Source organism: Kriegella aquimaris, assembly GCF_900103215.1.
Classification (GTDB): domain Bacteria; phylum Bacteroidota; class Bacteroidia; order Flavobacteriales; family Flavobacteriaceae; genus Kriegella; species Kriegella aquimaris.
Genome location: NZ_FNGV01000004.1, coordinates 346029 through 398655 on the forward strand (window position 1 = coordinate 346029; position 52627 = coordinate 398655).

A 52627-nucleotide genomic window follows, 5' to 3' on the forward strand; every position below is an offset into this window, starting at 1 on the left:
TGGCGCCAATTCCGGCCCTTTTAGCTTGTTCTTATGTAAACAGCGGACTCCAAAGGTTGGGTAAAAGATCAAAATTAAGTATCATCATCGAGTCTGCCGAGCCGCGTGAAGTTCATCACTTTTGCCTGCTGTTCGGATTTGGCGCAAGTGCCATTAACCCTTATCTGGTAAATGAAATAATCGGTGAGCAGATAGAAGAACATGACATTACCGAATACACTTTCGACGAAGCCGTCAAGAATTACAACAAGGCTATTGGCAAAGGTATTTTAAAGGTGATGAACAAAATTGGTATTTCTACCTTGAATTCATATCGCGGGTCTCAATTGTTCGAGTGTATCGGTATAAACACAAAGGCCGTAGAAAAATACTTCCCCAATACCCCTACTAGAATTGAGGGTATCGGATTGTATGAAATCGAAAAGGAAATAGCAAAGCGTCATGCAAAAGCTTTTTCCAAAAAAGAAATAGCTGCCAACCTAGACCTTGAAATTGGAGGGGAATATCGCTGGAGAAGAGATGGCGAAAAGCACATGTTCAATCCATTATCTATTGCAAAACTCCAAAAAGCGGTTCGTAGCAATGAGCCGGACACCTACAAGGAGTTTGCGGAAATGGTGAACGAACAATCTAAAAACCTCATGACCATTAGAGGGCTGTTCGAGTTTTCAAACTATGACCCCATACCTCTGGAAGAAGTAGAGCCGTGGACAGATATTGTGAAGCGATTTAAAACCGGTGCCATGTCTTATGGATCCATTAGTAAAGAAGCTCACGAGAACCTTGCTATCGCCATGAATCGTATTGGAGGTAAAAGCAATTCAGGTGAAGGCGGCGAAGATGCAGAACGTTTTTACAAAAATGCAAGTGGTGATTGGCGAAACAGTGCCATTAAACAAGTTGCCTCCGGTAGGTTCGGTGTAACTTCGAACTACCTTACCAGCGCTAAAGAAATTCAAATTAAGATGGCCCAAGGTGCAAAACCTGGGGAAGGCGGACAATTACCTGGACCTAAAGTAAATCAGGCAATTGCAAAAACGAGAAACTCAACACCTTATGTGGGTCTGATTTCTCCTCCACCCCATCATGATATTTATTCTATCGAAGATTTATCGCAATTGATATTTGACTTAAAGTCGGCCAATCGTGAAGCGCGTATCAACGTCAAGTTGGTTTCTGAAGTTGGTGTGGGTACCGTTGCGGCAGGTGTTTCTAAAGCCAAGGCCGATGTAGTTCTTATCTCTGGTTTTGATGGAGGAACAGGCGCCTCGCCTCTTACATCTTTGAAACATGCCGGACTTCCATGGGAGCTTGGCATTGCCGAGGCACAGCAAACTTTGGTTCTCAACGATCTAAGAAATAGAATTGTTTTGGAATGTGATGGTCAGTTAAAAACTGGTCGCGATGTTGCAATTGCTTGTCTTTTAGGCGCAGAAGAATTCGGTTTTGCGACTGCACCCTTAGTAGCCTCGGGCTGTATCATGATGCGTGTATGCCACTTGAATACCTGTCCGGTAGGTATCGCAACCCAGAATCCTGAATTGCGTAAAAAATTCGAGGGTAAACCGGAACATGTAGTCAACTACATGTATTTCGTTGCCCAAGAACTTCGAAGTATTATGGCGCAATTAGGCTTTAGAACAGTCAATGAAATGGTAGGTCAAGTTCAAAAGCTTGATCGTAAAAAAGCCATTGATCATTACAAAGCAGAAGGTATCGACCTTACTCCGATTTTATATCAAGTAGATGTACCGGCCGGGACCAAGTTTTATAACACCCAAAAACAACAGCACGATATACACGGATCTATTGAATTCGATATCATAGAAAAAGCGCATCCCGCATTGTTTAGAAAGGAAAAAATCGCTTTAGATTTCCCGATAAAAAATACGGACCGCGCTGTAGGCGCCATCATGAGCAACGAGATTTCAAAAATCTATGGTGCGGAAGGACTACCGGAAAACACCTTAAAGCTTAATTTTACCGGTTCTGCCGGTCAAAGTTTTGGGGCTTTTGCTACTAAAGGACTTACCATGATCGTCAACGGAAACACCAACGATTACTTAGGTAAAGGACTTTCGGGTGCAAAATTAATTATCAAAGTACCTTACAAATCGACCTTAAAACCGGAAGAAAACGTAATCACTGGTAACGTAACCTTGTACGGTGCAACTTCTGGCGAAGCTTATATCAATGGAAAGGCCGGCGAACGTTTCTGTGTACGGAATTCAGGAGCTAAGGCTGTAGTTGAAGGAATCGGAGATCACGGCTGCGAATATATGACCGGCGGTATTGCCGTTATATTGGGAGAAGTAGGACGTAATTTCGGCGCTGGAATGAGCGGTGGAATAGCCTATGTATTTGATGAGAAAAAAACGTTCGCAAAGAGATGCAATACCGAAAGTCTGAATTTGTTGCCAGTTGATGAAGATAACGACATTGCAGAATTGCGACAACTGATCGAGAATCATTACAATGCCACCCTTAGCCCGTTGGCACAGCGCATACTCGAAAATTGGGAAGAATGTTTACCTAAGTTCGTCAAGATCTTCCCTGAAGAATACAAACAAGCACTGATTCGTTTGGAAAGAGAAAAAATGGAAACTATATAAATCGAGAAATGGGAAAGATTACAGGATTTTTGGAATTCGATAGAAAAGTAGAAGAATACGCTCCTGCGGAAGAAAGGGTGAAAAATTACAAGGAATTCACCATTCCGATGAAGGAAACAGCGTTAAAGGAACAAGGTGCCCGTTGTATGGATTGTGGTATTCCGTTCTGTCATAGCGGCTGCCCCCTAGGAAATTTAATTCCTGATTTTAATGACGCTGTTTACAAAGGCAAATGGGATAAGGCCGCAAAAATATTACATGCGACCAACAACTTTCCAGAGTTCACAGGGCGATTGTGTCCTGCACCTTGCGAAGAGGCCTGTGTTTTAGGGATTAATGAAGACCCGGTTACCATAGAAAATATTGAAAAAAATATTGTTGAAACAGCCTTTAAGAATGGATGGATCACACCAAACCCTCCTGCTGAAAGAACCGAAAAAAAGATAGCTGTGGTCGGTTCAGGACCAGCTGGTCTTGCGGCTGCACAACAGTTAAATCGGGCAGGACACTGGGTTACCGTTTTTGAGCGGGATGAAAAACCAGGTGGCTTGCTACGTTACGGCATTCCTGATTTTAAGATGGAAAAACATGTCATTGATCGCAGATTGGCCGTATTAAAGGAGGAAGGCATCGAATTCAAATGTGGTGTTCATGTTGGTAAAGATATTACTGGCGAACAGCTCACTTCAGATTTTGACGCCGTTGTTTTAACTGGCGGTGCTACCGTACGAAGAAACCTTCCTATTAAAGGCGCTGACCTCAAAGGTGTTGTTCAGGCTATGGATTTTCTATCACAGAACAACAGACGTGTTGACGGTATAAAAGATTTAGGGGAAGAAATCAAGGCCACTGATAAAAACGTAATTGTAATTGGTGGTGGAGATACCGGATCAGATTGTATCGGAACATCTTTCAGACATGGGGCCAAATCTGTTTCCAACTTCGAAATTTTAGGAAAACCTACAACCGAGCGTCCAGAAGGTCAACCTTGGCCATTTTGGCCCATGCGGTTGCGAACCAGCTCTTCACACAAGGAAGGTGCTGAACGATTTTTCAGCATTTCTACGAAAGAATTTGTTGGTGATGAAAATGGAAATTTGAAAGGTTTGATAACTTCGGAAGTAGAATGGATCAAAGAACCTGGCAAACGCATGATGTTAAAAGAAATCGAGGGTACCGAAAAAGAATGGGAATGTGAGTTGGCACTTTTAGCCTTAGGGTTCACAGGATCTGAAATGACCCTTGCAGACCAGTTGGGCCTCGAGAAAGACCCAAGAACGAATATCAAGGCATCGATTGAAGATTATATGACGAACGTTCCAGGCGTATTTGCGGCAGGTGACCAAAGAAGAGGCCAATCATTGATTGTTTGGGCGATTTCAGAAGGTCGTCAAGCAGCCCATCACGTTGACAAGTACTTAATGGGGGCATCAGAGTTGCCACTAAAAGGTGAAGGCGATTTGCCAAGGGTCTAACACAGATAAGTGTATCATAAATGGAAACAACATAATCCAACCCATGAAAATTGGGTTGGATTTTTTTTGACCCCGCATATGGATTCGGCCATCCTATTTTTAATCTGAGCCTATGATTATCAGAAAAGTTCTGAAATACATGATTATAAGTGCCTTGGCATTTACCTTAATGAATATTTCGGTAAAACAATTAGCACAGTACAATGTTTATGAGATTGTATTCTTCCGTGGCCTGGGTTCACTTTTATTGACGATGGGTATCTTATACCGGTTGAAAATTCCCGTACTCGGTAACAAAAGAAAACTCTTGGTACTTCGAGCTTTAATTGGTACCAGCTCAATGACCTTGTTCTTTATGTCGTTGAAATACCTTTCCGCGGGAACCGCCGTTTCATTACGCTATCTAGCACCAATATTTTCAGCTATTTTTGCCATCCTTTTACTAAAAGAGAAAATAAGGGCTCCCCAATGGCTTTTCTTCCTAATCTCTTTTACAGGCGTTTTAGTATTAAAAGGGCTGGACACCAATGTCAGTACTATCGGCCTCTTGCTTATTTTGGCAGCAGCTATATTGAGCGGTCTGGTTTACATTACAATTAGCAAAATAGGCAATAGTGACCACCCGGTGGTCATCATAAATTACTTTATGTTTACCGCGACAGTATTCGGCGGGCTATTAATGATACCGTATTGGAAGAACCCCATCGGAACCGATTGGATCATCTTCATAGGTCTCGGCATTTTTGGTTTTATCGGACAACTTTATATGACCAAAGCTTTTCAAATTGCCGCCAATAATCTTGTAGCCCCATTCAAATATCTCGAAGTACTTTTTACCGGACTTATCGGTTTTATGTGGCTGGGCGAAGTATATACCCAATGGAGCCTACTGGGCATTATTTTAATTATTCTTGGCCTGGTATCAAACGTGATTTACAAATCACAAAGAAACAAATAGCCGCAATCAAAATTATAGGAGTTATTACCCCATCTGCCCATCAACTGAAACATTTTCCAGATTATATTTTCCAACGCTCGCTTTCGGCCGTTATTTCAACATCCCATTCTTGATCCGGGTTTGATTGGTACTTCGGATCGTTATCTTTTATAGGAAATGATTCTAAGACTTGCTTTAAACGTTCAAAATTGGTTGTACGCTCTTTAGTGTTCAAGCTATCGATAATGTTATGTTCCTCATAGGGGTCAACCTTTAAATCAAAAAACTTTTCCGGTGCTCGATTCGAACTGATATATAGCTTGTATTTTTTGTTTCTCAGTACCCTATCCCTAAAATTATATTGGTTCTCAACACCATTTGCAGTAAGACGCGCATTATTACCCCCTCCCATTCCCAAAATCCACTCGCGTGCAGATTCGGTACTGTCAAGCAAAACATTTTTAAAAGACTTACCATCAATTATTTGCGATGCATTGTGCTGAGTCCATTTGTTTGTTGATGCGGCACCGGCAACATCAATAAACGTTGGAAGCATATCGGTAAAGTCGATTAACGCATCAGATGTTTGATTCGCTTTTACCTTTCCGGGCCAACTTATAATAAAAGGTTCACAAATTCCGGCCTCTACCGTACTGGCTTTCCCTCCCTTTATCTTCCGGCCTTTATATCCGCCGGTAATAGCCCCTGTGGTGCCGTTATCGGTAGTAAAAACCACCATGGTATTATCTAACAATTGGTTTCCTTTTAATGCCTCCATTAACTCACCAACGATTTTATCGGTGTACCGCACCATGGCCTTATGTTTGCCCAAATTATTGTTAGCCGACTCATCGGGTGTATCCACAAAAGGTGTATGTGTCAAAACCATGGGATAATAGATGAACATTGGTTCTTTCTTATTGTCTTTCATGAACTGAATGATAAAATCACGAAACACATCTGGTCCGAAGGCATCTGTGTAGGTGCTACTACCCTCTTTTGTAAAAATATAGGGGTCCCAATACCGTTCAGCACTAGGTTCCACCCCCGCCTCGTAGCCGGTCCACATACAGAATTCGTCAAAACCTGCTCTGGTCAGGGCATCAGGTTCTACCCGAAAATCATCAATTTGCCATTTGCCAGCAACGCAGGTTTTATAGCCTGCCCTTCTCATTTCTTGAACTAAGGAAGGATTAACGGTTTCATCAAAATGGGCACCACCGCCCCAACGGGGAACATCCCAATGATTAACCCAACCATGCCTAAAGGGATACTGCCCAGTCAACAAGGTTACCCGCGACGGCGTACATTGCGGCATCGAATACACATTGTTGAACTGCATTCCCGAGGCGGCAAGTTTATCGATATTGGGTGTGACTATATCTTCAGCACCATAGTCGCTCACCCATTCCTTCCCCAAATCGTCTACTAGAATAAACAAGATATTGGGTGGACGGTCACCAACAACACTTGTTTTTATAGGTCCGTTACAACCCAGAAAGAACACGGCGATGAAGGTCAAAAAAACTCTGTACATAAAATTGATTTAAGACTTGTTTTTTACTTTCTCATAAATCTCTTGTAAAGACAATTCATCGTCCATCGTTTTTTGAAGCTCCAACAAATCGGCAAATAAGGTTTCGACCTTTTCGGAGTACTCTGGATCATCTGCCAAATCGTTCATTTCATTAGGGTCATTTTCCAAATCGAACAAAAGCACTTTCTCAATTTTAGGATAGACCAAAAGTTTGAATCCATTTTTACGTATCATTCGTTGAACATTGATATAGGCTCCATATACCCCATCGTAATGACTTTCTTTCCGGTCCCCATTGATAATATCCATAAAGCTATTGAACTGCACATAATCGGGCTTATCAACATTTGCCAATTCTAAAGTGGTGGCCATAATATCTTGTAAATAGACATCTTGATTTAAAAGTTTACCCTTTGGAATGCCAGGACCGACAACCATCATGGGTATACGAACGCTATGGTCAAACATACTTTGTTTTCCTATCAGTCCGTGATGACCTACTGAAAGTCCGTGGTCTGCACCAAAAAAGATATAAGTATTGTCTATTTTACCGCTTGCTTCCAAGGCATCGAGCACTTTTCCTATTTGCTCATCCATATGACTTAAAAGGGCATAGTATTCTCGACGATGTACCTTAACCGCATATTCGGTTCTCGGAAAAGGAGCCAAGGCCTCATCCCTAAGTCCAGGAGGATTTCCCATATCATCTTTCCAAGGATATTCCGGCAAGAAATTTTCAGGAACTTCTATATCTTCCAAAGGATACATATCTAAAAATCGTTGAGGAGCCTGTCTCGGATCGTGAGTCGCGTTAAAGGCCAAATACATGAAGAAGGGATCCTCTTTTTTCTTCGCCGTTTCTATAAAGGAAAGGGCATCGTCACGCACTACTTCGCTCCAGTGCTTTCCGCCTTCCCAAAAACCACCTTGCAAGGTATCGGTAGGTGACCACTCTGTATCGTCCGGACCTGTGGGTCGACCATAACCCAGAGGCATGTAGTCGTTCCAATCTTTCATGTCACCCGATTCTTCTTTCCACTTTTTAATGCCAGCGCCCAATTTGTTCGCATGGTCTCTCGGCATTCCCGGACGTATGTGTTGAGCTTCATTAAAAATAGTGTCGGCTGGGGCTTGTACATGCCATTTACCGGTCATATACGTATTGTAGCCTTGCCTTTCCAACAATCTGCTCCAAGTTTGGTTTAAGGCCGTGGTATCGCCTTTAGCCCATTTGGCACTTTTTTTCTGGGCATTCCAAATATAAGAGCCTGAAATTATCATGGCACGCGAGGCCACGCATATCGCGCCGTTCCAGCCCCCCATATTGTAGGCATGGGTAAATGAAGTACCACCAGTTACCAATCGGTCTAAATTAGGGGTATGAACCTCGTCAAAACCAAGTGCCCTGATACTTTCAAAAGTCTGATCATCGGCAAACAAAAAAACAAAGTTGGGTTTTTCTTCTACTTTATTATCTTTCTCTGGCCCGGAAGTCTTACAAGACGCAACCAACAGTATTAAAAGGATGGAAAATAAATGTGTTATTCTCATAAATGTTCTTTTTTAATTATATGATGTCTGAAAAGTATTTAATAATCGTCACTATGAAATAACTGCCGACGAATACCGACCGCCTATTTTTTTAATAATCATTTTCTTGTGCACTGTTCATTTGAGAGGCTTTCCATTTGCGCCATACGGAAACCATTTCACTTAGCCTTTCCGGTTCACTACCAGCAAGGTCATTTTGTTCTTCTGGGTCATTTGAGATTTTGTAAAGCTCAAAATGTTGCCCCTCGTCATTACTATAAACCTTATACTCATTATCCATCAGTGCGGCTTGCTTCTGAAACTCAAAAGCTAAAGGCTCGGATCTTTTTTTCACCTTTCCCTGTACAATAGGAAGCATGTCGATACCGTCATACGGACGTCCATTTTTCTTTAAATCAACTCCTATTATATTTGCTATCGTCGGAAAATAATCAGAGGTAAAACAGGGGATTTCTACTTTCGTGTTCGGTTGTATTCTGCCTTGCCACTCTATAATCCCCGGAACCCGGATTCCACCTTCGTGTAGGCTTCTTTTTCTACCTGTCAATCCTTTGGTAATTCCCTGCGTTCTACCAGTGGTCGATTTTCCTTCAGGACCATTATCACTTGTATAGAACAAAACTGTATTCTCGGCTATGCCCAAAGCTTTTAATTTATTGCGCAAACGGCCGACCTGTTCATCCATAGCCGAAATAACCCCATAATAATGTTGCTGATCTTCGGAAAGTTCAGCATAGGGCTTTCGATATTCATCACTCGTCAATACCGGTAAATGTGGGGTATGAAACCAGATAATACTCAAAAATGGTTTTTTGCTTTTTACCGCCTCCTCGATAAAAGGAATCGCCCGATCCATAATCACTCTTGAGTCATCACCCTCTAAATTATCAGTTTCTATTTGGCCAGGCCCGGTCCAATAGGAAGTATTGAAAGGTTTACCTTCCACCAGCGCTCCGTTTACGTCACCCGAAGATTTCGGCGGAGTAATCATGGGGTTCCATGTCGGAACTTTCGATTCGGTTACAAAACTAACGTCAAAACCATGGTCCCATGGTGGGGCATAATCGGCATCGAATTTAGGTCGCCCTCCTCGATTCGCTTCCACAGTATCACGCGTTAGGGTGCCTAAGTGCCATTTACCAAAATGACCCGTAGTGTATCCCACATCTTTGACCATCTCGCCCAACGTAATTTCTTGTGGTTTTATATGGCCGCAATTGGCCGTGCATATACCATAGCGAAGAGGGTGTCTTCCGGTCATCACACTACCTCTAGTGGGAGAACATACCGCCGATGCCGAATAGAAGCGTTCAAAAACCGCCCCGTTGACGGCCATCTTATCTAAATTTGGAGTTTTGAGATGCGAGTGCCCATTATACCCCGTATCGCCCCAGCCTTGATCGTCGGCCATAAGGAGAATGATGTTGGGTGTTTCTTGAGCGGTGGAGTGATCTTCCGATTTTTTTGATTTTTCAGCGCAGCTCAGTAACATGCTTATTGCGAAAAATCCACTTACGATTAATTTCATATTTTCTCTTTGTACGTGTACAAATAGCCTTCTAAAGCATCGGGTAAAATTTAAAAGTAAATTTCAACAATTAAATATAGTCTTCGGGAATACGCAATTTAACATTAATATCTCCTTTCAAAAATATACTTGGTCAGAGAGACGCAAAAATCTCCCCAACCAAATATAAACTAACTAACAAAATAATATTACATAACGCACTATATATACAAACACCAAGTCTTAACTATCTACCATCCTGTATTTTGGGTCAAATTCGGGTTCAATCGAACTTGATTGTCAGGTATCGGAAATAATAACTTAAAATCTTCAACATTTTTTCCCTGTGCACGCATAGTGGTCAAAAATTGCCCTCTCCTTTTTAAATCCCACGCTCTTTGGCCTTCGAACGCCAATTCAAATCTTCTTTCTTCGAGTACCGCAGTTCTAAAATCGTCCTGTGATAGCCCTGTCAAATCAGGAAGATCAGTCGCTACTCCATTTCGTGCCCTTTCGCGCACTTTGTTAATCCACACATATTTTTGACTATCGCCATAATCAACCTCATTTGAAGCCTCTGCTGCAATTAATAGAATATCGGCATAGCGGATAACATTAAAATTAACCCCAGACTGCAATTCATTTGCCCGATCATCGAATTTGCTTACATAGAAAGGGTAAACACCTGGGCCATATGCATCTTCCATAGTTATCGTGCCAGTAACCCCATCTATATGTTCATAACTATCGGCTATGGTTACTGACCTTCTATAGGATATTGGGTTTTCGGCATTGAACTCAGCACTAGGTGCAATTGAACCTCCCACAACCGTATTGGCCCAAAATGAATTTCCGTATTGACCAGGAAGTGCACGGGGACCGAATCTACCCGGTATCGGGTTATTCCTTTCACCACTTAGATATTGAATTTGATAAATGTGCTCGACACCATTATTATATTCTGTTTTGAAAGCATGGGCATAATCTTCAAAAAGATCATATGCGCCTGAATCAATTACTCTTTTGGCGTGGACCAAGGCATTCGGAAAATCATTTCTGTAAAGGTATATTCTCGCCAGCAAGGCATCTGCAATATGGGCGTTTAACCTGCCAGCCGAACTCGTAGTGGGCAGTTCTAAAGCTGCTTCGGTTAAATCGCGCAGAATTACGGTGTATACTTCATCGACCGAAGATCTAGGTGTATCGACCGCATCAAAACCTATCGTTGGAATCTCATAAATGGGCACTCCGCCCAATACACGAACCAAATGCCAATAAAAAAGTGCGCGGAGGGCTTTGGCTTCAGATACAATATCGGCCTTTTTTCCTTCATCCAAATCAATTTCAGCAGTATACAATGCTACTTCATTGGCCAAGTTAATGCCATCATAAGCAGATCGCCAAAACCCTTCGGTAAGTTCATTGCTATATGTAAACTCATCCCACTCGAATAAATCGGAAACATTTGGTGATACAGTTGCATTGTCGGCATTTACTTCTCCATAATTTATGGCGGTATTGCCATATAAACTATATACAGAATTATAGACGCCGTACAAGCCGGCTAACGCATCATCTTCAGAAGAATAGAAATTTGCAATACTTATGTTTCCCGCCGGATTTTCTTCCAACGCACTTTCACAAGATGTCAACCACAGCGCGAAAGACATCATTACACTAGTTATATATTTTATATTTTTCATGATATTTTTCTCGTTATATTAAAAGCCCAATTTCATTCCAATCCTAAAACTTCGAGACGAAGGGTAAGCACCATTGTCAACCCCGAAACTAACGTTGTTCGAGGCGTATAAATCTACTTCTGGATCAAAACCGGAATAATTTGTTACCGTAATCAAGTTGTCGGCAGCAATAAATAACTGTGCACTTCTGCACCAGTCTAGACCAAGTTCATCAATGGGTAAGTTATACGAAAGGTTTATGGTTTTTACTCGTAAATAAGACCCATCTTCTACGTTTCTATCACTAAAATTTTTCCACTCACCCGCATTGGTGAGAGGAGCCTCGATCGTGTTGCCCGTTCCCGGACCTTGCCATCGCTCGTCAAATGCTTTTTGCAATACATTGTGTTTTTGAGGCTGGGCAAACAACCCTATGGTATTCATGTTTGCCAGGTCATTCCCTTGACTTCCGTTTATGTAAATGGAAAGATTTAAATTCTTGAAAGCAAATGAATTGGTAAATCCATATATAAAATCGGGATTGGGATCACCCACCACCTCCTTATCATCTAAATTACGATTGAAGCCGTCTCCGTTCAGATCCCTATATTTTGGTAGTCCAACCCTATTTACACCACCGACGGAGTTACCACCGGCAACGATTTCTTCTTCAGATTCCCAAATACCATCAAAGCGATAGCCAAAGAATTGGCCTAGCGGTTTGCCGACTTGTGCGATGGATTGCCCATAAGCGGTTTCTCCCCTACCAATTCCATTGATTAATTCATCAGTGCCTTCCGGAAGTTCCAATAGTTTATTCCGATTAAAAGAAATATTAAAATTCGAATTCCAAGTGAGTTTTCCAAAAGTATGATTCATTCCGAGGTCAAACTCAAATCCCCTATTTTCAACCTTACCTATGTTCTGTACGCTGGTCGTATAGCCCGATTGGGTAGGTATGGCGACACTCAATAAAAGATCTTCGGTGGTTTTTACATAATAGCCCGCCTCCAAATTTAATCTCCCTTCGAAAAGGCCCATTTCGAGACCCACATCGGTCTGTTTTGTACGCTCCCATTTTAAATCGGGATTATTGATTCGATTGGGAGCAAGCCCTACTACAGGTACGCCCCCGATTATAGGTTGATTTGTTGCCGCATAAAGGGCCAGTGAGTTATAGGCCCCAATAGATTCGTTACCAGTCAAACCATAACTACCCCTCAATTTAAGTGCACTGAAAACATTGAGATTTTTAATAAAATCTTCTTCCACCAATCGCCATGCTATCGCTCCCGAAGGAAAGACGCCCCATTTTTTACCAGTCCCGAATTTAGAGGACCCATCTCTACGAATAGAGGCCGTAGCAATATACTTATCGGCGAATACATAGTTAACCCTTCCCAAATATGACAGTAATGCGGTTTTGGTAGCACCACTTTTAGATGGCCGCGGATCGGAACCAAGTTCTAGATTATTAAATTCCACTAAATCAGTGAAAAAGTCATCGGTACGGGAAAAAACACTTTCCAACTTATTGTTTTGGTAAGTATAGCCTATAACGGCATCTAAGCGATGCCGATCTCCGAAAGACCTGTTATAATTAAATGTGTATTCCGCCAATAAATTGGTTCGCTGTACATTACCGACCGAAGCTATGCCTTTATTGGGCAATGCCTGCGTTTCAGCCGTTGTGGGCGTATAGGCATTCCGTTTCGAATTAATCAGGTCAGCGCCAAAATTAGCTTTAAAAGACAAACCGTTGAACAGCTGATATTGTAAAAAAGCATTACTAAGAACCCGGGTAGCATATGTAATATCGGTTCGTGTTTTAGCAATGGAAACTGGATTTTCAAGTACCTTTACGGTTTCATCATGGTTATGCACATAATTACCCTCGCTATCGGTAACGGGGATTACCGGAGTGGTCGCCAAGGCATTCCATAGCGGCGTATCATTCTGATATCCCCCTCCATCGGAATCAACAGCATCATTAATAGTTCTAGTAATGTTGGCATTCATACCAAATTTCAACCTTTTGCCCAAATCTTGGTCAAGGTTGAATTTTAGGCCTGCCCTTTTAAAGTTTGATTCAATGATGATTCCATCTTGATCCATGTAGTTACCGGAAACCAAATACCGTGTGCCTTCGCGGCCCCCTGAAACGGTAAGATTATAATTATTGGTAATCGCACTTCTAAAAATCTGGTCTTGCCAATCTGTTCCCTCGCCCAAATCCTCTGGAAAAGGTTTATTCACTCCATCGTATATAAGCGGCTGATTGTTGTTGATAGCCCATTCATTAGTCAAAATGGCCAACTCTTCGGCATTTGCCAAATCCAGCTTTTTCCTTACCGAACTGATACTTGTGGAATACTCGAAATCTATTTTAGCTTTGCCAATTCCCCCTCTTTTAGTAGTAACTATAACAACGCCATTCGCTCCTCTTGCCCCATAAATCGCAGTCGCGGAAGCATCTTTCAACACTTGAATAGAGGCTATTTCTGCAGGACTAATACTCGTTAGCGGATCACTTGCCGAAGCTCTGTTACCCCCAGCTTCTGGCGTAGTATTACCATTATCAATCGGAAAACCATCAACTACATAAAGCGGCTGACTGGAAGCGTTGATTGAATTCGTACCCCTTACCCTAATTCTAATGCCACCACCCGGTGCATTGGAAGCAGCCCTAATATCAACCCCAGAGGCCTTTCCTTGTAATGCCTGTACAAAAGTATTGGTCGGTGTTTTTTCTAGATCTGTGCCTTTTACAGAGGCAACAGACCCGGTAAGATCTTTCTTTCGGACCGTTCCATAACCAACAACTACCACTTCCTCCAAACCTGCAGCATCTTCGATCAAGCCTATGGTAATGTTCGATTGCCCATTTACAGATACTTCTTTAGTAGCGAAGCCTATATAAGAAATCACCAAAACAGCACTATCGTCAGCAATATCCAATACAAATTTTCCATCAAAATCGGTTTGGGTACCATTGGTCGTACCCTTCTCTAAAATATTGGCCCCCGGTAAAGGTGCTCCATCGGCATCTGTTACTACGCCAGTAATTTGGCTTTGCACCGAACTTTCTTCGTCAAGAGCAGACCCCGATACCTTCAGGGGTGCTGCGCGATTCATAGCCTTTCTGGTAAGAATGACTTGTCGATTACGTGTTTTATAAGCAATATTTGTGTGGTCAAAAAGCAATGCCAGTACATCCGCTATTTTCTTTCCCTCAATACGAAGGGTTACTTTTCGATTAAGATCTATCTGGGCACTTTCATATAGAAAACGAAACTCAGAAATGCTCTCTATCTCATCAAAAATTTGTTCAATACTAGCATTTTCTAAATTCAAAGTCAATTTCGTACCCTGTGCGTAGGAGTTTGCTTGAATTTCGAATAACGAAACTATAAGTAAGAAGGTAGTCAGTTTCATTTTCAAGTCGAATTTAGGGATATGCCTATGTAGCAACATCCCCGTAAATATTTTTTTCATAGTTTTGGTTTGATTAAATGATTTTGAAAAGGTCGTTTAATTAATTGTTCTTAAATCGGGAAATGGTCTCAAGCATTTTCCGATTTTTTTTGAACTTTTTTATTACATTACAAAAGTCAAAGCATAGGCATTAGGATTATTTGAATTCATTTAATTTGTTAATCTATCGTTATTTTTCCCTCTTTTATAGTATACCCAAAAGAGTATATTTCCCCTATAGATTTCATGACATCTTCGATACTCTCTATGTTCACATGAAAATGGGCATTGAAAATTTTATCCCCTAGGAGTGTATTGTTATTCTGAATGGTAATATTATAACTACGCTCTAACTTTTTTGCCATCTTAGAAAATGAGGTATTCTTAAAAACCAGCTCCCCCTTAATCCATCCGGTGTACAGGGTTACATCGACATCCTCTGTAGTAGTATGATGTGACTCTTTATTCCAAGCACCTTTTTTACCTGGAACCAGCACTACATTGTCAGCTGGAACCAATGTATTGGACATATTCACTGAACCTTCGACCAATACGGTCTTAATCTCGGCATCTTCTTTATAGGATGATAAATTAAATTCGGTACCTAGTACTTCAACGGCCACTTCTTCCGCATGTACAACAAAAGGATGTGCGACGTCTTTGGCCACTTTAAAATATGCTTCGCCTTCTATAAAAACTTCCCGCTTCCCTTTGTTTAAGAATTTGACAGGATACCTCATCTTCGTTCCCGAATTAAGATGAACCAACGTACCATCGGACAATTCAACATCGAAAATTTTTCCAAAAGGAATTTCCAATTCATTATATACCAATTCGTCCATTTCCGAATCGGCGCTATAACTTATTTTATTGCCTTTTTGTACACCCAGTACTTTGCCCGAAGTGGAAATAATTTGTTGGCTTTCCCCCTCTTTGATAACTTTGACCTCATCACCTCCCATTTTTAATTTGATGGCAGTTTCGGAAATCGGAATTTCGTTTTTAATATTTTGATTTTGATAGACTGTGTAACCGATTGCCATTAAGCCTACAAAAATGGCAGCATACTTTAGAAGTGGTTTCCAAAAGGGAACTACCCGCTTTTTAGAAGCATTTATTTTTTGCAAAAGGTGACTCCATTCCTCTTCTGAATCCAAATCTTCTAAAAAATCCAACGCTTCAGACAGCAAATCTTCATGATAAAGTGTATCGACAATTTCACGTTCACTTTTGGTCAAGCCTTCAAGTACTTCGTTCTCCAATGTTGGAGCATCTTGAATACTTTTCAAAACGGATTTTAACTTTGCTATCCCCGTCATTATAAGGTGTTTTATTATAAGTTGTCATAAAACCGAATTAGGGTGACAAAAAATTATCTTTTTTTAACAATTTGACAAAATTTCTTATTAAATGAAATTAAATTACTATAATTGGAAGCTTAAATCAACAGATAGTACAATTACCCATTCCATAATTTAGCGAGTTCAATCCTAGGAAAAACACAATGCCATTACACCAAAAAAATGATGCCGATGAATTAGAACAGCTCTTTAAAGAGCACTATTCATTACTGTGTTTGATTTCTTTTGGAATTTTAAAAGACAAGGAAGCTGCCAAAGATATCGTGCAAGATTTTTTTATTTCCTACTGGCAACGAAGAACAACGATTTCAATCACAATTTCATTTAAAGCATATGCAATTCGCGCTGTAAAGAATTTGAGCCTGCTTTCGCTGGAAAAAGCAAAAAAAGAGAAATCAATATTACACGATTTAAAGCCCATAGTTTACGAAGATCCGAAAGTTTTGGGAGCCCCCCATTCCAATGGCAAGGTACTGGCTCTATTAAATAAATTACCTGAAAGCAGAAGACAAATATTTATTTCTGCCATTCTTAACGGGCAGAGTTATGCAGAAATAGCCGAAACCCAAGGCATCTCTATTAATACCGTTAAAACTCAAATGAAAAGGGCCTACGCCTTTCTCAGGACTGAGGCCGCCGAGAATCTCTTGCGTATTGTTTTCTGGGGTACATTTGTTTATGTGAACTGACACCAAAACAAGGTATCACCTTTATCCCATTTAATCTTTTGTCACTTTGCTCCCCCACCAATCTTCATTGGGCTTAAAATCATCGGATAGAAATTCGAGGCGTTGCGCTTCCAAAGCGGGCCACTTCTCGTTTACAATATTTTCATGCCTTTCTTCTGCTAGCTTGGCGTCAAATTCTGGATCTTTTGTTGCCATGTTAGCTCCGACCTCCTGTAGCCAACTCAACAATTTCTTGCTCATTTTCTTTGCAACTTCAGGATTTGCATTTATGACGTTAGATTGCTCGCTACCATCAGAAGCGAGGTCATAAAGTTCTTCGCTATCATCTTCCCAATAGTGAATCAATTTCCAGTTCTTCTCCCGAATGACCGATGACGGATTGCCCCCTTGGTTACCATAGTGGGGATAGTGCCAGAAAAGCGGTCGATCAACGTTCATTTCTTTTCCTTCTAAAATTGGTTTAAGGCTCACCCCGTCGATATGCTGTTGCGGCATCAAATCTACACCTGCAAAATCTAGAAGTGTGGGATAAAAATCGGTGCCGATTACCGGAAAATCACTTTGAGACCCTCCGTTCTTTAGCCAAGGTACTTTAATAAAATAAGGTTCGCGGATGCCACCTTCCCACTGATATCCCTTGCCTCCTCTCAACGGAAGGTTCGACGTAGAGAATGCGTCACCTGAGGCCACGCCCCCATTGTCGGATGTAAATACTACTATCGTATTTTCTTCCAGCCCCGAATCCTTTAAAGCTTTTAACACGACACCCACGGCATCATCCATGCTTTCGACCAATCCCGCATAAATAGGATTGTCTTGAACTTGTCGGATGGGCAATACACGTTCCATCTCATACCCATGATCTTCTATTCCTTGATCTTCAGCTTTGTCCCTATACTTTTGCCATTTTTGCTCCGAAGTCTGTATCGGTCCGTGCACAGCATAAAAGGAAAGAAAAGCAAAAAAAGTAGAATCTTTATGCTGCTCGATAAAATCTGCCGTTTCGTTGGCCAAGCGCATGGTTAGGTTTTCCCCTTTCTCTTTATTCGGAAGTTTAGGGTTATCCCATGGCGAAAAATAACCGCCCATCGGGCTTCCTTTGTCCCAACCTCCTTTGTTAATGTCAAAACCATGATCTTCAGGATAGGAACCTTCTTTGCCCAAATGCCATTTTCCAGAGAAGAAGGTTTTATATCCTGCCTTTTTCATGGCTTCGGCTATGGTAACGTCGTTTGCTGGCAAGTTATGTACATACTCGGCCGGAAGTAACATATCATGCCTATTGTAAGCCCGCCATGCGGTGCCCGAGGCTGCACCAATCCAATCGGTAATCCCATGGCGTGCCGTGAACTTCCCAGTCATAAGACTGGCTCGTGAAGGACTGCATACCCTACTCGCCGCATACCCTTGTGTAAACATCATGCCTTCATTGGCGATACGGTCTACGTTCGGGGTCTCATAAAACGTACTGCCTGTAACACTTAAATCCATTAGCCCAAGGTCATCAACTAGAATAAAAACGACATTGGGCTTTTTATTTGTTTTTTCTTCTTTAGCTTGCTCATCCTTGCATCCAAAAAAGACAAAAGGACAAAGAACAAAAACTACATACCTGAAATAATTCATATGTATTCTATTTAGACTATTCTCAATATATTATGGCTAACAACCTATTTAAAATTGCATCAACGATTATCCGGCCATACTACAGACTTTATCGATTTCACCGCTCTATTGAGCGTAAATTCAATCAAATTTGCAATGCATTGACCCACTTTTAGTACCCTGGATTCTGGGTTAAACTTCCTTCAGAAATTTCCCTTTCTCTTGCGGGTACGGGTAATAAAACATGATGCTCCTGAATATTGGCAGCCGGTGTTTCCATATGCGTATCGTTAACATTGCGTATCGTTTCGACAAAAACACCCCATCTCAACAAATCAAATTTTCTATGCCCTTCAAAACCGAGTTCGGTCGCGCGCTCTTTCCGTATAGCTTGCCTAAAGGATGCTTGATCAAGTGCGGCCAAGGGCGACAGGCCCGCTCGATCCCTAACTTGATTTATAAACTGGTAGGCTCCAGAAGGTCCATTCAATTCATTTTCGGCCTCAGCTTTCATCAAAAGCACATCGGAATACCGAATTACATAGGTATTTTGACTTCCATTGTTGCTCTTTGGAGGATCACCATCGGCATTAAGATATTTCCCAGAGATGGGTCCGGCACCAGGTGTTCTCGGGGACTCCAAAATGTTACCATTCAACTCAGTTACATAACTAATATCCTTTCTAAGATCTCCCACTTCAAACATGGCCAAATAATCGGTCGTGGGAAGCATATTTTCCCATCCACCGCCAACAGCATTTGTAGCTCCCACAATTTCGGTGTCTCTAGAAGCTGTCCAACTCTGTTTAAAATCATTGCGCTCGTTTTGTTCGAATTGTATATCAAAAACAATCTCGTTTACCAAATTGCCATTTTTGTCGGGCATGGGAACATATTCTGCATTTTGGCTCCACAAGCTATTATAATCGGCAACCAGCCCGAACATACCCGAAGCAATTACTTGCTGCGTCCGAGTACTAGCTTCCTTCCATTCACCCTGTGTTAAATGAACCTTTGCCAATAAGGCGGTAGCCGCCCATTTTGTCGCCCTGCCCAAATCTTCTCCAACGTAATCGTTCGGCAACACCGCAAGAGCCTCGGTAAGATCTTGTTCGATAAGCACATACACCTCTTCAACAGAATTGCGCGTTATACCAATCAAATCTTCGGTATTTATAACAACCTCGTTAATTATGGGAACTCCTCCATAAACTCTCACCAATTCAAAATAATAGAATGCCCTCAAAAACTTAGCTTCTGCAATCAATCGTTCTTGAAGCGCTTCATCGTTCATTTCAACATCGGGCACAAATTGAATCACGGTATTGGCTAGGGCAATACCTTGAAAATTCTGTTGCCACATGGCCGTGGCATCGCCATTGTTGGCATTAAGATCCAAAAACCACGATACCGGCCGCATATTGTGCTGCCCTTGAAAAGCAATATCACTAGGGGTAAAACCATAGTAAAATGAGATAATACTACTATGCAAGCGTGTATAGGCGGCTGTTGTTGCTGCCATTGCATCTTGTTCATTAGCAGGAAAACTTCCAGGAACCAAAAAGTCTATAGGTTTTTCGGTAATGATATCATCACAAGACGTTAGCCCCATAAATATCATTAGAATGATAAGTATTATTTTTTTCATCGCTTTATTTTTTAAAAGGTCAAACTTAAACCAAGGGTGAACGAACGGACCGACGGATCCTGCGCTTGATCATATCCTCTTCGAGCATTTTCATTTCCTCTGTTAATCTCTGGATCATAACCGCTGTAATTATCGAACAATAATAAATTGGTACCACTTACATAAACCTTTGCATTTTGAAACACCGGCACATATTTCGTAGGAATATTGTATCCTAAACTTATATTACGTAAACGAAGAAATGAGCCATCTTCAATGATTCCCGTTTCTGGCACGACCTCTGTTCTAAAAACACCTCTTACCGAAGGCACGTTAGTATCGGTATTGTCGGGTGTCCATCTATTCGCGAACATCCCACTCACATTATTATCAAAAGCCGTATTAATTCTAGAATCTGTCTCATTAAAAATATCGTTCCCCAAAACGAAGGACCAATACATCGAAAACTCTAATCCTTTATAGGTAAAAGTATTATTGATACCACCGAACAACTCAGGATGGGGGTTCCCTATTATGGTTTGATCATCAGCATCGATCACACCATCAGGCACGCCGTCTGGCCCACTAATATCCTCAAAACGTTTACCTCCGGGGAAAACGCCTCTACCCTCTACTCCAGCGGCATCAATTTCCGCTTGATCATTCCAAATACCATTTCGGATATATCCATAAAACGACCCAATGGGTTCCCCTTCTTTAATTACAGCAGACGGCTGATTCAAGACCCCACCAAAACGGTTTATCAAAAGTTCACCATCTTCATCGGGAATGGACACCACAATGTTCTTATTCGTTGATATATTGAAACTCGTATCCCATCTGAAGTCACCTTTGTCGACGTTAATAGAATTCACAAAAAGTTCAAACCCCGAGTTCTCAATAGTACCAAAATTCGTAGGAATAATGGCATTTGGAACACCGGCCAACCACAGAATTTCTTGATCGGTAAAGAGGTCGTTCGTTTCTTTATGGTAATAATCTAAAGTAACTTGCAGTCGATCATTGAAAAAAGAAGTATCTATACCCAAATCTAATTGATCGGTAGTTTCAAACTTCAATTGATCATTTCCCAACCTATTTAATCCAATCCCATTTGTAATATCACCACCATTCCCGAAAAGGTAGGTAAAGCCTGCACCTAATCTTGCTAATGAAGTGCCACCCGAGGCAGGATTACCTAGTCTACCATAACTGGCCCTGAATTTAAGGTCATCGAAAATTTTTAAATTCTCAACAAATTCTTCTCTACCGGCATTCCATGCTACCGCAACGGAAGGAAAAGTTCCCCATTTACTATCTTTTGCAAAATTGGAAGATCCGTCTACCCTGCCGTTCAGGGTAATTCTGTATTTACCTTTGTACCCGTAGTTCAAACGGAACAGAAAGGATTCAACCCCAAATTCATTTGCAAATGAACTGGCTCCCGACCTCTCCGATCCCGCATCTATGTTGTTATACTCGAAAAAGTCAGTAGTAAAGCCTTTCGTTTGCACAACGCTTCCAGAATTAAAAATCCGTTGCCTGGTATACCCAAAAAGTCCATCCATATCATGGTCTCCAAAAGACGTATTGTAGGTCAAGGTCTGTTCGACCAAAACACTTAAATATTCAGAATTTTCAATAGTTCCTGTACCTCCATCATTTCTCTGGGCGAAAAGCGTAGATGGCGCATAATTCTCGCTCTTGTCCAGAGAAAGGTCTGTACCGAAATTAAACTTGTATTTCAAATTTTTAATCGGTTCCAATTCGGCATAAACCGTTCCCAATATTCTTGTCCTAGTATCCAAATTGATATTTTTGGCCCCGTTGCCCACCGGGTTCTCTGCATTAAGCTCGGCACTAGCCGTCTGAATCGTATATTCGCCATTTTCATCTATAACGGGTAACCTAGGGAACCAGCCCGCAATATTAATGATATTACTGCTTCTTGGCACCTGTGAGTTTCTTGAAATGGTTACCGAATTGCCGACTTTGAGCATTTTATTCAATCGATAATCCCCGTTCATTCGCAGCTGATATCTTTCTAAGTTACTCCCCCTAAAAATACCATCTTGATTAAAATAATTACCAGAAACAAAGTATTGCGCTTTTTCATTTCCCCCCGAAGCCGATAGGGTATGACTTGTCATTGGTGCACCATTGCGATACACCTCCTCTTGCCAATTGGTTCCCTCTCCAAAAGATGCAGGATTCGGATAAGCTTCGGTACCCTGAACTTCATTTTGCCAATCGGCAAATTCGGCCCCATTGAGTACATCTAAAAAGCGTGTGGGCGATTGAAAAGTAGTATAAGCATCATATGTGAATTTTGATTGACCGGCTTTACCTCTTTTGGTAGTAATAAGCACTACGCCAGCAGACCCCCTTGACCCATACAAGGCCGTGGCCGAGGCATCTTTTAAAACCTCAACGGACTCTATATCAAGTACATTGATATCGGAAGAATTTCCAGCCCCTATCAATCCATCGATTACGAACAATGGTGAACTGTTACCACTAATGGAATTTGTACCCCGAATTCGTATCGATGCAGCTGCACCTGGTTGGGAGGAAGTAGGTATAATTTGTACGCCCGAAACCTTTCCCCTCAGAGCATCATCTAAACGCACCGATGGCGTAGCATTGATTTCATCAGTCTTAATAGAAGCAACAGCACCTGTCAAATCTGATTTTTTAACCGTACCGTAAGCTACAACCACAACTTCGTCCAACTGGGCCGCATCCTCTGAGAGAATAACAGCAATTGTTGATTGTGACCCAACGGTCACTTCTTTCGTTACATATCCGACGTATGATACTTGTAGAACTGAAGAAGAATCTGCTACCTCAATAGCGTAAATACCATCAAAATCTGCCGTAACACCGTTTGTAGTTCCCTTTTCCACAACATTCGCCCCCGGTAGAGGCAATCCGCTTTCATCGTGTACTGTACCAGTAACTTGGTTTTGAGCCTTTGCCACTTGTACACAAAGCAGCATTACCATAAAGAAAAAATAGATTCTCTTTTCGTTCATATTAGATTGGTTTTTAAACTGATTTCACAATGAAAAACTAACATTCTTCAATGTATCAAAAAGGCATTGTTAACGTAAATTAACCAAAAGAAGGGCTTATTGGCTGTTTCAAACAGTTAAAAAAGTATAGAACATGGTATTCACATAATTTAAGTAAACACTTATTTATAGTATTTAACTTGCTTAAACCTGAACTTTCAAAAAAACAAAACTATTCAAATACCTTTCGCAACAACAGAAAGATTTTACTGAAAGCTTTCTATCTTCAACTGTTTTTCATCCCAATATTCATCACTTCTAAACTCAAAAGGGGTCGGGTCATAAGAGCCCACCAAGGATACATCGCTTTTTTCCGGAACAGGCAAATCAAGCGACCAATACACTGCATTTACAATCAGCCTGCGTGTACCTTCGATGGTAAAGTCAACAGCGGAAAAGGCAGTAGAAGTAAAGGCCTTTCCTTTTTTTCCCCCAGGTATTTGATAGGTCCTCGTCCAAGCGACGGGCATTAGTGGCTCGCCAACGTTTTTACCATTACCATTGGTTTTGGCCACCTCATCATCTGTAGGTCGCATACCATAGAACATATCATTTTCGTCAAATTCTCCTTTTCTATTCATCACCTTACCATAAATTATGGGTTGTGCGTCACCGGGCAAAGGCAAACGAACACCGTATACATCGGCAGAAGCCCAGACATCACCATCAGATATGCCATTGGTCAATCCGCTAGCTTTACCAGCTTCGGCTACTATACCTTTAGTGCTTTGGTGCTTATGATGACCATGGTGATTTACCCAATTTTCACCTAAAACTACTCGGCCAAAACCATCGGCCCATTCTTTCATATCGCCCTTATACGAGTTTCCATAATGTTTGTAGGATGACACATCCTCATCCTTAAAATTAAAGGCATGCGTTGCAGTTCTCAGACCGATGACGGGTTTTCCCGACTTCAAATAATCATCGATATGTTTCATCTGATTGTCTGGCAAGGCCCTGAATCGCGTTGAGATAATCATCAAATCGGCATTATCAAGTGCTTCTAAACCGGGTATATTTTTACCATAATTTGCATCAATTATTCCAGGATGTTCAGGATCTTGTGCGAATAATACCGTACAGTTGAAACCATGGTGCTTCGTTAAAATTTTCGCCAATTGCGGCATAGACTCTTCCGAACGATACTCTTCATCCCCTGAAATCAATACAATATGTTTGGCATTTTTATCGGTACCTTCAAAAGTCAGCCATTGTTTAGGTGTTTCGGTTGCCTCAACCGTTGCGGTTTCTTCGGCCTTAGTCTCTTTTTGCTCTTTACAGGCAAACATCAACAAACAAATAAGAAAAGGTAGTAGATTTTTCATCTAGGAGTATTTATTTTTTTAATACATCAGATGCAATTCTTCACATCTGTATTTAATATTCTCAAGAAAAACCCATGAATGCCCAATTTAACCAATCGACATTGACACGGCTTATTTCATGAGGGATTATTTTAATGGAATAACTAATGAATGTCCATTCCTTTCTTAATCAATTTCAAACCTTCCGTATAGATTTCCTCAGAAGGCGAATAGTCCCGCCATACATTAATGGCATTCGCAAACTCTGGAATAATGGTACTAAAGGCCTCAATGGTCAACCAACCGTCATAGTTTATTTCTTTCAACGCTGAAAAAGCATCATCGAAATTTACCTGACCACTACCCGGTGTTCCGCGATCGTTCTCGCTAATGTGCACATGCTTTAAGTGCGGTGCAATGGTCTTAATCGCCGAAGATTGACTTTTTTCTTCGATATTGGCATGATGGGTATCGAACATAGCGCCCAGGTTGGGATGATCGACCGCCTCTACCATACTACCTAAATCTGCCATCGTGTTATAGAGATAGCATTCAAATCTATTAACTGCTTCAGGGGTTAGTATAATGTTGGCCTTCTGCGCATATTCCGCAGCTTTACGTAACATCTCATTGCTCCACTTCTTTTCTTGCAAGGTTGGAGGTTGTCGCGTGAAATAAGCAAAAGTGGAATGAAAAGGCCCACATATCACCTCTACATTGGCGGCGGCGGCCATATCGATAGTCCACTTTAAACGCTCTAGGCCGGCTTCCCTTATTTTCTTGTCCGGACTAGCAATATTTTGCTCTGGTGACAAAGCCCCTACAGCTGTGACCCCCATATCAATATTGGAAAAATGATTTCCTAATTTCGAATAAAGCTTTTCATCGCCTTCTCCTAAAAACAATTCAATGCCATCATACCCGGTTTTTTTTAAGGTATCGACAATATTAAAATGTTGCTCTGTGACATGGTTTGTCCAGAGCAACATATTCATTCCAATTTTCATACTTAAATTTTATGGGTTTACTAATAGTCAGTAACCGGTTGGTTACTACTAGCGTCAGCGGCATCGGTACTCTTTCGGTTTTTGACCCAGAACCAAAGAATGGCAAACAAAACGATCAAAATTGCCGGAAACGATACCATTGTTCCCAGAGTGTCTTGACCAGCTACCAATTCAAGTTCATCGCCCGTAAGTCCTTGCGCGGCAGCTTCGGCTTTATCGGAATCGATCCAACCTCCTATTATAGGCTGAAAAATAGATGAGGAGAACATTCCCACCGCACCAATAATCGACATACCTAACGCACCACTTTTTGGTATTTTATCAGCGATAAACCCAATCATATTTGGCCAGAAATAGGCTATACCCAAGGCAAAGAAAACAGCAGCTACATAAGCCATTGCTCCCGTTTGTGTGCTGAAAAGAAAAATACCGACCGTAGCTAATACCGCTGACCCGAGAAGTACCCCGGTCTGATCGAATTTTTTTACAACATCTCCTCCAAAATAGCGAGCCACTGCCATAAGTCCGGTAGTCAAGGCTAAAATCCACATTGGTTTGGCACCACTCTTTGCTAGAATAAGACCTACCCATTGCTGCGGACCGAATTCGGAAATTGCCGTCAACGACATGCAAATGACCATAAACAAGAATAAAGGTGAAATCATGGCCTTTAGGTTCCCGGTAAGCGTAGCGGCCTCGTCAACCTTGGCTTTTGGCCAGCTTTGTCCGAAAAACATATAAGCGTAAATTAGAGTAGGCACCATAATCAGCCATATTTGGGTTTCCCAGCTTATAGACGAAGTGGTCATAAAATCGGAAAGTAGGCTTCCAATCATAATACCCCCAGGGAACCACATATGAAACCGATTCATCATTCTACTCATTCTATTGCCTTGGTAAGCGTCGGCAATCATCGGGTTACAAGCAGCTTCGGTACACCCGTTGCCCAAACCTATTAATAAGGTTGAAATCAAAAGACCCGTATAGCTACCTGAATAAATGGTAAGAATTATACCAAGAGCATGGGCAAAAAAAGCGAACTGCATAATCGCTTTTCCACCAACCTTATGATAAATCAAACCACCTACGACCATTGACAACGGAAACCCCAGAAACCACATTGAGTTAATAAAGCCCAATTGCTCTGCCGTTAAACTTAGCTCTTCTCCTAGTTGAGGCAAGATACCGGCCCTTATACTAAAAGAAAAGGCGGTAGTGATCAACGCAAAACAGCTACCATAAAAAAGTCTGTTGGCGTTTAAGCCAGCTCGATTACCTGTAGTTTCCATTGGTTAAATAGTTTTAAAATTTAGATTATTATTTGTGATTATCAAGACTTGGTCAGTGAGTTATCAACCTGTAAGTTTAATATTTTTTTATGATATTTATAATTTTTTCCAAACATAATTATCAAATTGCTGATTTACAACACTTTGTTTTAAAAATTACAGCGATTTCTTCCTATAACTTTCGAAACCGAACAAATCTAAAGCAAAAGGAAACTTCATGATTCCTATATCTTGTTAAAAGGTGACACTTTTTTGTCTTATCAGGAGATACTGGTCTTAATATTCAAAAACAACTTGCGATATTCATGAGGACTCATATCGGTAATCGCCTTAAATTGCCTATTAAAGTTCGACAGGGCATTAAAGCCGCATTCATAACTGATCTGTGAGATATTGAAGTTATCTTCAAGCAGCAGTTTACGGGCATGCCCAATTCTTATTTCGTTTACAAAACGGGTGAATGTCTTATTGGCCCTTGGTTTAAAATACCGACAGAATGAAGTTGTGGTCATATTCAACATCTTCGCGGCCTCTTCTAACGAAATCTTGGTTTTGAAATTAGTCATCACGTATTCATAGACCAAGCGCATTTTTTCTGCATCGTCACCTTTAAACACATTGACATAACCTGGGCTAGAAAGTAAGTTGTAGTCTTCACTACTGGCCAGGATATCTAATATTTCAAGTAATTTAATTATCCGCCGAAATCCCTTTTCGTCGGCAATTTGTAAAAACAATGCATTTATTTTAGTTCTGGTTTCACCATAAAATTCCATCCCCCTTGAAGCATTTTCGACAAGCTTGTTCAAATTGTAGAACTCTTCTCGATCCAAAAGCGATTCACTCAAAAGTTCATGATCAAAATAAATGACCAACCCTCTAGTTGTCAATTCACAGTCCTTTTCAAAATAAACATCATCACTACGCCATAAATGCGGAAGGTTTGGGCCCGTAAACACGAGGTCTCCCTCTTCAAAACTGTGCACATGATCACCAACAAAACGGGTTCCTTTTCCTTCAACGATAAGTGAAATTTGGAATTCAGGATGAAAATGCCAACTAGGGTTGAAGTAAGGCCCAACAAGATCTTTAAAAACAAAAGTTTCCTTGGAAGTAAGCGTTTTTTCTATATTTGGGGTACTCATAAATTTTCTCTAAAATCGAAATTCATTCAAATATAAGACAAAAAAGTGTCACCTTTTAGTAAGATAAAGGAAATATCAAAACCCATAGTATTTTAGCTTTGTACAGCTAAATTTTAATTGTCAAATTATATAGCAACAATTATTAACGATAGTGCATAAAATATGATAATAAATTTGGATATTGACACGCCAAATGATTTTAGTAAGGTCTCTGGTCTTTTGACTATTATGCAAATTTCGATTTCTTGTAATACTAGTAAATTTACTTGCAAAAATTAGTTGACCAACAAGTGTTATAGCTTTGTTTTATTATGTCAAAATCATTAATTTACCGGTATTCTTTTTCTACCAAAAACGCGCGAAGTATCATATGGTATTTTGTAGTGGTTGTATTGGTAAGTTCGTGCGGGAATCACAAGAAATTGGATACTGATATAAAACAGGCTAGAATTTCCCAAGCCACACTGTCGGAAAATGTCAATATACCTATTGAAAATAAGACACAGACCGAAAAAGACGCAGACAAGTATCGTGTGACCTACAGAGGAGAAAAGGGACCGGGAAAAAACAAACACATAGTTTTTATTGCAACAGACCACGAATATAGAGGCGAAGAAACGTTACCCGCATTGGCAAAAATTCTCGCCAAAAGATATGGCTTTACCTGTACCGTAGTTTGGGCTTTAGATGACCAAGGCAACATATTTCCGGGCAGTTCAGATCTCAAAGGCCTAGAGGTGCTGGAAACAGCTGACCTCATGGTGATTTTTACGAGGTTCGCAAATTTTGAAGATAAACAAATGCAATATATAGATGATTACCTACACAAAGGGCGCCCGGTAATCGGCCTCAGAACGTCTACGCATGCCTTCAAAAATTCCGATAATCCAAAATGGGGGCACTATGACTTTAAATATGAAGGGTCAAAAGAAGCATGGCATGGCGGTTTCGGAGAGGTAGTGTTAGGAGAAACCTGGGTAGGCCATTATGGCAAGAACCATCAACAAGCCTCTAAACTGATTACCGAAGACAGCAATAAAAAGCATCCTATTATGCGAGGTGTAGAAAATTCTTGGGCACAATGTGGAGGTTACAATGCCTATCCCCAAGGAAAAGACTTAAAAATACTCGCCCGCGGCCGTGTTCTGAACGGAATGACCCCCGATTCGCCTGCCGACACCACCAAAGAAGAACTTCCTGTGGCATGGGTCCGCACCTACCAAGTAGCCTCCGGTAAGCCTGGGCGTGCCTTTACAACTACGCACGGTGCTTCAGAAGACATTTTAAGCGAAGGTTTTAGAAGAATGCTTATCAATGCCTGTTTTTGGGGACTAAAAATGGAAAAACAAATTAAACCAGACATCAACATTGATTTTGTAGGAGAATACAAACCAACTACTTTTAACTTTAAAGGCTTTCAGAAAAATGTCAAACCGTCTGACTTGGCGGATTGGAATTCTGTGATAATGCCAAGAAAATAATTAAGTAACGATTAAAAACAACAGTTATGCCAGAAAACAACTATCCTAAACTCCACAACGCTTCGTGGCCCGGTGTGGTAGGAAAAGGACCCGATTCAGAGCCACCTATTTCCATCGATACCATGATCGAACTAACTGCCAATGCCGAAGTTGACGGGGTAAAGTTCGACGGATTCGACCTTTTTGCAGCAGACCCTCATTTAGATATCGATTCGAATGATGACGGTATCAAGGAATTGGCCGACAAAGCCAGGGCTAAAAACCTGGAAATCGGAAGCTTGGTAGCACCTGTCTGGACAGGTACGGGTGGAGGGTCGGCCATGGGCTCTCGAGAAGAACGCGATCAATTTGTAACCCAAGTACGCAAAGCTTGTGTAATTGGCAAGAAACTGCGTGACCTCGGCATACGACCCAATGGAGTAATACGTATAGATTCGTCCGTTGATCCTTCAAGTTGGGCGGCTGATCCTGCAGGCAATACAAAATTGATAGCACAGACCTTTAGAGAAGCCTGTGATGTGGCAGCCGATTATGGTGAGTCACTTGCAGCGGAAGGCGAGATTTGCTGGGGTGGTATGCACGGTTGGAAAACAATGGTGAATACCCTTGAAGCGGTGGATCGCCCGAACATAGGGTTTCAGGCAGACATGGCACATACCTTATTATATTTATTGGGATACAATAAAGAGGATGAAAGAATATTGCCTAAAGATTTTGATTGGAGCGACCGCGCCACATTGACCGAAGGTTTAAAAACTGTTACAGCGGCCCTTCGCCCATGGACAATCGATTTTCACGTCGCCCAGAATGACGGTACCGTATTCGGCTCTGGATCACATGATAAAACAGGAAGACACTGTCAAGCTTCCGATCCAAACGGAAAATTGGATATTGCCGTAGATGCCGGTCATTGGTTACGTGATGAAAACGGAAACCTGACCAAAAAAATAAGACATATCTGTTGGGACGGATGCATGTTCCCAAATGATGTAATGATGCAACCAAAAACATGGAACGATATTTTGGGTGCCATGATAAAAGTACGACAACAACACGGTTGGTACGAGGCACCTTAAGACAACAACCGATTGAAAAATCGGCCCTCATTTAACTTCAACTTATAATAAAAAATAAAGTATACATGTCAAGTAAGAAAGAATTACGAATAGGAATGGTAGGATATGGATTTATGGGAAGAACCCATTCCAATGCCTATCGCAGAGTCGGCAATTTTTTTCCTGAACTGGAATATCAACCCATATTGAAAGCAATTTGTGGTCGCAATCAAGAACGCACACAAGCGTTTGCCGATCAGTGGGGCTACGAATCGATAGAAACCGACTGGAAAAAGTTGATTGCCCGTGATGACATTGATGCCGTAGATATCTGTACCCCTAATAATATGCACGCAGAAATAGCTATAGCGGCTGCGGAAGCGGGAAAAATGGTATTATGTGAAAAACCGTTGGCACGTACGGTCGCAGAGGCGCAACCAATGGTAGATGCTATAGAAAAAGCCGGCGTACCCAATACCGTTTATTTCAATTATCGAAGGCTACCATCGGTAACCCTTGCCAAGCAACTTATTGATGCAGGTAAGCTTGGAAGAATATTTCATTATCGTGCTAATTTTTTACAGGATTGGACCATTAGCCCAGAACTTCCCCAAGGTGGCGAAGGCCTGTGGAGACTAGATAATGCAGCTGCAGGATCTGGTGTAACAGGTGATTTATTGGCCCATTGTATAGACACGGCCATGTGGCTAAATGGAGGCATAAAAGATGTTTCGGCAATGACCGAAACCTTCATCAAAGAACGGGTACATACAGGAACCGGAGAAAAACAAGAAGTAACTATTGATGATGCCTGTATGTTTCATTGCCATTTTGACAATGGCTCCCTTGGTCTTTTTGAATCTACACGCTATGCTAGAGGACATAAAGCTTTATATACTTTTGAAATAAATGGCGAGCATGCATCCATTAAATGGAACTTGCACGACCTTAACCGTTTAGAATATTTTGACCATAGGGATGAATCACAAGAAAGAGGATGGCGCTCTATTCACGTTACCGATAGCGACCACCCTTACATGGACAAATGGTGGGTACCAGGTCTTTCAATAGGATACGAACATAGTTTCGTTCATCAAATAGCAGACTTTCTTAAAGCCTTAGGTGAGGGCAAACCATGCTCTCCTACCTTTAAAGAGGCTCAGGAAACCCAGAAAGTTTGTGAAGCGGTTTTAGAATCGGCAAAAGCCAAAAGTTGGAAAGATACCGGAGTAAATTGGTAATTTTGTTTTCACTGGTCGTTTAAACCTCTGAAAAACAATAAAATAATTTAATAGAAGACAAAATAATGAGTGAATCGATAAAAGGCTTCTGCCTTCAGACCAACGAAAAAATCTATCCCAATACGGCTACCTCCGTACTTAGCAATTCGGCTGTGGTCGAGATGGAGATACCCGCATTAAAAGAGGGGGAGATTTTGGCTAAAACACTGTATACCGGAATTTGTGGGTCAGACAATAGCGCTACGATAGGAAAAGCAAATTTTGATTGGGTGCAACGCCCACGTGTTATCGGACACGAATTTAGTGCCGAAGTATTGGAATTGGGCCCAGGTGACCACGGTGACCTTAAGGTGGGGGATATTTTCACACCTTTGGCCATGTTGGGCTGTCAAGAGGAAGACTGCCCTGCCTGTAGCGTTTCTAAATGGAATTTATGTCCGAAAAAGGAAATCATCGGTTTCCATAGAAACGGAGGCTTCGGCCAACAAGTTGTATTGGAGTCCGATCGCGTAGTTCCACTAATGGAAGGCCTTACGCCGGCCCAAGGCGCATTGGTTGAACCCTTATCAATTATCACTAACGCACTTTACAATAAATGCGACATCAAGCCAGGGCAAGATGTAGTAGTGACCGGCTGTGGAATTATAGGGATGATGTCTGCCGAAGTTGCACGTGCGTCAGGAGCAAGAGTAGCCGTAACCGGAATTGCGCATGATCGAGATATTCGTTTAAAAAGAGCTAAAGAAAGAGGTTTTATTACAATAGAGGTTTCTCCAGAAAATTCTTTGACCACCCAATTACAAAACGGTATCAGCGATGATAATGGTGTCCCATTCGGTTCGAACGGAAAAGTAGATTTACTCATAGAATGTTCGGGGGTCCCACCAGTGCTCAGTGAGGCGATCGGTGTTGTTAAGCCCGAAGGAGACATTTGCGTAATTGCCACCTACGGTACCGATGTGCAGATCAATGCCACCCATCTTACAAGAACATCTTTGAACATGAGGGGTTCGATGGGATCTTGTAGAGCAGATTATATGGCCGCACAAAAATTAATGGTTACAGGTATTTTTCCTTCTGAACATTACACCGATTATTACGATTTTAAAGATATCAATCAGGCTTTTGAAGATTCTATCAAGGCCAACAATATGAAGGCCGTCGTAAAAATGAATTGAACCCTTCAATTCGCGTGTACCAAACGAGGTAAAAATCTAAAACTGTGGCTTATGAAAACAATGACCTGTAAACAATTGGGAGGCGCATGCGAGATGCAATTTCATGCCAACACTTTTGAAGAAATTGCTGAAATGAGCAAGAAGCACGGTATGGAAATGTTTCAAAAAGGAGACGAACCACATCTAAAGGCCATTCATGAGATGCAAGAGCTCATGAAACTACCAGAAAGCATGAATGCTTGGTTCGAAGATCGAAAAAGGGCATTTGAAGAACTTGCCGAAAACGAATAAGGAATATTTTAGAAACGAAAAAATATGCACAAAATATTTATTACCGGTGGAACAGGCTGTATCGGATCGGTGACTATCTATAAACTTTTGCAATCAAAAGAAGTAGAAAAAATAGTAATTGCCACAAGATCTAATAATTCAGACCCCTTAAAATTATGGTTGGGAGAGGTTCTGGATCCGCGCTTGGAATTTGTTACCCTAGACGTCTCTAATTACAAAGAAATCGAAAGGGTTTTATTGGAAGTGAATCCTACGCACATTATTCATTTAGGTGCCTATCAAAGCCCTGATTGTTCGCGCGACCATATTGGCGGAATGGAAATAAACACTGGAGGCACCATGGCACTTTTTGATGCTGCAGAAAAATTATCGAACCTTAAGCGATTTGTATTTGCGAGTTCCGCTGCCGTTTATGGTATGCGATCGATGTATTCAGAAGACAGTATTCCAGAAAACGTTCCGTTGGCCCCTCCCAATCATTATGGCATTTGGAAATTGGCGGGAGAACACTTGGCGCGGCTATTTCATGACAATACCAAAGTACCTACCGTTTGTCTTAGGTTGAACACGACGTATGGAAAAGGAAGGGACAAAGGTAAAACTTCTGCCCCGACAAATGCCCTGAAGGCAATTGTCTTAGGAGCGACAGCTGGAAAATTAATTCCTTTTGAAATGCCTTATCAAGGTCGTGAAAATTATCATTTTGTAGAAGATGTAGGTGCCCAATTTGCAGCATGCGTATTACAATCTTACGAAGGTTTTGGTGCATTCAACATTCAGGGAGAAACGATTCCTATCACTTCATTTTTAGAAATCGTTAAAGAGCAGGCTACCGCCTTGGGCATGGGTGACTATGTATCTTTATCGGTTGCCGAAGGTGCACCGCCAAATCTTTTTGTCTGTGACCTGAACCATGAAAAAATAGCAACTACTTTTAACGACTTACCGTTAACCAAAATATCCGAAGGAATAAAAAGTTCATTAATTGAATTTAAGGAAATGGCCGAAAAAGGCGTCTTAAAATATTCAACCCCTGCCTCATGAAAACCATAGGAATTGGATTTATAGGCGCAGGTGATATTGCCGATTTACATGCCGAAGCGATCAATGGACTGAACGGCGCAAAACTTGTTGGACTCTGGAACAGAACCTTTGAAAAAGGTGCAAAAAAAGCCAAGAAATTTGGTTGTAAAACGTACACCACGGTCGATGATTTGCTCAGTGATTCAGAAATTGATGCTGTTTTCATATTGACGAACATGGAAACACATTGTGACTATACCATAAAGGCCGCCCAAGCGGGCAAGCATATTTTAGTCGAAAAACCTGCAGCTTCGAATATTGCAGAATTGGAAAAGATGCAAGAAGCTATCACTGCGGCAAAGGTTAAATGTATGCCCGTGCACAATTACATCTATGAGACGGGTATCAAACGGGCAAAATCAATGATAGAGAGTGGCAAACTGGGCGATGTTGTACAATTCTATATGATGTATAATATTCATCATGCCGACGATATTCGAGCACGTTATCCCGGTGTGATCAGTCAAATATTGACGCACCACTCCTACACCATGCTCTATTTAGCTGGACAACCCAAAACCATCTCTTGCCTAAAGCATACGGTAGACCCTACCTTGGCACCTCAAGAGAATGTGGCCATGGCCAACATACAAATGCAGAACGGTACTTTAAGTCATCTTTGTGCGAGTTTCGCCAATGATGATCACGCGGGAGACCCTTGGACCTGTATAATTAAAGTAATAGGCACCAAAGGCAGCACGCGCTACAGTTACCGCGATTGGGTCATCAATGATCGTAATGGCGCTCATTCACAGACCTATCAGTGCTATCCCGAGTCAATTAAAAATACAGCCACGCACTTTATAGACAATGTGCTTCGCCAAGATGAAGCGCCCCTGTCAAGTATTGAAGATGCGATAACGTGTCAACGTATTATCGAAGCTTGCGAAAAATCTGTAAAAGAAGGAATTCACGTGAATTTCAGTTAATTATATACAATCAATTATGAATATCATTAAAAAAGTTACTTTGGGAAAAATTTTCCTGATCCTTTTCCTAGGGCTTGTAATCTACAGCTGTAGTAAACAGGAGGACAATACCTTGAAAATAGGTAATAACTCACATATCGTTCTGGTGGGCAACAATTTAGGATCACGAATGATGAACTTCGGGCATTTTGAGACTGAAATGCAGCTTCGTTACCCTAATGATTCGCTGTACATTCGGAATATGGGTGACGGTGGCAATACCCCAGGATTTAGACCTCATTCTTCAAGAAAATCGCCTTGGGCGTTTCCAGGAGCTGAAAAATTTCATCAAAATGAACTTTCCAATAAATCTGGAAGTATCGGACATTTTCCTACAGAAGATGAATGGTTGACCGAACTTAAAGCTGATATTGTCATTGGTTTTTTTGGATATTCAGAATCCTTTGATGGTCCTGAAGGGCTTGACAACTATAAAGAAGAATTACGCGCCTTCATTAAACATACATTGAGCCAAAAGTATAATGGTTCGACTGCCCCGCAACTGGCACTCGTATCGCCAATTGCTTTCGAAGATCTTTCAGCGAAAATGGATCTGCCGGACGGAAAAAAAGAAAACAAAAACCTTGCGCTTTATACGCAAGGGATGAAAGAGGTTGCTGCAGAAGAAGGCGTTCTTATCGTCGACGCTTTTGAACCAACCAAGGAATGGTTCGAAACAGAAAGTACCGATTTGACCCAAGACGGCTTTCAATTGACCGATTTGGGGTATCAAAAGTTTGCAAAGTTGCTTGTAGACAAAATTTTCGGGGAAGAAGACAGCAAAGCCGAAGAAAATCGGCAATTGGTGCTTGACGCGGTAAATGAGAAGAACTGGTTTTGGCACAACGATTTCAAAATACCTAATGGAGTTCATGCCTACGGAAGACGCTACGATCCTTTCGGCCCGGATAACTATCCCTACGAAATCGAAAAAATCCGCCAGATGACGGAAATTAGGGACACCGCAATTTGGGAAGCATTACAGGGCCAAAAAATGGACCTGGCAGCTGCAGATGCAACTACCAGAAAATTACCTCCGGTCAAAACAAACTATAAGCCAAGTGCTAAAAACGGTACACCCGAATATCTATATGGCCAAGAGGCTTTAGACGAAATCAAGGTTGCACCCGGCTATAAAATCGAACTTTTTGCATCTGAAGAAGAATTCCCTGATTTGGCGAACCCTGTTCAGGTATCTTTTGATAACAAAGGCAGATTGTGGGTAGGTGTGATGCCAAGTTACCCCCATTACAAGCCGGGCGATAGCAAACCCAACGACAAACTTCTTATTCTTGAAGATACCGATGGCGATAACAAGGCGGACAAGCAGACTATTTTTGCAGATAGTCTTCATTTGACCATTGGTTTTGAATTTGCACCCGAAGGTGTTTATGTATCTCAAGGTACCAACCTCGTTCTTCTAAAAGATACAGATGGCGACGATAAGGCCGATGAAAAAGATATTATACTAAGCGGTTTTGATGACCATGATACCCATCATGCAATCAGTGCATTTACTGCAGACCCCTCAGGAGCTATCTATATGGGCGAAGGTGTGTTTTTGCACACCAATGTCGAAACAGCATATGGCCCGGTACGTGGTACCAATGGCGGATTTTACCGTTACAGCCCACAACGGCATTACTTAGAGCGTACTGCGCAGCTGTCAATTCCAAACCCTTGGGGAATCGCTTTTGATGATTGGGGCCAAAACTTTTTTGCGCACACCTCTGGCCCTGATATGACTTGGATGATGCCAGGCACCATAAAGCCTCGTTATGGACAAGCATCTCCCCGTCCTGAAAATTTAATAGAAGACAAGCATCGTGTTAGGCCCACTTCAGGTTTAGAATTCGTCTCGAGCAGGCATTTCCCCGATAAGATTCAAGGAGATTTGTTAATCAATAATACCATCGGGTTCTTGGGAACAAAAGAGCACACAATGGTAGATGACCCCAAATCTGCAGGCTACCTTAGTAAACATCGACAAGATCTGGTTTTTTCAAGTGATAAAAACTTTAGACCAGTCGATATGGAATTCGCCCCTGATGGGTCGTTGTATCTTATTGATTGGAGCAATGTACTTATTGGCCACATGCAGCATAATGCTCGTGACCCACTTCGCGACCACGTACATGGAAGGGTTTACCGTATCACCTACCCATCAAGACCTTTGGTAGAACCGGCCAAGATTGTAGATGCCAGTATTGATGAATTACTAGACAACTTGAAACTTCCTGAATACAGAACCAGGTACCGAACAAAAAGGGAACTACGAGCCAGAGACGCTTCTGAAGTGTTATCAAAACTAAAAACCTGGGCCAATGGTTTGGATAAAAATGACCCTAATTACGAGCATAATCTATTAGAAGCATTATGGGTTTCATGGGGGCTAGATAAGGTTGATGAAGATTTACTTAAGCAAGTATTAGCTGCAAAAGATTTTAGGGCACGTACAGCTGCTGTAGGCGTACTGCGTTATGCAGGGCACCAAATTCCTGATCAAGCAGATTTATTAATGCAGGCTGCTAAAGATGACAACCCTCGAGTACGTTTAGAAGCGCTGGTCGCTGCCTCTTGGTTGGGCAAAGATGTCGGTATTCCGATTATAACCGAAGCAGGGAAAAAAGGTCTGGATAAATGGATGGAAAAACCATACGAGGCTGCCATTGCCCATTTGAACGATCACAACATGGGAGAAAAGCCCAAGGAAGTAATAGAAAGTGATCTTAAGGGAAAAGACCTAGAACTTTTGGTTGCAGGGCAAGAAGTGTACGAAAGAGATGGTTACTGTGCTACGTGCCACCAGCCTGATGGAAAAGGGTTAGAAGCTTCAGGCTTCCCTCCGCTCGCTGGTTCAGAATGGGTAACCGGTAGCGAAGAGCGACTTATTAAACTAACGACCAATGGCCTTATGGGACCTATAGTCGTAAAAGGGAAAACATATCCGGGGCAAGTGCCCATGACTCCCTTCGGTAAATTGTTGAACGCCGAAGAAACCGCTGCGGTACTCACATATGTAAGAAACACCTTTGGTAATAAAGCAGGTCCGATTTCGCCAGAAAAAGTAAAAGAAGTTCGTGAGCAGATTAAAGGTAAAACAGGTTTCTATTCTCCTGAAGAGTTGTTGCTAGAACATCCAATGAGTAAATGATACTCATGATTTTTCAATGAGAAACTAACGAATTGCAATACATTTTTGGCATTCGGAAATAATTAAACAAAAAGGGCCGGGCTTATTAAAGTTCGGTCCTTTTTATTGCTAAGGGCTGCATACTTATAACGCACTATTTATGTAACACGATGCACACGTTATACGCACGATTTCCTCAGTCAATAGAAGATTTCAAAACACAATCGATTTTACATACTTACCGAATAAACCCACACGATTCTGTGGAATTCCAATAATGTGACAAAAAAAACTCATGATTTGACAAATTATAGGTGTACTTGCTATTCACATAAGGCTACATTTGAACTGCATCTTACAAAGCTCTGCACGTAACTCAAATATTAAAATTATGAACTCAATGTTATTATCTTTTAAGATTAAAAAACGCTATTTCTTATTAGGTCTTCAAATTGTATGCCTTCATACTTCTTTTGGCGCAAGTTTGTCTGTCGACAGGTATATAAATGATGGCAATGATATAAGATATCTGTTGCCCGATAAGCAAGACCATGTAATTTCCGGAACGGTCAACGATCAAAACGGACAACCTCTAGCAGGGGCCAGCATTGTCGAAAAAGGAACGACAAATGGAATCACTACTGATTTTGATGGTAATTTTTCCCTCGAAGTCAGCAGTCAAAACGCGATTCTCGAAATCTCCTATATTGGCTTTACAACAAAAGAAGTTCCCGTCAGCGGACAAAGTAACGTTGTTGTAAACCTCGAGGAAAGTGCCGCAGCTTTAGACGAAGTTGTCTTAATTGGCTATGGTACCCAGAAAAAAAGCGACTTAACAGGAGCCATAGGCTCAGTAAAAGCGGAAGAACTGGCCGAAAGACCCGCCGCCTCTATGAACCAAGCCATGGCTGGTAAAGTTGCCGGGGTCAATGTAACTACCGGTTCAGGGCGACCTGGCGGAAGAACAGTGGTCCGAATACGTGGTAATACTTCGGTAAGTATTGCCAACACGCCGCTCTATGTTATTGATGGAGTTATTCTTAATGCGGCCAGTCTACCGAATGGCAGTACGCCCATCGATTATATGAACCCTAATGATATTGCATCTATCGAAGTATTAAAAGATGCTTCTGCAACAGCAATTTATGGAGCACGTGGTGCCAACGGCGTTATCTTGGTAACTACAAAAAGGGGAACGACCTCAGGGGGTGGACATCTTAATTACGACGCGGATTTTAGTCTAGGGACATTACCCAAGAAATTATCTTTGTTAAACTCCGAAGAATTCTTGCTTGTTGAAGACATAGCCTATGCCAATGCCGAAAAATTCGATCCAGATGGATGGGCTGGAGGAAGATATACTGATCCTGCCCTAAAAAGAACCGATCCACGGCTTTTTGATTCAGAAGGCAAACCTTTATATGATACCGATTGGCAAGACGAAGCCATTAGGGCATCTTTCAGCCAAAACCATCAACTCTCTTTTACAGGAGGCAACAAAGAAGGCAACTACGGTCTATTTATGGGCTTTCGTGATGAAGAAGGCCTTATTATAGAGTCATGGCTGAAGCGTTTTTCAGGTCGGTTTACTTTAGATACCGACATTACCCCATGGCTCAAAATAGGAGGTAGCTTAAGCTACAACGACCAAAATGAGAAGCAAATTGACCAACTTGGGGGCGGTGGTATTACTACCATGCGCCAAGTTTTTGAAGCCCTACCCATAATCCCTGTTCGGTATGCTGACGGAAGTTGGGGGTCAAATATCCATTATCCTGGTATGGAAGGTGGAGGCAGCCCGGTGGCCGTGGCCAACGATAGAAGATACTTCTTAAAAACCCAAACCGTTTTGGGCAACTTCTATAGCAATATCGCTATTAACAAAAACCTGCAACTACGAACTACCGTAGGAGCCAATGTCATTAATCAAAGAAATGATTATTATGGCGGGCGCGATTTAAGATATATTGCCATGCCCGATGGAGCCGCTTCTGTAAGAAACAATCGCTATAATTCATGGCAATTTGAAAATTATTTGACCTATGATAAAGATTTTGATGAAGAAAATTCGTTGACAGCTATGTTGGGGCTTTCTTGGCAACATATAGACGAATTTGAATCGTTCGCCTCAACCAGAGGTTTCGCAGATGATTTTTATGGCTTTAACAATCTTGGAGCAGGATCTAATCCACAGACACCAACATCGGAGAGCATCGCTTACGGACTTAATTCTTATTTTGGCCGTGTTAATTACAACTACAAAGACAAATATTTATTGACCCTTACCGGGCGGGCGGACGGATCGTCAAAATTTGGACCTGAAAACCAATTTGCCTTTTTCCCATCCGCGGCATTGGCATGGAGGGTTTCAGGAGAAGATTTTTTATCGGAAAATGAAACAATCTCTAATTTAAAGGTGAGGGCTAGCTACGGAGCAACAGGTAACTCTGAAATTCCTGCTTATCGCGCCTCAGCAGGATTACAAAGTGGAACAGTAATTTTTGGTGGTGATCGTGCTGCATATAGTATACCACAGCGTATGGCAAATCCGGATCTGCGATGGGAAAAAACGGAGCAAGTAGATGCGGGAGTTGAATTGGGACTATTAAATAATCGTATTTCCCTTGAGGTAGATTTATACCGAAAATTGACTACAGATATGTTGCTTAATGCACCAGTACCCTCAACAAGTGGATTTAGCAATGTCTTTAGAAATGTTGGGAGTATGGAAAACAAGGGTATCGAAATTAATTTAAGTACCATTAATTTCGACAATGAAAATTTTGGTTGGGATTCATCGTTTAACATTTCAATCAATAAAAACAAAGTAGTTGCCCTGTCAGGAGGGTCCGATATTTTCTTGGGATCGACCATTATTCGCGTTGGCGAGTCAGTCGGAACATTCTTTGGATATATAGACGAAGGCACTTGGAATACGGATGAAGCAGCGCAAGCCGCCATTTACGATAGGCTACCGGGAGATATAAAATACCGCGACCTTAACGATGATGGCGCGATTAACAGTGATGACCGAGCCATAATCGGAAAAGGAATTCCTGATGGTTTCGGAACGTTTTCAAACACCTTCCGATATGGCAACTTAGAGCTTCTGGTTGATCTTCAATTTCAGTATGGCAATAGTCTTATGTATCGTGACGAACACTCTGCAGAAGACAGGCAAACCATCGCCAACAGTTTTAAAACCGTTTTGAATGCCTGGACACCTGATAACCAAGATACCGATATAGCACAAATTAGGCCAATAGCTGCTGGGTATGACACTAATAATGATTCGGGTAAATTAAAGGACGCCTCTTTTTTAAGAGGGCGTAACTTAATGTTGTCATATGTTTTTAAACCGGATTTGACTAAGCGTTTAGGCTTAAATCGACTACGACTATACACTTCTGTACAAAACTTTTTTGTTACATCAAAGTTTCCAGGATATGACCCAGAAAGTTCAAATGGTGGTGGAACCTTCGATCAAGGTTACTCTCTATACGACTATCCAAGACCACGGATATTTATGTTAGGACTTAACGTAGGACTGTAATAAAATATAAAAAAATAAAAAAATGAAAATCTATAGAAAATTTATAAGAATTATTGCGGTTACTACCGCAATATCGTGCACTACCGCCTGTAGTGATTTTTTAGATGAAGAAGATGCCTCTAACTTTACAACCGATACGTATTTCACCAAGGCCGAACATGCCGAGAGTGCGGTAAATGGGATCTATGAACCCTTGGTACCAATCACTAACAGTGGTTTTGGTGGCGGCACATGGTTAATGCTTGAATTTGCTACTGGCTTGGCAAATACCTCGTTAGGGCAAGCTACGAACATTTACTTGGTCAAAGATTTGATCAACAATTCGGATAATGGATATGGAAATAGCTATTGGACCGAATATTACACGGGCATCTCAAGAGCCAATCTCGCAATTGAGAAAATCCCCGAAATCAACATGGATGAGACCGAGAAACAAAACTATTTGGCTGAAGCTAAATTCTTTAGGGCCTACTATTATTTTGGTTTGGTTAGAATGTTCGGTAATATACCGATAATAACCAGTTCTGTTGATTTGGGCTCGGACCAATTATTTCCTGAACAAGCATCAGCTGAGGCCGTTTACGATTTAATCATAAGTGATCTTACCGAAGCTGAAAATTCTTCACTGGCATGGAGAGATGCTTCAGGCAGAGTTTCCATGGGCGCAGTAAAAACGCTTTTGGCCGATGTGTATTTGACCATGGCAGGGTTTCCACTTCAAAAAACGGAAAATTACCAACTTGCCGCAAATAAGGCTAAAGAAGTTATTGACTCAGGGGTGTTCGGACTATTCGACACCTATGATGAACTACACGACCCTGTAACCAAAAATACCGGAGAATATATCTTTATGACCCAATTTGCCGCTAACATACAATCAGGCAACTGGCAACCAGCAATTTTACCCTACAATTTGGGGATTTCTGCTTATTCTGCGCAGACCGGTGGTATTTTTTCAACTAATGAATTTGTTGCTTCTTATGAAGCCGGCGACAAGCGTGCCGAAGAAAAGCAATTTTATTTTACTAATTATTCTTTGGAAGCCGATCGTACTGACAGTGTTAATTTGGGGGCTCCTTACATTTTCAAGCACTTTGATATCGAAGCTAATGCGCAAAGCGCACAATCAGACTTAAATTGGTGTCTGTATCGCTATGCAGATGTATTGTTAATGTACGCAGAGGCGCTCAATGAAGCTGAATCAGGCCCATCAACTGATGCATATGAAGCCGTTAACCTAATAAGACGACGCGCCGAACTAGCTGATTTGACTGGCCTTTCACAAGATGCTTTTAGAGATGCGGTACGTATTGAAAGAGTTCATGAGTTGAGTTTTGAAAGCAAGACTTGGTATGATATGGCGCGATGGAGAAAAGCCTATAACCCAGAAACGAATGAATTGGAAGATTTCGTAGGCCATAACTTCTCTTACCTACCTAACAAAGCACTAGCGGAAAGAGAACTGCTATTTCCTATTCCAACGTCTGAAATGCAAAACAATCCTAATTTAGTACAGAACACCGGATACTAAGCATACCCCTTAAGTGCTTAGAAATGATTTATTTTCAATAGTTAGTTTATAGTGATGATACCCCCCGCAATAGTCGGGGGGTATTTTTTTACGGATTATATAGGAGCGTACTACAACTTCACTACGCCAATTAATCACTCTTGACCTTTGTCGAACGGATCACGACCAACTCAAAGAAAACGGCCAAGGCCAAAACTGAGAATAGCACAATTTCTGTTTGTAAGAGCCAAATTTGACTTGGTACCATCCCCATTTTAGAGAGGATAAAAACAACCAGCGCCAAAAGGGTTACTATCGGCATCAATTTAGATAATTTTTTCCTACTAAGAATTCCTACCAAAATCATAGGACCCATCATGGCCGTTCCTGTAAAACTCGTTCGTGCCAAAAGTACCAAGTGTTCAGTACTTACAATGGAAAAGATAAGGGCGAGGAGGCCGAAGACCATAATGAAGATACGGGTAATAGATATTGCCTTCTTATCATCCAGATTGAGCAAAGACCTTAACTCTGAACCGAGGGCAAATATTTGGGAATCGGAAGTTGAAATAGCTGCAGCGATTAAACCGATCAACCCCAAGGCCGCGACACCCGAAGCTTGGTCGTACAACAAAACATGACCGATGAATTCTTGTGTCGTCGCATCAGGATAAAGTACTGCCCCATACATTCCCATGAACATCGTAGGCAGAATTACTAAAATGGCGACCACCCCCAATCCAATTGCCATTTTTCGGAGAGCCTTACTACTTTTCATTATCACTACCCTAGTCGAAATCTGTGGTTGTGTAAAAGGCAAAGAGATAATGGCAATAGCCGAAATAATGAAAAATTGGGCAGTAAAAAGACCATTGGGTCCGGGGACTGACAATAATTCCTCTTTGACCAATGCCACTTTTTCGAACATAGAAGTAATACCCCCGAAGTGGTCGATACAATTCCAACCTATTATCCAAATTGTCACAAAAAGAAGAATTCCCTGCAGGGTATCGTTGTACATAATCGCCCTAAGCCCACCCGTTTCACTGTAAACAATCATAATTCCGACAATAATCAAGCTCCATGCCCACACCGGAATGGCATCGGGAAAGGCTGCATTAAGAAAAATCGAAATTCCGCTTATCTGAACGGCTATATAAGGAATCAAAAAAATGACCGCGCCACCAAAGGCTACATATCCTGCCAATTTTGTTTCATAGGTCGTGGCCATAAGGCCCGACATTCCCTTAAAATCAAGTTTTCGTGCCTTTCTTCTCAATATCTCGCCTACACGAAGAAGCGCATAAACCATCATTGTGTCGGAAACTGCAAGAAAAATCCATGCTCCGACACCATGCGTTCTGAAAAAGTCGGGCATACCCACCACTGTAAAAGCACTAAAGAGGGTCGCAGCAGTGGTAAACAAACCGATGACAAAGCCAATGTTGCCACCACCTAGTAAATAATTTGATGTTGTCTTTTCTTTTAATCGGGTTCGCCTGACCAAAAAAATAAGTATTCCTAGATAAACAACACTAGCTATAATAAATTTAATCAGCATTTCTTTCCTCTTTATTAATGATTGAAACAAAATAGGCCAATACAACAAAAATCACACTGACCAAAAAACCCATCCACATGGTATAAGGTATTCCCATTAAGAAAGGCCTGATTTCATTTTCAGGGATAACCAGAGGGCTAAAAGTAGCGATGAAGGTGAGTATTGCAAGACAATCCAATACCCTTAACAAAGTAGTTCGTTTCATTTTCATAATTATATTTTATAATCTTGGAATGGTCAGACCGCCATCAATCATAACGACTTGACCCGTGGCGTATGGAAAATCGCCTTTAACCAAAGCAGCTACAGCTCTGCCCACATCTTCAGGACGACCGAGACGAGGTTCAATGGTAAGTCCCTCATCAATTAATTTCTGATATTTCTGAAGTACACCTGAAGTCATATCCGTTTCAATTATTCCCGGACGCACCTCGTAAACAGGAATTCCATATTCTCCTAGCCTGGCCGCAAATAATTTGGTCATCATACTCATTCCAGCTTTGGAAAGGCAATATTCGCCGCGGTTTATCGACGCATGAGTGGCGCTCATTGATGAAATATTTATGATACAGGCCTCAACTTCCTTATTCGCGGATTTACTGGCAATCATATTAGCCGCCACAGTTTGGGTAAGAAAAAATGGCCCTTGAAGGTTGATGCCCATCACCCGATTATAACTCTCTTCGGTAGTTTCGAGAAGATCGGTTCTCCTTTCGGGCCCTACCCCTGCATTATTCACCAAGACATCCAACCGGCCAAACGTACTTAAAACAGTTTCCATAATACGCTTACGATCCGCCACGGAAGAAACATCGCCCTGGCAATAAATAACTTCAGAACCAAGATTCTTTAGTTCTTGAACTACGTCGAGCACCCTATCTGCTGATCGCATTCCGTTAATGGCCAAATTACAGCCCATACGAGCCAATTCTTTGGCGATTCCGAGTCCAATACCGCGTGACCCGCCCGTAATTAAAACGTTCTTGATCATAGTTCGATTCCCTTTTTGTATTCTTTCAACAGTTTACCTTCGGGCATCTTCTTATAATAGGAATCGAGAGGAAAACAGCCCGATATCATACCGATTCTAGGGGCGGTAGTACAATCTGAAAAAGTGCGACATATTTTACCTCGTACAAGCGTGCTACCTTTCAATATATCTTCAGGCATCTCCGGATAGCTAAGCACCATTCTTCCCAAGCCAACAAAATCGGCCATATCTTCTTCGACCACAGCCTCTGCCACATGGGGCAGCCATTCTTGCAAATAAGAATAAGCCGATCCAACGATTACAAGATTCGGAAATCTCTTTTTTATTTCATGGGTTATCTGTATTTGTCTTGCCACACCGATTAATGGATCTTCGGGAGGAAGGTATCCATCAGAAGGTGGAAATATTGCCGGTCGTTGAATATGCGGAACATAATAAGGACTTCCTGCCGTAATACAGACCATTTCAATACCCAGCTCTTCAAAATATTCAAGCAGCTCAAAGACTTCCGTCAAATCAATACCTATTCCAGAGGTATCTCCTCCAAAGGCCTCAGTGTAACCTTCTGCCAAGGTTTCAGGAATACCAATATTTTCATCATTTTTCTTATAAGGCACAAAATCAAAAGCACTTAGGCGCACCGCCACGGGGATATTGCTAGTAGCTTTAATACCTTCAACTATCGAAGTCAAAAAACGCATCCGGTTTTTTAAGGAACCTCCATACTTACCATCGCGATTTTTAGCACTTAAAAATTCATGCCCTAAATAACCATGGCAGTGCTTAACATCTACAAACTGAAAACCAGCTTCTTTGGCAAGGCTAGCCGCTTTGACAAAATCCGCTACCAAATTATCTATTTCCTCATCTGAGAGTACGGGATAACCTTCGGGAAGATTAAATTTCTTATCAAGAACCGAATGCCGGTAGAGTATTTTAGGTTTTCGAGCTCTGTCAAGGTCGGGTATTGCGAACCTGCCCGAATGAGTCAATTGCAACCCCACGAGTAAATCGTCGGATGTTCCAAATTTCCCTTCATGGGTCGCAACCACATCAGTATATAATTTTCTAAAGGCATCGAGATTACCTCTATTAATCATAAGTTGATTCGGATTGGCCCGCCCTTCCCGATTTACGGCAACCGCTTCGCAGCCCCACAATAATTTGGCGCCACTGATTGCAAAGTTATGCCATCTTCGCTTGGTATGTTCAGTAGGCAGACCATCGGCAGTTCCATCCCATCCTTCCATAGGAAGAATACAAAAGCGATTTCCGATTTTTTCTCCTGTTTTTAAAGTCAAAGATTTCCCTAATACCGACTCTCCTGGCGGATTTAACTGTTCATGAAAAGGTAGTGAGGTCTCGATGGTTGAGAGGTGTTCAATAAAATCTTGAGGAGACTTTAATTGGGCAACTCTAGTAAATCTTGGTTTTGATTTGGCCATTTAAAGTGTAATATTTTTAAAAAATGTATAATATTCTTTCCCTGTACAAATGTTTTTTAAATAAAGTGCTAACTCCCGTGCGTGATAATCCCCCCACATACAGGCTTCCCCATTTGGAATCTTGCTACCCTCAGGTATATGATCCCAACCGTTAGGACGATGATAAATACTATGTAAAATAAGTCCCTGATGCTCATCACTTGAACTGAGATAAGGTTCAGTGAACAAGGTTTTGGCAATAGTCAAGCCAGCGGACCAATAGGTATCGGCGTCTTTAGCGTTTTTTAGTCTCAGGTAATTCCCAAGGCGCAGGAGGCCCTGCGCTCCAATAGCAGCTGCGGAGCTATCTATCGGTTCGAAGTTATTAAATGGATCTGATTTTTCCTTTCGCCACCCCGGTAAGTTAAAAAGTTCTGGTGCACCTGTATCCCAATAGGGAATACCATCCAAGGCGCTATTCGCAATATAGAAATCGCAAGTTGCCCTAGCCGCTTTCAAAAAAGTTTCTTCTATATAATCCTTTCCACCAAGCTCATCCAGTTCGGGCAAGCCGTCTTGGTCTTGTAAAAATTCTAATTGTTCGGCAAATCCCAGCATGGCCCAACTTAAACCACGTGTCCACGTAGAATAGCCGCTATATCCCTGCTGCGTGGAAGGACATCGAAAATTTCCATCATTGGTATTGAAGACGGCTTCATGGGCAGTACGCCCCCAAATGTCATAGGTGTCCCGACCTTCCCCATAATAAACCGAATATTTGGCAGTGGCAAGGGCATGTTGATATGCTCTTTTCAGCAGGTTGGTCTTACTGTCATTTTCACCAGAGGAATAATGTTTTAATTGGTGACCTGCGACTAAAATTCTAATGGTTCGAATAGTATCAACAAATAAGGAATGGGGACCATTAAAGGAATATATAAATCCGCCTCCCTTGATTTCGGTCCACCGTTGTGCCTGTACCGAAGCCGATAATTTTAGGGCCAAAATGCAGTATTCCTTTGTCCAATCGTTCTCCGAGATCTTACCATCGTTGTACAATCGGAGCATCGCCCCATAAGTACTTAAGTTGTTAAACCCGTGGTCATGTACCCCAAAATGACTAACATGAGGGGTCATTTTGCTTTTGATATTTTCGATACCTAAATCTAGAAAATAAGAATCTTGAGTGGCTTCAAATTGTAATAGCTCAGAACCGTATTGAAACCCTTGTGTCCAATCCGTCCAACTTCGCGGTTCATAGTGTCCATTTACGGTTACCACAGGTGAGCCGGTCGTACCTTTTAAATGGGTGGTCATGTTTTTTATTTTTTCTCCAGACAATGACCAAAGTGCATCAATTTCATTTAGCAAGTCTTCAGGTTTGAGTACTGTGTCTATACGCATAAATTACAAGGGGTATTAATCTTTAATTAATGTATGGATATGCTGCGTTATTCGTAAGCAACTTATCGATTTTTTAAATATACGAATAGAAGTTGTTTATTTATTTTGGAATGAAATAAAAAGTGATTTTTTTTTGTGGTGTGGGGTAATTTTGGTCTATGAGCGGCTATTTGGCCAAGACCGAAGTTCTATCGCAGGGATGCATAGATAGGTATAGTAGTTTGAAATAAGGGCATAAAAAAAGGGCCCTCCACTAATGTGAAGGGCCCTTGAGGAAGGCGGCGGCCTACTCTCCCACCTTTCGGCAGTACCATCGGCGCAGACGGGCTTAACTTCCCTGTTCGGAATGGAAAGGGGTGGGCCCCGTCGCCATGGCCACCTAAGTCTTCAATATTTTTTTACGGGCACCGGGTGCCGTCGTAATATGACATAATAATAATGGGACGGTTTTCCTCGGAGAGGCACGGATTTTCTTTGTGGTGTACGGATAGAGAAAAGGTTTTTCGCCCCCTCCTGGGAGGGGGCGGTTTGCGCAAGCTCAACGGGCAATTAGTACCGCTCGGCTACACATGTTGCCATGCTTCCACCTACGGCCTATCGACGTGGTCATCTCCCACGGCCCTTTAAAGAAATCTCATCTTGTGGCGGGTTTCGCGCTTATATGCTTTCAGCGCTTATCCCATCCCGACATAGCTACCCAGCGGTGCTCCTGGCGGAACAACTGGTGCACCAGCGGTCGGTCCAACTCGGTCCTCTCGTACTAGAGTCAGATCCACTCAAATTTCTAACGCCCGCAGTAGATAGAGACCGAACTGTCTCACGACGTTCTGAACCCAGCTCGCGTGCCACTTTAATGGGCGAACAGCCCAACCCTTGGGACCTTCTCCAGCCCCAGGATGTGACGAGCCGACATCGAGGTGCCAAACCCCCCCGTCGATATGAGCTCTTGGGGGAGATCAGCCTGTTATCCCCGGCGTACCTTTTATCCTTTGAGCGATGGCCCTTCCATGCGGAACCACCGGATCACTATGCTCTTGTTTCCAACCTGTTCGGCATGTACGCCTTACAGTCAAGCGCCCTTGTGCCATTGCACTCTACACACGATTGCCAACCGTGTTGAGGGCACCTTTAGAAGCCTCCGTTACTCTTTTGGAGGCGACCACCCCAGTCAAACTACCCACCACGCACTGTTCCCTAGTTATAGGGTTAGGCCCCGGACAAGCAAAGGCTGGTATTTCAACAATGACTCCACCACACCTGGCGATGCAGCTTCAAAGTCTCCCAGCTATCCTACACATTGCTTGACCAAGGTCAATACGAAGCTATAGTAAAGGTGCACGGGGTCTTTTCGTCCCACTGCGGGTAACCGGCATCTTCACCGATACTACAATTTCACCGAGCTCATGGCCGAGACAGTGTCCAGATCGTTGCACCATTCGTGCAGGTCGGAACTTACCCGACAAGGAATTTCGCTACCTTAGGACCGTTATAGTTACGGCCGCCGTTTACCGGGGCTTCAGTTCAATGCTTCACCTTACGGATTACATCTCCCCTTAACCTTCCGGCACCGGGCAGGTGTCAGGCCCTATACTTCATCTCTCGATTTAGCAGAGCCCTGTGTTTTTGATAAACAGTCGCCTGGACCTCTTCACTGCGGCCCCCCATAAGGGGGGCGACCCTTCTCCCGAAGTTACGGGTCGATTTTGCCTAGTTCCTTAGCCATGAATCTCTCGAGCGCCTTAGAATTCTCATCCCGACCACCTGTGTCGGTTTACGGTACGGGCCGCACAGTTCGCTTTTCTTGGAAGTCGATACGCTGGATTATCGCCTTGACCGTAGTCTCGGCGTACTATCGGGGCATTACTGCTCCCTTCAACGTGCAATTCCGTCTGCACGCACCAACTCCTCGCCTCCGTCGCTTTTGTCACTGTGCGGGTACGGGAATGTTCACCCGTTGTCCATCCACTTCCCCCTTCGGGTCCGCGTTAGGTCCCGACTGACCCCCAGCTGATTAGCATAGCTGGGGAAACCTTGGTCTTTCGGCGTGCGGGTTTCTCGCCCGCATTATCGTTACTTATGCCTACATTTTCGTTTGTAGCTCCTCCAGCGCCCCTCGCAGGTGCGCCTTCAGCGGCACTACAATGCTCCCCTACCCCTTGTATAAATACAAAGCCATGGCTTCGGTAATATGCTTATGCCCGATCATTATCCATGCGGAACCGCTCGACCAGTGAGCTGTTACGCACTCTTTAAATGAATGGCTGCTTCCAAGCCAACATCCTGGCTGTCTGGGCAGTTCCACCGCGTTTCTTCAACTTAGCATATATTTGGGGACCTTAGCCGATGGTCCGGGTTCTTTCCCTCTCGGACATGGACCTTAGCACCCATGCCCTCACTGCGTTACATCATTTCATAGCATTCGGAGTTTGTCAGGAATTGGTAGGCGGTGAAGCCCCCGCATCCAATCAGTAGCTCTACCTCTATGAAACTAATAACACGCTGCACCTAAATGCATTTCGGGGAGTACGAGCTATTTCCGAGCTTGATTGGCCTTTCACCCCTACCCACAGGTCATCCCAAGACTTTTCAACGTCAACGGGTTCGGTCCTCCACTATGTGTTACCACAGCTTCAACCTGCCCATGGGTAGATCGCACGGTTTCGCGTCTACTACTACTGACTATGGTCGCCCTGTTAAGACTCGCTTTCGCTACGGCTCCGGACCTTAAATCCTTAACCTTGCCAGTAAAAGTAACTCGTAGGCTCATTATGCAAAAGGCACGCCGTCACAGTGCAAGCACTGCTCCGACCGCTTGTAGGCGTATGGTTTCAGGATCTATTTCACTCCGTTATTCACGGTTCTTTTCACCTTTCCCTCACGGTACTGGTTCACTATCGGTCTCTCAGGAGTATTTAGCCTTAGCGGATGGTCCCGCTGGATTCATACAGGGTTTCACGTGCCCCGCACTACTCAGGATACCACTGTCTTACTGCTCTTTGCCTATACCGGGCTATCACCGTCTATGGCCGTTCTTTCCAAAACGTTCTAGTTCATTACAGTTCGAGTATCGTGGTCCTACAACCCCGTTATTGCCGAAACAACAACGGTTTGGGCTAATCCGATTTCGCTCGCCGCTACTATCGGAATCACTTTTGTTTTCTCCTCCTCCGGCTACTTAGATGTTTCAGTTCACCGGGTTTGCTCCTCTTGCGAGGTGACATGTCTTCAACATGCCGGGTTGCCCCATTCGGATATCTACGGATCATATCGTGTGTGCCGATCCCCGTAGCTTTTCGCAGCTTATCACGTCCTTCTTCGCCTCTGAGAGCCTAGGCATTCCCCATACGCCCTTATCTAGCTTGTCGCCAGACCTTTGCGCCCCGGAACAGGTCCGGGGCAAATTCTAATTCGTACTTTACTTAAAAAATTCGTGTTTCTCTTTGGGCACGCACCACCGAAGTGATACATGCACCGTCCCAATATGTCAATGAACTTTTTCCGGACACAACGTCCGGACAGTGGAGAATATCGGAGTCGAACCGATGACCTCCTGCGTGCAAGGCAGGCGCTCTAGCCAGCTGAGCTAATCCCCCATTTCTTCAGTCATGAGTTATTAGTTATGAGTTATGAGTCAAAAAAAAACCCGCAACAAACCCAACTTCTAAAATTTCCTATTCAATATTTTACAATCAATGAACGTCCCCAAGCACTCGCTTGGACCTCGTAGTCCCGGGCAGACTCGAACTGCCGACCTCTACATTATCAGTGTAGCGCTCTAACCAGCTGAGCTACGGGACTGTCCCGGACGCAAACGCTGTGTGCGCCGTAACTTATATATTATATTTACAAAAACAGCTTTTATTTATTATCAAATC

The 52627-nt window shown here is 42.2% G+C and carries 32 protein-coding genes, 2 tRNA genes and 2 rRNA genes (1 of these 36 running past the window's edge); 14 read left to right on the forward strand and 22 right to left on the reverse strand.

From position 1 onward, the window contains the following. The 3 genes from gltB to BLS33_RS11505 all read left to right on the forward strand — a co-directional run. Positions 1-2612, forward strand: the 3' portion of a protein-coding gene (gene gltB, locus BLS33_RS11495; protein WP_089888780.1) for a glutamate synthase large subunit. 1897 nt of this gene lie to the left of the window's left edge; only the last 2612 of its 4509 coding nucleotides appear in the window; the start codon falls outside the window, past its left edge; it ends in the stop codon at positions 2610-2612. Between the two features lie 8 nt (positions 2613-2620). Further along, positions 2621-4087, forward strand: a complete 1467-nt coding sequence (locus BLS33_RS11500) for a glutamate synthase subunit beta (protein ID WP_089888782.1) — start codon at positions 2621-2623, stop codon at positions 4085-4087. Positions 4088-4199: 112 nt separating this feature from the next. Continuing rightward, positions 4200-5045 (forward strand): DMT family transporter, encoded by an 846-nt coding sequence (locus tag BLS33_RS11505; RefSeq protein ID WP_089888784.1) that lies wholly within the window; start codon positions 4200-4202, stop codon positions 5043-5045. A gap of 61 nt (positions 5046-5106) precedes the next feature. On the opposite strand, the gene BLS33_RS11510 is transcribed toward BLS33_RS11505, so the two are convergent. From BLS33_RS11510 to BLS33_RS11535, 6 genes are all read right to left on the reverse strand, one after another. After that, positions 5107-6561: a sulfatase family protein gene (locus BLS33_RS11510; RefSeq protein WP_089888787.1), complete on the reverse strand. Its 1455-nt coding sequence runs from the start codon at positions 6559-6561 to the stop codon at positions 5107-5109. 9 nt (positions 6562-6570) lie between these two features. Continuing rightward, positions 6571-8112, reverse strand: coding sequence for a sulfatase family protein (locus tag BLS33_RS11515; protein ID WP_089888790.1), 1542 nt, complete (start codon positions 8110-8112; stop codon positions 6571-6573). Between the two features lie 91 nt (positions 8113-8203). Continuing rightward, positions 8204-9640, reverse strand: coding sequence for a sulfatase-like hydrolase/transferase (locus tag BLS33_RS11520; protein ID WP_089888792.1), 1437 nt, complete (start codon positions 9638-9640; stop codon positions 8204-8206). A gap of 230 nt (positions 9641-9870) precedes the next feature. Continuing rightward, complete coding sequence (locus tag BLS33_RS11525) at positions 9871-11322, reverse strand: RagB/SusD family nutrient uptake outer membrane protein (RefSeq protein ID WP_089888794.1); 1452 nt, start codon at positions 11320-11322, stop codon at positions 9871-9873. Between the two features lie 18 nt (positions 11323-11340). Beyond that, complete coding sequence (locus BLS33_RS11530; RefSeq protein ID WP_089888796.1) at positions 11341-14796, reverse strand: TonB-dependent receptor; 3456 nt, start codon at positions 14794-14796, stop codon at positions 11341-11343. A 158-nt stretch (positions 14797-14954) separates the two neighbouring features. Then, positions 14955-16094 (reverse strand): FecR family protein, encoded by a 1140-nt coding sequence (locus BLS33_RS11535; RefSeq protein WP_089888798.1) that lies wholly within the window; start codon positions 16092-16094, stop codon positions 14955-14957. A gap of 185 nt (positions 16095-16279) precedes the next feature. Here BLS33_RS11535 and BLS33_RS11540 point away from each other — a divergent pair, with 185 nt between their 5' ends. After that, positions 16280-16825 (forward strand): sigma-70 family RNA polymerase sigma factor, encoded by a 546-nt coding sequence (locus BLS33_RS11540; RefSeq protein WP_089888801.1) that lies wholly within the window; start codon positions 16280-16282, stop codon positions 16823-16825. A gap of 30 nt (positions 16826-16855) precedes the next feature. On the opposite strand, the gene BLS33_RS11545 is transcribed toward BLS33_RS11540, so the two are convergent. From BLS33_RS11545 to BLS33_RS11575, 7 genes are all read right to left on the reverse strand, one after another. Beyond that, entirely contained in the window at positions 16856-18451 is a 1596-nt protein-coding gene (locus BLS33_RS11545; RefSeq protein ID WP_089888803.1) for a sulfatase, read from the reverse strand. 151 nt (positions 18452-18602) lie between these two features. After that, on the reverse strand, positions 18603-20078 hold the full coding sequence (locus tag BLS33_RS11550) for a RagB/SusD family nutrient uptake outer membrane protein (RefSeq protein WP_089888805.1): 1476 nt from the start codon (positions 20076-20078) through the stop codon (positions 18603-18605). An 11-nt stretch (positions 20079-20089) separates the two neighbouring features. Next, positions 20090-23092, reverse strand: coding sequence for a SusC/RagA family TonB-linked outer membrane protein (locus BLS33_RS11555; protein ID WP_089888807.1), 3003 nt, complete (start codon positions 23090-23092; stop codon positions 20090-20092). A gap of 245 nt (positions 23093-23337) precedes the next feature. Then, positions 23338-24459, reverse strand: coding sequence for a ThuA domain-containing protein (locus tag BLS33_RS11560; protein ID WP_089888809.1), 1122 nt, complete (start codon positions 24457-24459; stop codon positions 23338-23340). Between the two features lie 143 nt (positions 24460-24602). Then, positions 24603-25445 (reverse strand): sugar phosphate isomerase/epimerase family protein, encoded by an 843-nt coding sequence (locus tag BLS33_RS11565; protein WP_089888812.1) that lies wholly within the window; start codon positions 25443-25445, stop codon positions 24603-24605. A 20-nt stretch (positions 25446-25465) separates the two neighbouring features. Then, the gene (locus BLS33_RS11570; protein ID WP_089888814.1) at positions 25466-26734 is read right to left on the reverse strand and encodes an MFS transporter; all 1269 of its coding nucleotides are present in this window, start codon (positions 26732-26734) and stop codon (positions 25466-25468) included. Positions 26735-26994: 260 nt separating this feature from the next. Then, entirely contained in the window at positions 26995-27879 is an 885-nt protein-coding gene (locus BLS33_RS11575) for an AraC family transcriptional regulator (protein ID WP_089888816.1), read from the reverse strand. A gap of 311 nt (positions 27880-28190) precedes the next feature. Between BLS33_RS11575 and BLS33_RS11580 the strand changes: the two genes are divergently transcribed. From BLS33_RS11580 to BLS33_RS11625, 10 genes are all read left to right on the forward strand, one after another. Next, positions 28191-29360, forward strand: a complete 1170-nt coding sequence (locus BLS33_RS11580) for a ThuA domain-containing protein (protein ID WP_089888818.1) — start codon at positions 28191-28193, stop codon at positions 29358-29360. Positions 29361-29386: 26 nt separating this feature from the next. Next, positions 29387-30436 (forward strand): sugar phosphate isomerase/epimerase family protein, encoded by a 1050-nt coding sequence (locus tag BLS33_RS11585; RefSeq protein ID WP_089888820.1) that lies wholly within the window; start codon positions 29387-29389, stop codon positions 30434-30436. A gap of 65 nt (positions 30437-30501) precedes the next feature. Next, positions 30502-31656 (forward strand): Gfo/Idh/MocA family protein, encoded by a 1155-nt coding sequence (locus tag BLS33_RS11590; protein ID WP_089888822.1) that lies wholly within the window; start codon positions 30502-30504, stop codon positions 31654-31656. A 65-nt stretch (positions 31657-31721) separates the two neighbouring features. Beyond that, complete coding sequence (locus BLS33_RS11595; RefSeq protein ID WP_089888824.1) at positions 31722-32834, forward strand: zinc-dependent alcohol dehydrogenase; 1113 nt, start codon at positions 31722-31724, stop codon at positions 32832-32834. 51 nt (positions 32835-32885) lie between these two features. Then, positions 32886-33125 carry a DUF1059 domain-containing protein gene (locus BLS33_RS11600; RefSeq protein ID WP_089888826.1) on the forward strand — a complete coding sequence of 80 codons (240 nt, stop codon included), beginning with the start codon at positions 32886-32888 and terminating at the stop codon, positions 33123-33125. Between the two features lie 24 nt (positions 33126-33149). Next, on the forward strand, positions 33150-34169 hold the full coding sequence (locus BLS33_RS11605; RefSeq protein WP_089888828.1) for an NAD-dependent epimerase/dehydratase family protein: 1020 nt from the start codon (positions 33150-33152) through the stop codon (positions 34167-34169). Next, positions 34166-35137 carry a Gfo/Idh/MocA family protein gene (locus BLS33_RS11610; protein ID WP_089888831.1) on the forward strand — a complete coding sequence of 324 codons (972 nt, stop codon included), beginning with the start codon at positions 34166-34168 and terminating at the stop codon, positions 35135-35137. The genes BLS33_RS11605 and BLS33_RS11610 overlap by 4 nt, the downstream gene beginning before the upstream one ends. Before the next feature lie 40 nt (positions 35138-35177). After that, complete coding sequence (locus BLS33_RS11615) at positions 35178-38330, forward strand: PVC-type heme-binding CxxCH protein (RefSeq protein WP_245731408.1); 3153 nt, start codon at positions 35178-35180, stop codon at positions 38328-38330. 370 nt (positions 38331-38700) lie between these two features. Further along, positions 38701-41862, forward strand: coding sequence for a SusC/RagA family TonB-linked outer membrane protein (locus tag BLS33_RS11620; RefSeq protein ID WP_089888835.1), 3162 nt, complete (start codon positions 38701-38703; stop codon positions 41860-41862). A gap of 22 nt (positions 41863-41884) precedes the next feature. Continuing rightward, positions 41885-43393, forward strand: a complete 1509-nt coding sequence (locus BLS33_RS11625) for a RagB/SusD family nutrient uptake outer membrane protein (RefSeq protein WP_089888837.1) — start codon at positions 41885-41887, stop codon at positions 43391-43393. Between the two features lie 130 nt (positions 43394-43523). Here the strand turns inward: BLS33_RS11625 and BLS33_RS11630 are convergent, their stop codons facing one another. The 9 genes from BLS33_RS11630 to BLS33_RS11670 form a co-directional block, all read right to left on the reverse strand. Further along, on the reverse strand, positions 43524-44933 hold the full coding sequence (locus BLS33_RS11630) for a sodium:solute symporter family protein (RefSeq protein WP_089888839.1): 1410 nt from the start codon (positions 44931-44933) through the stop codon (positions 43524-43526). Further along, positions 44923-45144, reverse strand: coding sequence for a hypothetical protein (locus BLS33_RS11635; protein WP_143017603.1), 222 nt, complete (start codon positions 45142-45144; stop codon positions 44923-44925). The genes BLS33_RS11630 and BLS33_RS11635 overlap by 11 nt, the downstream gene beginning before the upstream one ends. 9 nt (positions 45145-45153) lie before the next feature. Further along, entirely contained in the window at positions 45154-45924 is a 771-nt protein-coding gene (locus BLS33_RS11640; RefSeq protein WP_089888843.1) for a 3-ketoacyl-ACP reductase, read from the reverse strand. Continuing rightward, positions 45921-47369 carry an NADH:flavin oxidoreductase gene (locus BLS33_RS11645; RefSeq protein WP_089888846.1) on the reverse strand — a complete coding sequence of 483 codons (1449 nt, stop codon included), beginning with the start codon at positions 47367-47369 and terminating at the stop codon, positions 45921-45923. Before BLS33_RS11645 ends, BLS33_RS11640 begins: the two co-directional genes overlap by 4 nt. Then, on the reverse strand, positions 47370-48752 hold the full coding sequence (locus BLS33_RS11650; protein WP_089888849.1) for a glycoside hydrolase family 88 protein: 1383 nt from the start codon (positions 48750-48752) through the stop codon (positions 47370-47372). It lies immediately after the preceding gene. A gap of 273 nt (positions 48753-49025) precedes the next feature. Beyond that, a 5S ribosomal RNA gene (rrf, locus tag BLS33_RS11655) occupies positions 49026-49135 on the reverse strand. A gap of 145 nt (positions 49136-49280) precedes the next feature. Continuing rightward, positions 49281-52118, reverse strand: a 23S ribosomal RNA gene (locus tag BLS33_RS11660). Between the two features lie 153 nt (positions 52119-52271). Beyond that, a tRNA-Ala gene (locus tag BLS33_RS11665) sits at positions 52272-52345 on the reverse strand. 131 nt (positions 52346-52476) lie between these two features. Continuing rightward, positions 52477-52550: transfer RNA gene (locus BLS33_RS11670), tRNA-Ile, on the reverse strand. Positions 52551-52627: the final 77 nt, after the last annotated feature.

Excerpts from the sequence above, each read along its gene's own strand:
- BLS33_RS11500 (WP_089888782.1), top strand. The coding sequence starts at position 2,621 with ATGGGAAAGATTACAGGATTTTTGGAATTCGATAGAAAAGTAGAAGAA.
- BLS33_RS11505 (WP_089888784.1), top strand. The coding sequence starts at position 4,200 with ATGATTATCAGAAAAGTTCTGAAATACATGATTATAAGTGCCTTGGCA.
- BLS33_RS11510 (WP_089888787.1), bottom strand. The coding sequence starts at position 6,561 with ATGTACAGAGTTTTTTTGACCTTCATCGCCGTGTTCTTTCTGGGTTGT.
- BLS33_RS11515 (WP_089888790.1), bottom strand. The coding sequence starts at position 8,112 with ATGAGAATAACACATTTATTTTCCATCCTTTTAATACTGTTGGTTGCG.
- BLS33_RS11520 (WP_089888792.1), bottom strand. The coding sequence starts at position 9,640 with ATGAAATTAATCGTAAGTGGATTTTTCGCAATAAGCATGTTACTGAGC.
- BLS33_RS11525 (WP_089888794.1), bottom strand. The coding sequence starts at position 11,322 with ATGAAAAATATAAAATATATAACTAGTGTAATGATGTCTTTCGCGCTG.
- BLS33_RS11530 (WP_089888796.1), bottom strand. The coding sequence starts at position 14,796 with ATGAAAAAAATATTTACGGGGATGTTGCTACATAGGCATATCCCTAAA.
- BLS33_RS11535 (WP_089888798.1), bottom strand. The coding sequence starts at position 16,094 with ATGACGGGGATAGCAAAGTTAAAATCCGTTTTGAAAAGTATTCAAGAT.
- BLS33_RS11540 (WP_089888801.1), top strand. The coding sequence starts at position 16,280 with ATGCCATTACACCAAAAAAATGATGCCGATGAATTAGAACAGCTCTTT.
- BLS33_RS11545 (WP_089888803.1), bottom strand. The coding sequence starts at position 18,451 with ATGAATTATTTCAGGTATGTAGTTTTTGTTCTTTGTCCTTTTGTCTTT.
- BLS33_RS11550 (WP_089888805.1), bottom strand. The coding sequence starts at position 20,078 with ATGAAAAAAATAATACTTATCATTCTAATGATATTTATGGGGCTAACG.
- BLS33_RS11555 (WP_089888807.1), bottom strand. The coding sequence starts at position 23,092 with ATGAACGAAAAGAGAATCTATTTTTTCTTTATGGTAATGCTGCTTTGT.
- BLS33_RS11560 (WP_089888809.1), bottom strand. The coding sequence starts at position 24,459 with ATGAAAAATCTACTACCTTTTCTTATTTGTTTGTTGATGTTTGCCTGT.
- BLS33_RS11565 (WP_089888812.1), bottom strand. The coding sequence starts at position 25,445 with ATGAAAATTGGAATGAATATGTTGCTCTGGACAAACCATGTCACAGAG.
- BLS33_RS11570 (WP_089888814.1), bottom strand. The coding sequence starts at position 26,734 with ATGGAAACTACAGGTAATCGAGCTGGCTTAAACGCCAACAGACTTTTT.
- BLS33_RS11575 (WP_089888816.1), bottom strand. The coding sequence starts at position 27,879 with ATGAGTACCCCAAATATAGAAAAAACGCTTACTTCCAAGGAAACTTTT.
- BLS33_RS11580 (WP_089888818.1), top strand. The coding sequence starts at position 28,191 with ATGTCAAAATCATTAATTTACCGGTATTCTTTTTCTACCAAAAACGCG.
- BLS33_RS11585 (WP_089888820.1), top strand. The coding sequence starts at position 29,387 with ATGCCAGAAAACAACTATCCTAAACTCCACAACGCTTCGTGGCCCGGT.
- BLS33_RS11590 (WP_089888822.1), top strand. The coding sequence starts at position 30,502 with ATGTCAAGTAAGAAAGAATTACGAATAGGAATGGTAGGATATGGATTT.
- BLS33_RS11595 (WP_089888824.1), top strand. The coding sequence starts at position 31,722 with ATGAGTGAATCGATAAAAGGCTTCTGCCTTCAGACCAACGAAAAAATC.
- BLS33_RS11600 (WP_089888826.1), top strand. The coding sequence starts at position 32,886 with ATGAAAACAATGACCTGTAAACAATTGGGAGGCGCATGCGAGATGCAA.
- BLS33_RS11605 (WP_089888828.1), top strand. The coding sequence starts at position 33,150 with ATGCACAAAATATTTATTACCGGTGGAACAGGCTGTATCGGATCGGTG.
- BLS33_RS11610 (WP_089888831.1), top strand. The coding sequence starts at position 34,166 with ATGAAAACCATAGGAATTGGATTTATAGGCGCAGGTGATATTGCCGAT.
- BLS33_RS11620 (WP_089888835.1), top strand. The coding sequence starts at position 38,701 with ATGAACTCAATGTTATTATCTTTTAAGATTAAAAAACGCTATTTCTTA.
- BLS33_RS11625 (WP_089888837.1), top strand. The coding sequence starts at position 41,885 with ATGAAAATCTATAGAAAATTTATAAGAATTATTGCGGTTACTACCGCA.
- BLS33_RS11630 (WP_089888839.1), bottom strand. The coding sequence starts at position 44,933 with ATGCTGATTAAATTTATTATAGCTAGTGTTGTTTATCTAGGAATACTT.
- BLS33_RS11635 (WP_143017603.1), bottom strand. The coding sequence starts at position 45,144 with ATGAAAATGAAACGAACTACTTTGTTAAGGGTATTGGATTGTCTTGCA.
- BLS33_RS11640 (WP_089888843.1), bottom strand. The coding sequence starts at position 45,924 with ATGATCAAGAACGTTTTAATTACGGGCGGGTCACGCGGTATTGGACTC.
- BLS33_RS11645 (WP_089888846.1), bottom strand. The coding sequence starts at position 47,369 with ATGGCCAAATCAAAACCAAGATTTACTAGAGTTGCCCAATTAAAGTCT.
- BLS33_RS11650 (WP_089888849.1), bottom strand. The coding sequence starts at position 48,752 with ATGCGTATAGACACAGTACTCAAACCTGAAGACTTGCTAAATGAAATT.